We start from the raw sequence: 54,933 nt of genomic DNA on the forward strand, positions 1-54,933 counted from the left end.
CGCTCCGGGGTCCCCTCGCTACGGGCCTGCTCCCGGGAGTACGCGCTGCAGGCCCCATCCATGGGGCCTCAGCGCTTGACGGGCATCCATGCCCGTCACCTCCCTCCGCAGTCCCTTCGCTCGGCCTCCTGAAGTCGCAATCGGCGGTGCCTGAACTATCGCGCGCTTAAAAGCAAAAGCAAAAGCAAGAGCAAGAGCAAGAGCAAGAGCAAGAGCAAGAGCAGCCAGGTTATGGCTGGGAGGCAATGGCCTTTTCGATGGCTGCCCGGAACGCTGGATCATCCGGCTTGGTCAGGCTGGAAAAGTTACCAATCACTTTGCCCTTGCGGTCTACCACGTACTTGTAGAAATTCCACTTCGGCGCACTGCTCTGGCTGGCCAGTTCCGCGAACAGCGGTATCGCATCCGCGCCCCGAACCGCCTGTGTCTTGGTCATGGTAAAGGTGACGCCATAGTTGGCATAACAAACCTTGGCAGTCTTTTCGCTATCGGCGTCCTCCTGCTTGAAGTCATTGGACGGCACGCCAAGCATTTCCAGGCCTTGCTCGTGATATTCCTTGTATGCCGCCTCAAGCCCCTCGAACTGCGGCGCAAAACCGCAGTAACTGGCCGTGTTGACCACCACCAGCGGCTTGCCGGCAAAGCGCTGGCACAGGTCCACCTGCCCCTTGCCCCGCAACTCTGGCAGGCTACCCTGCAACAACGCCGGGCAATCGGCAGCCCAGCTCGATGCGCCGGCAAGCAGGGCCAGCACCGGCACCATCAACCAATGTGCACGCATGACTCGTTTCTCCCGCAAGACAATCCCTGAACTTGCAGGGTAGCGCCTAACAAACACTCATGCCCAGCTGCATCAGCGCCATCCCGCCCTTGTGCCAGCCCCACCACACCAGCGCCAGCAGCAACAGGGCGGCGACGGCCAGTAGCCCTCGAGCCAGGTAGCGGTTCATGCGGCCTGGGCCTGCAGGCGGGCGACCGGGCGTTCGCGCACGGGCCAGTTGAGGGCGGCAGCCAGCAGGCTGAGCAGGATGGAAATCTGCCAGACCAGGTCGTAGCTGCCGGTGCGGTCATACACCACCCCGCCCAACCAGCCGCCCAGGAAGGCGCCCAGCTGGTGGAACAGGAAGACGATACCGCCAAGCATGGACAGGTTGCGCACGCCGAACACAGTGGCCACCGTGCCGTTGGTCAACGGCACCGTGGACAACCACAGCAGGCCCATGGCGATGCCGAACAGGTAAGCGCTGACTTCAGTCACCGGCGCCCAGAGGAATAGCACGATCACTACCGCACGCAGCAGGTACAGCCCGGTCAGCAGGCGCGGCTTGGACATGCGCCCGCCCAGCCAGCCCGCGGTGAAGGTACCAACGATATTGAACAGGCCTACCAGCGCCAGCACCGTTGTGCCGGTGGTCGCGGCCAGGTGCTGGTCAACCAGGTAGGCCGGCAGGTGCACGCCAATGAACACCACCTGGAAACCACAAACGAAAAAGCCCAGCGCCAGCAACCAGAAGCCGGAGTGCGAGCACGCCTCGCGCAAGGCCTGACCCAGGGTCTGTTCGGCACCATGAGTGGGCAGCGGCCGGTCGCGCAGCAGGCCGACGAAGGGCACGATCAGCGCCACCATCAGGCCCAACACCAGCAACGCTGCGGACCAGCCCAGCCACTGGATCAGGCCGAGGGTGCCAGGCAGCATGGCGAACTGGCCGAAAGAACCGGCAGCGCTGGCAATGCCCATGGCCATGCTGCGCTTCTCCGCCGGCACGGCACGCCCGACCACGCCGAGGATAACCGAGAACGAGGTGCCGGACAGGCCGATGCCGATCAGCAAGCCGGCACTCAGCGACAACGACCAGGCCGAGTCGGCCATGCCCATCAGCACCAACCCGGCAGCGTAGAGAATACCGCCAATGATCACCACCCGCGCCGCACCCATGCGGTCGGCCAGGGCGCCGGCGAACGGTTGCGCCAGCCCCCAGATCAGGTTCTGCAAGGCAATGGCGAAGGCGAACACCTCACGCCCCCAGCCAAAGTCCGCGCTCATCGGCGCCAGGAACAGGCCGAAGCCGTGCCGCACACCCAGGGATAGCGCCAGGATCAGCGCTGCCCCCACCAATACCCACCCGCTGGTTCGCCACACCGAAGTCATTGTCGTTATCTCCAGCACATCGCAAGGTTTACGGGTATATACCCGCTTATAGTCGTATCAAATCAAGCCAGTTGGTTCAGCAAACGCACCAGTTCATCCCGCTGCCCTGCCCCCAGCCGCTCCACCAGTTCGGCCTGTGCCTGTTCCCAGGCCGGATGGGCAGCGCGCAGCAGTTGGGTACCGGCCTCGGTCAGCAGCACCACGCGGTTGCGCTGGTCGTCACCATCAGCCAAGGCCACCAGCCCTTCAGCCTCCAGCACCCGCAGGTTGCGGCCCAGGGTACTACGCTCCAGGCCCATGGCCTCTGCCAGGGTGGTGATACTGGGGCGATCGAGGCGCTGCAGATGACGCAACAGGGAAAACTGGGCGACATTGACCCCGAAGCCGGCAAGGGCCTCGTCGTAATGCCGGCTCACCCCACGGGCGGCACGACGCAGATGGGTGCAGATGCATTCACTGGTCAACATGGATACGTGTATATACCCGCGTCATGTGTGTTGCAAGAGATTTAACGATTACCGACGCCCCTCAGCCCTGATGCCTGTCAGATGGCGTTAATGGGGCTGCTACGCAGCCCATCGCCGGCAAGCCAGCTCCCACAGGTACAGCGACAACCTCGAGAGCAACGCTGTACCTGTGGGAGCTGGCTTGCCGGCGATGGGCCGCAAAGCGGCCCCCAATTACTTAACCAGGTTCAAGCGCCGGCGAATCGGCTCGAACTCTACTGTAGCCTTGCGCGCCAGCGGGTCTGGAGCGCCCTGCTCGATTGCCTGCCAATAGCGCCACGGTACCTTGGCCGAGCCCAGTTCGTAGTCCATGCCGTCCCAGTTATCTTCACGGAAGCTGTAGAAGGCCCAGTGCAACCGGTGGCGATCCAGCACGCTGAGCACGTCTTCCAGGTATTGCCGGCAGCCCGGCAGCCTGCGCATACAGCCGAACTCGCCCACCACCAACCGAGAGCGGGGCACGTTCATGGCCGCGGCCCAGTCCAGCGGCTGGCGCAGGTATTGCGCCACACGCTGGCCATCCCACTGCTGCGTCTGCCCCGCGAACGGTGCCGGGCCGGGATAGGCGATGGGTTGCTTGCGCGTCATGTTCGGTGCACTGGTCACCAGATAGGGCTCGTACATGTGCACGCTGTACAGCACTCGCGGGTCTTCCAGAGGTGCCGGCCAGTAACCGAAGGCGTCGGCGGCGGCGAACCAGCCGGCATCGAGCATGACCGGCGTGTCCGCGTCCTCCTCGCGAATGGCCGCTATCAACTGCCGATACAGGGCCGGCAGATCACGCGCACTGCCCTGCTGCCGTGCATACCACTGCTGCATTTGCCCAGGGTCGGCATGCTCGGCCAGGCCACCTTGCTTCTCCGGGGCGGGCTCGTTGACCAGGTTGTAGGCGGCGATGGCCGGGTGACCTTTCAGCTCACGGGCCAGATCCCGCCAGAAGGCCGCAGCCTGCAACCAGTAGCGTTTGTCCTGCCAGAGGCGGTCGTCGAACTGGCCCTGGTTGTTCTGCGACCAGCGCATGCCGGGTAGCGAAAGCGGTGCGATGACCACCTTGAGGCCGGCCTTATGGGCGCGGTCGAGGGTGGCTCGCAGCGTGGCCAGGTCGGCCGCAGGCAGGCCTTGGTAGGCATCGGCATCGCCGAGGAGGAAGTCGCGTTCCGCCGGCTGCCATTTGTCGTAGGACAGCCGCACCCAGGTCGCGCCATAACCGCTCAAGGCGTCGAAGTAGGCTTGATCAGGCGGCAGCCGGTTGAAGCTGTTGCCACCGTGGCGGGGGGCGTTCCAGAAAGCCATGAGATCGGCTGCCATGGCAGCAGGCCCCATGGCCAACAAAAACGCAGCGAGAATGACATGACGCATGGTGCCGACACTCCTCGACAGTTTGCGGGAGGGGCAAGCATACGCCAGTGAAAAAATGCCGGTTCTTGCTGAGTTTTTTCAGGAATTTACCAACACGTTAGGCTCAGAAACGCCCTACAGAAACACCCTGCTTGCGCGGTCACTTGTAGGAGCGGCCTTGTGTCGCGAAAGGGCTGCAAAGCAGCCCCGGCAATTTATGCACTAACGCTGAAATCGTGGGGCTGCTTTGCAGCCCTTTCGCGACACAAGGCCGCTCCTACAGGGTCCAGAGCAAGGCTCAGAGGCCCAACGCCAACCCCAGCACCACGGCCAGTTCGAGCAACTCCAGCATTGCACCAGCGGTATCGCCGGTAGTCCCGCCCAGGCGCCGGCACATCAGTTGTCGCAACCAGGCAAACACCGCCAACGCCAGCACCACGACCCACCCGCCCAGGACCAGGCAAAAAAGCACACAGCCCAGCAGCACCCAGCCGGCCGCATGCCGGGGCAGGTGCTCGGCCAGCGCTTGCCCCAAACCACCCTGCCGTACATAAGGCGTACTCAGGAACAACCCAAGCATCGCCGCCCGCCCGATCAATGGTGCCAGTAGCAACTGCGCGCCAATGCCCTGCTCGACCAGCACCCACAAGGCGCAGAACTTCAAGAACAGCACCAGCACCAGCGTAACCACGGCAATCGGCCCGCTACGCGGGTCTTTCATGATCAGCAGGGTGCGTTCGCGGTCACCGAAGCCGCCCAGCCAAGCGTCGGCGCTGTCCGCCAGGCCATCCAGATGCAAGGCGCCACTGAGCAACACCCACAACGTCAGCAGCAGGGCCGCGTGCAGCGGTGTCGGCGTGCCCTCCAGCAGGTGGCTGGCCAGCCACAGCAACAGGCCGAACAGCAACCCGACCAGCGGGTAGCAGAGCAGCGAGCGCCCCACCTCGCGCGGCGCCGGCATGCCCGGCAGACTCACCGGCAGGCTGCTGAGAAACTGCAAGGCAATCCACAACGGCAACATTTCAGCGTCCCTCGACCAACTGGCCGTCGTCACCCGGCACCAATCGCATCAGCGCAGCGTGGCCGACTTCGACCTGCAGCAACTGCGCCCTCGGCAAACCACGGGCACGGGCCAGCAGCAACCGCATCACGCCGCCATGGGTGACCAGCAGCACACGCTTGCCAGCATGCTGATGGCTCAGGCGCTCGACAGCCGCCAGCACACGCTCGGCGAACGCCTCGACCGGCTCGCCATTGGGCGGTGTAAACGCGTAAGGGTCCGCCCAGAAGCGCCCCAGCGCGTCCGCCTGGTCTTCCATGATCTGCGCCGCACTACGGCCTTCCCAGTCGCCAAAATGCAGCTCCTGCAACGCCGCTTCGCGCTGTATCGGCAGGTTCAGCCGCTCGCCCAGTTCCTCGGCAAAACGCGCACAGCGCTGCAGCGGCGAACTGACCAGCACCTCCCACGGGCCGGCTTCGGCCACGGCGCCACGCATCTGCGCCCAGCCCTTGTCGGTCAAGGCATCATCAAGGCTGCCACGCAGGCCGCCCTGTTCCGTTTCGCCATGGCGCAGCAGGTCGAGGATCATGCCGGGCGGTCCGCCACCGCAGCCTCGGCGAAGGTCGCCATCTGCCCGTGCAGCGCACAGGCCAGGCGCAACAGCGGTACGGCCAGGGCAGCCCCACTGCCCTCGCCCAGGCGCAGGCCCAGGGCCAGCAACGGCTCGGCCTGCAACGCGTCGAGCAAGGCTTTGTGCCCGGGTTCTGCGCCTTGGTGGGCGAACAGCAACCAGGCCCGGCACTGCGGGTTGAGGCGCACCGCCAGCAGCGCGGCGACACTGCAGATGAAGCCGTCTACCAGCACCGCGATACCCGCCTGCGCACAGCCGATGTAGGCACCGGCCAGGGCCGCGATCTCGAAACCACCGACACAACCCAGTGCCTGCAATGGATCGTTGGCGCTCAGGCCATGCAGGCTCAGCGCCCGTTCGATGACCTCGGCCTTGTGCCGCACCCCGGCGTGGTCCAGGCCGGTACCCGGGCCACTCAACTCAGCCGGCGGGCAGCCCAGCAGGACGCTAGCCAAGGCAGCGGCAGCCGAGGTGTTGCCAATACCCATCTCGCCACCGATGAACAGCTGCGCGCCCTGTTCGGCGGCGCGCAGGGCACTATCGCGACCAGCCTGCAGTGCGGCCTGCAGTTGGCTCTCGGTCATTGCTGGCTGGCGGGCGAAGTTGGCGGTACCAGCGCCCAGGCGCAGATGGCGCACGCCAGGCAGTTCCAGGTGCGGGTCGATGGTGCCCAGGTCGACCACTTCCAGGCTTGCCTGCAGCTGGCGCGCCAGCACGCTGATTGCCGCGCCACCACCGACGAAGTTGCGCAGCATCTGCCCGGTCACCGCTTGCGGGTAGGCCGAGATACCTTCCTCGACCACACCGTGGTCACCGGCAAAAATGCTGATTGCGGCGTTATCCAAGGTCGGCCGTTCACACCCCTGCAGGCCGGCCAGCTGAATGGCCAAACCTTCCAGTTGGCCGAGCGAACCGGCAGGTTTGGTCAGCTGCTGCTGACGGGCGCGGGCCTGGTCCATGGCGGCGTTGTCGAGGGGTTGGCAGGCGTCACGCCACCAGGCTTGGGTCATAGTGCAGGTCCTTTGAGCATTAGGGGCAGGCCGGCCACGGTCAGCACCACGCGCTGACAGCGTTCGGCCACGGCCTGGTGCAGCCAGCCGGCCAGGTCGACATAGCGCCGGGTCAGCTCGCCCATGGGCACGACGCCCAGGCCGGTTTCGTTACTGACCAGAATGACCGTGCCCGGCAACTGTTCCAGGCAGGCCAGCAGCGCATCACGCTCCTCGGCCAGGCGCTGGTCGTCTTCGAGCATCAGCAGGTTGGTCAGCCACAGGGTCAGGCAATCCACCAGCAGGCAGCGCCCTTCGGCCGCTTCGGCGCGCAGTACCGAGGCCAGGGCCAGGGGTTCTTCGATCAGCCCCCAGTCATTAGGGCGACGCTGGCGGTGCAGCAGCACGCGTTGGTTCATTTCACCATCCAGCGGCTGGCTGGTGGCGATATAGGTCACCGGCAGGCCACTGGCGCTGGCCAGCTGTTCGGCCAGGCGGCTCTTGCCCGAGCGGGCGCCACCGAGGATCAGGTTGAGCATGTCAGGCCACCCCACAGAGCTGGCGCAGGCGCGCGGTGTCCAGGTGCTTTTCCACCAGGTCGGCCAGGCGCTCGATATCGCGTTCGCGCAGGGCCTGGTAATCGACGGCCTGCACATCATCCAGCCCAGCCCAGCGCAGCAGCGCCGCGCACGACTGGCTGCCTTCGAACAGGCCGTGCAGGTAGGTGGCAAGTATCTGGCCATCAGCGCTGACAGCACCATCGCAACGGCCATCGGCAAGTTGCACGGCTGGCTGCTCCAGGGCAGGCCCCGTGGTGACGCCGGCATGAATTTCATAACCGGCAACCGGGACTGCCTCCAGGTTCAGCGTGCCGGCAACGTTGCGCAGTTGCTTCTCGGCTTCGAGCACCGTGGCGTAATCGAGCAGGCCAAGCCCCGGGCTGGAGCCAGCGGCCCCTTCGAGACCAAGCGGGTCATGCACTTCGCGGCCCAGCATCTGCAGGCCACCGCAGATCCCGATCAGCTTGCCGCCATAGCGCAGGTGCCGGTCGATGGCCTTGTCCCAACCGCGCTCACGCAGTTGCGCCAGGTCGCCGCGCACACTCTTGGAACCCGGCAGGATGATCAGGTCGGCGGCCGGGATCGGCTGGCCCGGGCCGATGAACTGCAGGTCCACCTGGGGGTGCAGGCGCAGTGGGTCAAAGTCTGTGTGGTTGCTGATACGCGGCAGCACCGGGACGATCACCTTGAGCACGCGCTCGGCCTTTGCCCCCTGGCGTGCGTCGATGCCGTCTTCGGCTTCCAGATGCAGGTCGTTAACATACGGCAGCACGCCCAGTACCGGTTTGCCGGTGCGCTGCTCCAGCCAGTCCAGCCCCGGCTGCAGCAAGGCGATGTCGCCGCGGAAGCGGTTGATGACAAAGCCCTTTACCCGCGCCTGCTCACTGGGCGACAGCAGTTCCAGGGTGCCGACCAGATGGGCGAACACACCACCACGATTGATGTCGGCAACCAGGATCACCGGGCAGTCCACCGCTTCGGCAAAGCCCATGTTGGCGATGTCACCGGCACGCAGGTTGATCTCCGCCGGCGAGCCCGCGCCTTCGACCATGACCACCGGCCAGGCGGCGCTCAGGCGCTGGTGCGAGGCCAGCACCGCCTGCATGGCGATGGCCTTGTAGTCGTGGTAGGCCACCGCGTTCATGCTGGTGACGGCACGGCCATGGATGATCACCTGGGCCCCAGTGTCGCTGTTGGGCTTGAGCAGCACCGGATTCATGTCGGTGTGCGGTTGCAGCCGGCAGGCCTGGGCCTGCACTGCCTGGGCCCGGCCGATTTCACCGCCGTCGGCGGTCACCGCGCTGTTCAGCGCCATGTTCTGCGGCTTGAACGGCACCACGCCGACGCCCTGGCGCAACAGCCAGCGGCACAGTGCGGTCACCAGCGTGCTCTTGCCGGCGTCGGAGGTGGTGCCTTGCACCATGAGGGTGGTCATGCCGTTTCCTTCTGATAGGCCGCCAGGGCCTGGGCCAGGCGCTGTTCGTCCGCCGCATGGGCAGGCAGCCCAAGGCGTACCGCCGGCGGGTGCTCGAACAGCCGCACCAGGATGCCGCGGCGGGCAAGAAAGTCATGCAGTTGCGCAGCGTGCTCGCTGCGTACGTACTGGAACAGGTCGCAACCACCGCTGGGCACCAGGCCGGCACTGCGCAACAGCATAGCCAGCCGCTGGCTGGCGGCAGCGCAGCGTTCGACCTGCACACGCTGGGCGGCGTGGTCGGCCAGGCTGGCCTGGGCCAGCACCCGGGTCGGGCCATTGACGGTCCACGGCCCAAGCAACTCGGCCAGGCGCAGCAGCAGGCTGCGTTCGGCGGCAACGAACCCCAGGCGCACGCCGGCCAGGCCGAAGAACTTGCCGAACGAGCGCAGCACGATCAGCCCCGGGCGCTCGGCACAATCGATCACGCTTTGCGCCGGGGTGTTGTCCATGAACGCTTCGTCGACCAGCAGCCAACCACCGCGGGCGGCCAGGCGCGTATGCCAATCCAGCAGGCGTTCACGCGGCACCCGGCGGCCGGTGGGGTTGTTGGGGTTGACCAGCACCAGTACGTCGAGGCTGTCGAGCGTCGCCTCGACCTGTGCTTCGTCCAGCTCAAGCAACTGGTGCCCCGCCCGTTGCCAGGCGTATGGGTGCTCGGCATAGCATGGCGTCAACACCCCTACCCGGCCGGCTGCGCGCAGCAGCGGCAATGCCTGGATCGCGGCCTGGGAACCGGCCACCGCCAGCAATTGGCGGGCGCCGTAATACGCACGCGCGGCGTCCTCCAGGCCGTCCTCGGTCTCCGGCAGGCGCGCCCAGGCCTCCACGGGAATCGGTGGAATCGGGAAAGGCCATGGCGCAATGCCGCTGGACAAGTCGAGCCACTGCTCGCGAGCAATGCCGTATTGCCGTACCGCCCGCAGCAGGCGGCCTCCGTGTTCAAGCATTGATATAGGCCCCCAGGCAGATCACCAGCAGCCACAGCCATACGCCGCGCTGCACCAGGCCCCAGCCGCGCTCGATGGCGTCGGCGTCGGCCATTGGCCCGTCACCCAGGCGTGGCCGCTCATGCAGCTCGCCGTGGTACACCGCCGGGCCACCGAGTTCCACACCTAACGCACCAGCACCGGCGGCCATCACCGGCCCGGCATTGGGGCTGTCCCACAGCGGGCCCTGCTTGCGCCAGCAGGCCAGGGCCAGGCGCGTCTTGCCCAGCAGCGCGTAGGTCAACGCCACCAGCCTGGCGGGAATATAGTTGAGCACATCGTCGACGCGCGCCGCGCACCAGCCGAAGCGTTCGAAGCGCTCGTTGCGGTAGCCCCACATGGCGTCCAGGGTGTTGCTCAGGCGGTACAGCACCACGCCCGGCGCGCCGGCGACCACGAACCAGAACAGCGCGGCGAATACCGCATCGCTGCCATTCTCCAGCACCGACTCGGTGGCCGCCCGGGCCACCGCAGGTTCGTCCAGTTCGCGGGTTTCGCGGCTGACCAGGTAGCCCACGCGGCGCCGCGCTTCTTGCAGGTCACCCTGGCGCAAGGCACTGGCTACCGGCAACACGTGTTCGCCCAGGCTGCGCAGCCCGACGGCGCAGTACAGCGCCAGCACGTCGACCAGCCAGCCGATATACGGCAGCCAGGAGAGGATCAGTGCCACCAGGGTAAGCGGCACCACGGCCAGGAACCATGCGCTCACCCCGTGGCTGCGCCAGCCGCGCCCACCGGCATTCAGGCGGCGCTCGAGGTTACCGGCCATGTTGCCGAAGGCTACCAGCGGATGGCGCCGCTGCGGTTCGCCCAGCAAGGCATCCAGGGCCACCCCGGCCACAGTCAGCAAGGCCACGCTCATTGGCGCTCTCCCCATTGGTTCTCAAAGAGCATTTCACTCAAGGGCCGTTCCTCGGCCCAGTTTTCCAGCACCAGCATCGGTGCCGGGTAGAACTCGGTCACCGGCCCCAGGCACAGCACCGCGACCGGCTTGGCCCCGGCCGGCATGCCCAGCAGCGCCGCCAGCGCCTGCGGGTCGAACAGCGACACCCAGCCCATGCCCAGGCCTTCGCCACGGGCTGCCAGCCACAGGTTCTGGATGGCGCAGGCCAGCGAGGCCAGGTCCATTTCCGGCAGGGTGCGGCGGCCGAAGATATGCGGCTCGCGATTGTCCATCAGGGCGGCCACCAGCAACTCGGCGCAGTCGTTGATGCCTTCCACCTTCAGCTTCATGAAGGCGTCGGAGCGTTCGCCCAAGGCTTCGGCGGTACGCACCCGCTCTGCTTCCACCAAGGCCTGGATGCGCGCACGCAGGTCTCGCTGGGTGATGCGGATGAAACGCCAGGGCTGCATCAGCCCGACGCTGGGCGCCTGGTGCGCGGCAGCCAACAGGCGGCCCAGCAGTTCCGGGGCTACCTCGCCACCGGCGAAATGGCGCATGTCACGGCGCTCGCCGATGGCCCGGTAGATCGCGGCGCGCTCGGCGTCGCTGTAGGCGTGTTCGCTCATGGTCGCAACAGCGCCGCCGCCGCATCCGGGTTGGAGGGGAAGTAGAAGTGCACGTAGGAAGCCGTCAGCCGACCCAGGCGGTACACCGCTTCGTTGCCACGCCCGCCATTGGGGCTCAGGCCACGGGCGATCGGCTCCAGTGCGGTAGTGGTCAGCGAATGGTGATAGGTGTGCCCGCGAAGGGTGCCTTCCGGTAGTTCCACTGCTTGCAAGGCCAGGGCAGCCAGGCGCTTCTGCATGGTCGCTTCGCCCGGCAGCAGGCCGAGCAGCTCGGCACGCTCGCCGGCCACGTCGGTCAGGGCATCGAGCAGATACAGCATGCCGCCGCACTCGGCCAGCAACGGTTTGCCCTGGGCGTGATGGGCACGGATCGCCTCGTTCATCGGCGCATTGCCGGCCAGGGCGTGGTGGTGCAGTTCGGGATAACCGCCCGGCAGGTACAGGCTGTCCACTGCTGGCAGTTCGCGGTCATGCAGCGGCGAGAAGAACTCCAGCTGTGCGCCCAGGTTGCGCAGCAGGTCGAGGTTGGCGCCATAGGTGAAGGCGAAGGCCTCGTCCCGCGCCACGCCAATGCGTACACCGGCCAACGAGGCAGCACTGGTTTGCGGCTCGGGTTCGGCAAAGGTCACTGGCGGCGGCAAGGCCGCATCGCAACTGGCGCCAAGCGCCTCGGCAGCGGCATCCAGGCGCGCGTCCAGGTCGTTCAGTTCGCTGGCCTGGACCAGCCCCAGGTGGCGGCTGGGCAGCTCGATACCGCGCTCGCGGGACAAGCCGCCATACCAGCGCAGGCCCTCGGTCAGGCTACCTTCCAGCAGTTGCGCGTGGCGCAGGCTGCCGACCCGGTTGGCCAACACACCGGCAAATGGCAGGTCCGCCTGGTAGCGTGCCAGGCCCAGGGCCAGGGCGCCGAAGGTCTGGGCCATGGCCGTGCCGTCGATCACCGCCAGCACCGGCACGCCGAAGTGGCGCGCCAGGTCGGCGCTGGACGGCGTGCCGTCGAACAGCCCCATCACCCCTTCGATCAGGATCAGGTCGGCCTCGCCGGCGGCTTCCCACAGCAGGCGGCGGCTTTCCTCGGCGCCGATCATCCACAGGTCGAGTTGGTACACCGGCGCGCCGCTGGCCCGCTCGAGGATCATCGGGTCGAGAAAGTCGGGCCCGCACTTGAACACCCGCACCTTGCGCCCGAGGTTGCGGTGCAGGCGGGCCAGGGCGGCGGTGACGGTGGTCTTGCCCTGGCCAGAGGCCGGTGCCGCGATCAGCACGGCGGGGCAATGGCGCGGTCGGCTCACAGTTCCACGCCCTTCTGTGCGCGGATGCCGGCCTGGAAGGCGTGCTTGAGCATGCCCATCTCGGTCACGGTGTCGGCCAGCTCGATCATCTCGGGTTTCGCGGCACGGCCAGTGACGATCACATGCTGCATCGGTGGGCGGGCCTGGATGTCGGACAGCACCTGGTCAAGGTCGAGGTAGCCGTGCTTGAGGGCGATGTTCAGTTCATCGAGCACTACGAACTGCACGCTAGGGTCTTGCAGCAACTGGCGCGACACGGCCCAGGCCGCTTCGGCGGCGGCAATGTCGCGCTGGCGGTCCTGGGTTTCCCAGGTAAAGCCCTCGCCCATCACGTGGTAGCGCACCTGCTCGGGGAAGCGGCGGAAGAACAGCTCTTCGCCGGTGCTGTTGCGGCCCTTGATGAACTGCACCACACCGCACTGCATGCCATGGCCCAGGGCGCGCGCGAGCATACCGAAGGCCGAGCTGCTCTTGCCTTTGCCATTGCCGGTCAGTACCAGCAGCAGGCCGCATTCGTTGGGGGAATTGGCGATGCGTTCGTCGATGATCGCCTTCTTGCGCTGCATGCGCGCCAGGTGGCGTTCGTCGCGTTCGGTGGATTCGCTCATCAGGATTCTCCGCTGGCTGGCGCCACGGCAACGCGCGGCGACAGGTAAAAGGCGGGCAGACGGAGAACGCGCAGGGGCCGTGGCCGTACGCCACGGTGCACCGCGCATCACCCTCCGTGATGCCGTTGGCAGTATCAGGCCGGTCTCCGGGCTTGTGAGCGGGCCTTGGCCCAAGCCTGCGCGCCTTCCCGGGTGCTGGCACCCAGTGGCCCTGCGCGGCCGCGACTCACCTACCGTTGCGGGGGCAGCGCCGGAATCGCGCCATGCTGGCACCCACCGGCTTCCCAGTTTCACCCTGCCCAGTCGGGGCTGGCAGGGCACCTGAAACACGCGCGAAGGTTAGAGGGTTGCACCGGGAGCGTCAATCGAAGCGGGCCGCTTTGCAGTCGAACAGGCACCGCCCGGGTAATGGCCAAATCACCTGGTTGTGCCACACTGAATACAGTGATATCACATAGCCATCACTTTCAGCTGAACGCGATCACAACGATAACAGGAGAGCGCAGCATGCGAGGCCAGATCATCAACAACCCGCGCCTGGAGTTTCTCGCCCCGGTGCTGGAGCGCTGGGGCGACTGTATCGACCGCTTCATCCAGTTTGCCGGCGATGCCGAAGCACCTTACTGGCATGGCGCCGCGGCCAATACCGGGCTGCTTGCCGCAGCGGCGTGGCAGGCCGAACTGGCGGCGCTGCAGCAGTTTGCCGGCAAGAAGCAGCGCGACGAAGGCGAACACGAAGGGCGCTGCGACCTGTCGATCAGTAGTGCCGATGAAGCGCTGTACCTTAGTGTCAACCAGCGCTGGCCAAAAGTTGCCCGGCTGGACATGGCCGACGCCCTGCAGCAGACCGCCGCCCTCGCGCGCCAGGTGGCCTACCCCAGCCAGTTGAAAGCAGGGGCGCTGTTCATCAGCCCGTGGAAGGCTGGCCAGCATGCCAGCCCCGAGGAACTGCAGGACCTGGTCGACGATCTGCAGAAACATACCGCCTGTGCCATCGCCTGGTACTTCCCGTATGCCTATCGCAAGTTGCACAACGAACTGGGGCAGTATTTCCCGGGGGTGGCGTTGTTGCTCAAGCAGGCTTGAAGCAACTTCGGCTCGGGCCGGGACCGGAACGCGTTAGCAAGCGCGACGTGGTTTCTGTGGGAGCGGGCGTGCCCGCGAAGAATCCAACGCGGTGGCTGGCACCGGCTGCGCCGGTGTTCGCGGGCGCGCCCGCTCCCACAGAGCCCCTGCTAAACCTTTCAGTTATATGCGGCTCCGGTTTTGCCGTCTGTGTATTTCGATTCCTCGGTGGTCATTCAAGGCTCCTGTCATAGTGAAGCGACCACCGACCGCGGCTAAACAGTATGGTGGCAGCTGTACGTGGGTTAGCCGACCGGGACGTCAGGCACCCGGCGCACCCGCAGGTGCCCCACGCACAGCCGCCATAAGGCGCCAATGCCGATTACTCGGTATTGCTCAGCTACGGTGTCTGACGATTTCGGGCGGCTAACCCGGTCATTGAAGGTCAACGACATGCCGAGACTAGAGACCGCATTTGGCGCGCGCAACGGAGAATAGGTGTTAAGAGTATCTTTGGGAAACGGCCTACAAGAAAGGTGTTAAATCTGATTCTTGGTCTCGCCCCCACGCCACCTTTGCAACAGCAGCGGCGCATCTCACTGGCACATTGAGCCACCACCAGACCTGCTTGCTCTTGCTCTTGCTCTTGCTCTTGCTCTTGCTCTTGCTCTTGATCTTGATCTTGATCTTGATCTTGATCTTGATCTTGATCTTCGCGACTTCAGGAGGCCGAGCAGAGGGCTTGCGGAGGGAGGTGACGGGCATGGATGCCCGTCAAGCGCTGAGGCCCCATGGATGGGGCCTGCAGCGCGTACTCCCGGGAGCAAGACCGGCGCGAGGGAACCCCGTAGCGTAGCGGAGGGGCCGGATGATGGGAGCGCAGCGTTTTTTGGTTACTTTTTGTCGCGTTTGACAAAAAGTGACTCGCCGTAAGGGCGAAAAGGTGAGTAAGCGTCGCCATCGTAAATGGACTATGCGCGAGATCAAGACCAGTACTTTTTCGCTCTTCGCTCTTCGCTCTTCGCTTTCAAGCGTGGGCATCAACAACAAGGTCAACATTCATTTTAGAAGGTGGCGCTTATTCACCTTTCCGCCCTTACGGCGGGTCACTTTTTGTCAAACGCGACAAAAAGTAACCAAAAAACGCTGGCTCCTATCATCCGGCCCCTACGCTGCGCTCCGGGGTCCCCTCGCTACGGGCCTGCTCCCGGGAGTACGCGCTGCAGGCCCCATCCATGGGGCCTCAGCGCTTGACGGGCATCCATGCCCGTCACCTCCCTCCGCAGTCCCTTCGCTCGGCCTCCTGAAGTCGCAATCGGCGGCGCCTGAACTATCGCGCGCTTAGAAGCAAAAGCAACGGCAACGGCAGTTGGATGGTTCCCGGGAACCCGGCGAACGTCGCCGACCTCTCAGTTCCATAGGCCTTCTTAGGAGGATGCCCGCCCATGAAACACCTGATGCCTTGGTTATTGGCTGCCAGCCTGACTGCCTGCGGCGAAACCGCCCTGCTGAATGTACTCGACGGCAGTGGGCCAACCCCCCAGCTGCCTGCTCCGGTCAAGACCACCCTCCCCACCGTGAATATCGCCCCGGCAGTGGGCTGGCCCCAGGACGCCAAGCCCGAAGCAGCACCAGGCACTCAGGTGAAAGCGTTCGCCACCGGGCTCGACCACCCTCGCTGGCTATACCTGCTGCCCAACGGCGACGTGCTGGTAGCTGAAACCAATGCCCCGCCCAAACCCGAAGATGGCAAGGGCCTGCGCGGTTGGGTCATGAAGAAGGTGATGAAGCGGGCAGGTGCAGGTGTGCCCAGCGCCAACCGCATTACCCTGCTACGTGATGCCGACCACGACGGCGTAGCTGAAATCCGCACGACCTTCATCGAAGAGCTCAACTCACCGTTCGGCATGGCCCTGATCGGCAAGGACCTCTACGTCGCCAACACCGACAGGCTGCTGCGCTTTCACTACGAGCCCGGTGCCATGCAAATTCGCAATGAAGGCCAGCCGGTAGTCGAGTTGCCAGGCGGGCCGCTCAACCACCACTGGACCAAGAACGTCATCGCCAGCCCCGATGGCAAGAAGCTTTTCGTGACGGTCGGCTCCAACAGCAACGTAGGTGAAAACGGTATGGACAAGGAACAGGGGCGCGCCGCAATCTGGGAAGTGGACCCCGCCAGCGGCCAGCACCGCCTGTTCGCCACCGGCCTGCGCAACCCTAACGGCCTGGCCTGGGAGCCGCACAGCAGTACGTTGTGGACGGCAGTCAACGAGCGTGACGAGATCGGTAGCGATCTGGTACCGGACTACATCACTTCCGTGAAGGACGGCGGTTTCTATGGCTGGCCCTATAGCTACTACGGCCGCCACGTGGACGAGCGCGTGCAACCGCCAGCGCCTGAAAAAGTAGCCCAGGCGCTGGTGCCCGACTACGCCGTGGGCCCACACACGGCATCGCTGGGGCTGGCATTCGCCGAACCGAATGGGCTACCACCGCCCTTCGAACAAGGGGCATTCGTGGGCCAGCACGGGTCTTGGAACCGCAAGCCGCACAGTGGCTACAAGGTGATTTTCGTGCCGTTCGACCCGTCAGGAAAACCCTCGGGCAAGCCAGTGGACCTGCTTACCGGTTTTCTGGATGAGCATGGCAAGGCCCAAGGGCGCCCGGTCGGCATAATCACCGACGGGCGTGGCGGCGTGCTGGTAGCCGATGATGTCGGCAATGTGGTCTGGCGGGTGAGCAAAGCCCCGCCTGCCCTCAGGGGTTCTGCGCCAGATGCCCTTGCGGAATGACGCGCTTGGCCTGCAGGTAAGCCTTGGCCCAGTAGCTGTTGGACAGGTAGTCAAGGCGCACCGTGCCGCCGCTGGAGGGTGCATGCACGAAGCGCCCTTCCCCCACATAAATGCCAGCATGGCTGACCTGCGAGCCGCCACTGGTGGCGAAGAACACCAGGTCACCGGACTGCAGCGACTTGGCATCCACGGTTGGCGCGCGCATGACGATCATCTCACGCGTCGAACGCGGCAGGCTGATGCCGGCAGCATCACGGTAGACGTACTTGATCAGGCCACTGCAATCGAAACCGGAGTCCGGTGTGTTGCCGCCCCAGCGATAAGGCGTGCCCACCAGGCCGATAGCACGCATCAGCACGTCATCGGCAATCGGCGAAGGGCTGGGCTGGCTATAGGTTACCTGCGGCTGTACCACAGGGGCCGGCGCAGGCGCACGGCTGGAGCAGGCAGCCAGCAAGGCTGCCAAGGAGAGAAATGCGAAGCGCACCATCTTTACCATGGCCAGAACATCCTGTCTGAGTCCGCTGGGCCGCAGCCGAAAAGAATTGAGAATTTAGATTAGACGCTTTCTATAAATGCGCACGGCGGCGAGCTTTTTTCAAAGCATCGCCGCCGCGGCAGGATATATCATTTTGCTATCAGTTGCGCGCGATATTGGTGGTCGGCGCCATGGCCAAGGCACGCTTGGCTTCGATGAAGGTCTTGCTCCAGTAGCGGTCGCCGAGGCTGTCGATGCGCACACCACCGCTGCGGCGGCTGCTGGAGTGGATGAACTGGTTGTCACCCAGGTAGATGCCGGCATGGCTGACGCGACCGCGACCATTGGTGCTGAAGAACAGCAGGTCACCTGGCTTGAGCTTGTTGCGGGCCACTTTCGGGGCATCGACGTTGATCATTTCACGCGTGGAACGCGGCAGGGTAACGCCCGCCTCTTCGCGGAACAGGTAGCCGATGAAACCACTGCAGTCGAAGCCGGACTTCTCCGAGGTACCACCGAAGCGGTAGCGGGTGCCGATCAGCGACATGCCGCGCTCGAGAATGCTGTCAGCCAGAGCTGGCAACTGGTAAGGCTTGCTGCTGGAGAAAGCCTCCAGGTCATCTTCGGTGGCCAGCTCTTCCGGCTCGCCGAATACCGACGAGGACGAGGCTTTGGCCTTGAACGCCGATTGTGCGGCGATCGGGGAGTGATCCTGGGGCTGCAACTCTGAATGAGAAGCTGGGCCTTGGGCCGCGCAGCCAAAAAGCAGGGTCACGAGTGCGAGTGGCACGAGGGGTGCGAAGCGCTTCAGCATGGGCACGACCGTGTCTGTAATCCTTTAGAAGGGTGAAACTATGCCCTCTATCATGGCCATTTGCAAATTTTATCGAAAAAGATGTGACTTTTTTGTTTTGCCGCTCTGGCCCAGCGTTTTCGGGGTTACCAACCCAGGGTTTCCTTGAGGAACGGGATGGTGAGCTTGCGTTGTGCCTGCAACGAGGCCTGGTCGAGACGTTCGAGCAGGTCGAACAACGCACTCATGCTGCGTGCGCCGCGGGTGAGGATGAAGTGACCGACTTCGTCGGTAAGGTGCAGGCCACGGCGCGAAGCACGCAGTTGCAGGGCACGCAGCTTGTCTTCGTCGGACAGGCCACGCATCTGGAACACCAGGGCCAGGGTAAGCCGCGACTTCAGGTCGGGCAGCTTGATTGGCAGTTCGCGCGGCGATGCCGAGGCAGCCAGCAGCAGGCGCCGGCCGCTGTCGCGCAGGCGGTTGAACAGGTGGAACATGGCCTCTTCCCAGTCAGCCTTGCCGGCGATCACGTGCAGGTCGTCGATGCACACCAGTTCGTACTGGGCCAGGTAGTCGAGCAGCTCTACGCCACGATCGAGCAATTGCGCCAGTGGCAGGTAGACGGCTGGCTCGCCGCGTTGCTGGAAGCGGTGGGTGGCGGCCTGTAGCAGGTGGGTACGGCCAACACCTTGCTTGCCCCACAGGTAGATAAGGCTCTCGGTCCAGCCGGCGTCGGCTTCGCATAGCCGCTCGACGTAGCCCAATGCCGCGGCATTGGCGCCCGGATAGTAGTTGATGAAGGTGGCGTCATCGCGCAGGCGCACACCCAGGGGCAACTGGATCGGTGGTTTCATGCTCGCGGGCGGTCGACAGGACCGCAGGGGGCCTTTGGTGAACAATGTGCAAAGTCTATACCCGCAGCGCGGGGCGCACAATCGCGGCAGCGGATAGCACAAGTAAAATCAACGAGTTGCGCTTTTTTTGGCTGTTTTTGGGGCTGCTTTGCAGCCCTTCGCGGGCTTGCCCGCTCCCACAGGGGGCGCGTAAATCATGGCCTCAGCGACACACCTGTGGGAGCGGGCAAGCCCGCGAAGGGCCGCAACGCGGCCCCGGGATCACAACTCCGGGTCGATATCCCCTGCATACATGTCCGATTCCTTGTACAGGTCATGTACATGCCGCAGCAGCACCATGATCACCGCCGCCACCGGCAGCGCCAGCAACACCCCGGTAAAGCCGAACAGCTCACCGCCGGCCAGGATCGCGAAGATCACCGCCACCGGGTGCAGGCCGATACGGTCGCCGACCAGCAGCGGGGTCAGCACCATGCCTTCCAGCGCCTGCCCGACCATGAACACCGCGACGATGCCCAGCATCGGGTACAGGTCGCCGCCGAACTGGAACAGGCCAGCCACCAAGGCCGCGCCGATACCGATGATGAAGCCCATGTACGGCACGATGGCAGCCAGCCCGGCGAGCATGCCGATCAGCAGCCCCAGTTCCAGCCCCACCAGCATCAGCCCGGCCGAATAGATGATGCCCAGGGCCACCATCACCATCAATTGCCCGCGCACGAACGCCCCCAGCACTTCATGGCATTCGCCCGCCAGTCCCATCACTTGCGGCTCACGATGGCGCGGTAACAGGCCACGCAGCTTGGCCATCATCAGGTCCCAGTCACGCAACAGATAGAAACCCACCACCGGGATCAGCACCATGTTGGCCAGCCAGGCCATCAGCGCCAGGCTCGATGCGGTGGCATGGGACAGCAGCACGCCGACGATATCGGTGGTCTGGCCCATGTGCGTGCCGATGGCGGCCTTGATCTTGTCGAACTTCCAGAAGCCGTCAGCCAGGCCCAGGCGGCTCTGCACCCAGGGCAGCGCCACGTGCTCGAGCCAGTCGAGCATCTGCGGCGCCAGTTCGTACAGGCGCACCAGCTGCTTGGCCAGCAGCGGCACCAATACCAGCAGCAAGGCCAGCAACAGCAAGGTAAACAGGCCGAAAACCACCACCACGCCCCAGGTGCGCGACAGCCCCAGGCGCTCCAGGCGGTCGACCAGCGGGTCGGCCAGGTAGGCCAGCAGGATGCCGACCAGGAACGGGGTAAGAATATTGTGCAGGCTGTAAAGCAGCACGGCGACCAGCAGGGCAACACCCAGCCAGATCCAACGACGTACGTCGGTCACAGTGTGCTCCCCTTACCAGCGAAAACGCAAACCGTCGAACGGCTTGGGTGCTGGCTGGGCCGGCACTGGTTGCCCAGCGCCGGCAGCGTCTGCCGGAGCTGGAGGGGGCTGCACAGCGGGCGCCTGCTCTACCGGTACTTCCTGCAGCTTGGCCAGGCCAAGCTGGGCGCGCAGCTGTTCGCGGTTGGCGGTCACACCGTAGGTCAGGGTGCTGCCTTCGGCCATCTGCAGGCGCGGGCCAAAGGGTTCGAGTACGCGGGCCAGCTCGGCGTAGCGCTGCAGGTTCATCCCCTGCACTTGCACCTGCAACTGGCTGCTGGCGCCCGGGCGGGTGACGTAGCGCGGCGCCAGGCGGCTGCTGAGCGCCAGCATCACGGCGTCGGCCAGTGCTGCCGGGTCGGCACCTTCGGCAGTGCCTTGTTCACGCTGGTCGCCCAGCCACAGCTGCCATTTGCCCTGCCACTTGCCGTCGGCTTCCCGGGCATGCACCGCCAGCAAGGCATCGGCGCCGTAGCGCCCTGAGGCTTCGCGCAACGCCGCAGGGTCACTGCCTTCGATCTGCTCGGCATTGGCCACCAATTGCTCCTGCAGGTCGGCCAGCGGCAGGCGCAACGGCAAGCCACGGTGCTGCGCGGCGCGGCGCAGGGGTTGGGCGCTGGCCTGGCCGTCACCGACCAGGTTGCTGCCTTCGGCACTGTCGTTCAGCCACCAGCCGAGGATCGAGGGGCGGTTGCTGCCCCACAAGGCCAGGCCGGCCTTGCGCAAGGCCCGTTCGGTACTGCCAGGGTCGAACTCGACCAGCACCGACTCGGGTGGCCCGGCTTCGCTGGCGACCTGGTTGATGATTTGCTGCGGGTCCTTGCGCAGCCCGGCCAATGCCGGGCTTTGCGCTGCCTTGGGGTCGCCGGTCAGGCGCGTTACCAGGGTATCGAGGGCCTGGATGGTAGCCGCGGCACGGGCTTCGGCGCCCTGCCCGGATACCGGTTCGCGCACCTGGTACAGGCCGGAGACACTTTCAGCCTGGGCAGTGGCCGAGATCAGGGCCAGGCAACCGACTGCCAGAATATTGAAGAGACGCATGGAGGATTCCTGTCCAGAACACATGGAGCGACGGGGCGCTGCCTGCAGGCTGTGACCGCCACGGGCAAGAAATGCTCCGTGGCACCGGGCATTTCTGCCTGCCACCTTTCCTATACCTTATACAGCCACCCGCGCGGCAACCAGTCGCGGCCCGTGAAAGGATGTTTTTTTAATGCTTTCGGCACCTGCCCGTCGGCCTGAGGATGGCCGCTGCCCGGCAACCCTGATAAAATCGCGCGCCTTCACAGACCACTGACGTTTCAGGCAGCCGCCGCTTACCAGCCGGCCTTGGCCGTCATGGTCGTTTTTAAGAATCCCTCCCTCCTAAAGGCCTGGATCAATGAGCAAGCAACCCTCCCTGAGCTACAAGGACGCCGGTGTAGACATCGACGCCGGCGAAGCACTGGTCGAACGCATCAAGGGCGTGGCAAAACGCACCGCACGCCCTGAAGTCATGGGTGGCCTGGGCGGCTTCGGCGCCCTCTGCGAGATCCCGGCCGGCTACAAGCAGCCGGTGCTGGTCTCCGGCACCGACGGCGTCGGCACCAAGCTGCGCCTGGCACTGAACCTGAACAAGCACGACAGCATCGGCCAGGACCTGGTCGCCATGTGCGTCAACGACCTGGTAGTGTGCGGCGCCGAGCCGCTGTTCTTCCTCGACTACTATGCCACCGGCAAACTGAACGTCGACGTGGCCGCCACCGTGGTCACCGGCATCGGTGCCGGTTGCGAACTGGCCGGCTGCTCGCTGGTCGGTGGTGAAACCGCCGAAATGCCTGGCATGTACGAAGGCGAAGACTACGACCTGGCCGGCTTCTGCGTCGGCGTGGTGGAAAAGGCCGAGATCATCGACGGCTCCAAGGTTGCCACCGGCGACGCACTGATCGCCCTGCCGTCCTCGGGCCCGCACTCCAACGGCTACTCGCTGATCCGCAAGATCCTCGAAGTGTCCGCCACCGACATCGAGAACACCCAGCTGGACGGCAAGCCGCTGACCGACCTGCTGATGGCGCCGACCCGCATCTACGTCAAGCCGCTGCTGCAACTGATCAAGAACACCGGCGCGGTCAAGGCCATGGCCCACATCACCGGTGGCGGCCTGCTGGACAACATCCCGCGCGTACTGCCGGCCAACGCCCAGGCGGTCATCGACGTGGCCAGCTGGCAGCGCCCGGCGGTGTTCGACTTCCTGCAGGAAAAAGGCAACGTCGACGAGCATGAAATGCACCGCGTGCTGAACTGCGGCGTCGGCATGGTCATCTGCGTGGCTCAGGATCAGGTAGAAGCTGCCCTGAACGAACTGCGCGCCGCTGGCGAGCAGCCATGGGTGATCGGCCACATCGCCGAAGCCGCCGAGGGCGCTGCCCAGGTCGAGCTGCAGAACCTCAAGGCACACTGATGCCAAGCAAGACCTGCAATGTAGTGGTACTGCTGTCGGGCTCCGGCAGCAACCTGCAAGCCCTGATCGACAGCTGCCAAGGCCAGGACAGCCCGGTGTGCATCCGTGCGGTGGTTTCCAACCGCGCCGATGCCTACGGCCTGCAACGCGCCGCGGCGGCCGGCATCGACAGCGTCGTGCTCGAGCACACCCAGTTCGACGGCCGTGAAGCCTTCGATGCCGCGCTGATGGCGCGCATCGATGCTTTCGCCCCGGACCTGGTGGTGCTGGCCGGTTTCATGCGTATCCTCAGTGGCGACTTCGTGCGCCACTACCAGGGCCGCCTGCTCAACATCCACCCGTCGCTGCTGCCCAAGTACAAGGGCCTGCATACCCACCGCCGGGCGCTGGAGGCAGGCGACGCCGAGCACGGCTGCAGCGTACACTTCGTGACTGAGGAACTCGATGGCGGCCCACTGGTCGTACAGGCTGTGGTACCGGTGGCGTCTAACGACACCGTCGAAAGCCTGGCCCAGCGGGTACACCGCCAGGAACACCTGATCTACCCGCTGGCGGTGCGCTGGTTCGCCGAAGGGCGCTTGCGCCTTGGCGAACAGGGTGCATTACTGGATGGCCAGCCCCTGGCGGCCAGCGGTCACTTGATTCGATCCTAGGAGAATTTATGCGTCGCGCCCTGCTCTTGGCTCTCGCCGTGCTCGCCCTGCCCCTCCAGGCAGCTGATCTGAAGCCTTTCTCGGCCAGCTACACCGCAGACTGGAAGCAACTGCCCATGAGCGGCACCGCCGAGCGCAGCCTGGTCAAGAATGCCAACGGTACCTGGGACCTTAACTTCAAGGCTTCCATGATGATCGCCAGCCTGACCGAGCAAAGCACCCTGCGCCTGGACAACGACACCCTGCTGCCGCAGAAGTACCACTTCGAGCGTGGCGGCCTGGGCAAGGCCAAGAAGGTCGACCTGACCTTCGACTGGAACAGCAAGAAGGTCACCGGCAGCGACCGTGGCGATGCCATCAGCCTGCCACTGAACCGTGGCGTGCTGGACAAGTCGTCCTACCAGCTGGCCCTGCAGCATGACGTGGCCGCCGGCAAGAAGAGCATGACCTACCAGGTAGTCGACGGTGACGAGATCGACACCTACGACTTCCGCGTGCTGGGCACCGAAAAGGTCACTACCAAGACCGGCCAGGTCGATGCGGTGAAGGTCGAGCGCGTGCGCGACCCAAGCCAGAGCAAGCGCATCACCGAGCTGTGGTTCGCCAAGAACTGGGACTACCTGCTGGTGCAACTGCGCCAGGTCGAGACCGATGGCAAGGAATACGTGATCGTGCTGCAGGATGGCACGGTCGATGGCAAGCCGGTGAAGGGCAACTGAGCCAGCGCTGCCAGCAGCACCCGAAGCCCCGCCTTGTGCGGGGCTTTTTTCTGCCTGACGTTTCTGGCCCGTCTGTACCGGCCCTATCGCCGGCAAGCCAGCTCCCACAGGGACCTCAGAGCCTGAGCCCTTGTGCAGTACCTGTGGGAGCTGGCTTGCCGGCGATAGGGCCAGCCCAGGCAATACATCTTCCAGCTTCATGAAACTTGTTTCATGCCGGTTTTATTTACTTAGCCTGCTAACAAACTCTATAAAGAGGTTGTGCGACACAGTGTCGCAGCCAACTGAAGCAGTGGAGTTTAACGATGACAGTCCAAGTAACCGAACGCGACGAATCGAAAATGTCCCACGAAACCCTGACCGCTGGTGTGCGGATCTGGGATGTGCACCAACAGGGCCAGCTGGTGGGGATGTTCCACAACGAACATGAAGCACACCAGTACCGTACAGAGCTGGAAAACCTGGAAAACCAGCGCGCCACGCAATGACCCATCTTCAAATGAAAAACCCCGCCAAGGCGGGGTTTTTCGTGGTTACCACATCAGATCATCAGGGATCTTGTAGGCCGCGTACGGGTCGTCCTCGTCCGCTTCCTCGACATGGGTATTCAGCAACAGGATACGGTTGGGGTCGCGCTCCTGGATCTTCACCGCCGCCTCACGAGGGATCACCTCGTAACCGCCGGCAAACGACACCACGGCCAGCGCGCCATTGCTCAGCTTGGTCCGCATCAGGGCATTGACGGCAATGCGCTTGACCTTCTTGTCGTCGACGAAGTTGTAGTAGTCCTCGGTGCTCAGCTTCGGCAGGCGAGTCGCTTCGATCAACTGCTTGATCTGCGCGGCGCGGGCCTTCTGCTCGGCTTTTTCCTGCTGCTGGCGGTTCAGCTCCTGGTCACGCTTGGCTTTCTCGGCCATGGCTTCCTTGGCCAAGCGCTGCTGGCTGTCGTCCACCTCGACCTGGCCTTTGTGCTCCAGGCGTTTCTGTTTCTTCTCGGCCTTGTTGGCCTGGGAAACCTGTTTCTGGTTGACCAGACCGGCTTTGAGCAGTTGGTCGCGAAGGGAAAGGCTCATGAATGTTCACTCACTTATGCAACAGCTCAGCCGCAGCTGGGCAGGTTCTTTTCCTGACGTTTGGCTTCACCCCAAAGGGCATCCAGTTCGTCAAGGTTACAATCTTCGATGGGTCGGCCACTGTCGCGCAATGCCTGTTCGATGAAGCGGAAACGCCGCTCGAACTTGCGATTGGCACGGCGCAGGGCGTGTTCCGGGTCATGCTTGAGGTGGCGGGCCAGGTTGACGGCGGCAAACAGCAGGTCGCCGATTTCATCCTCGAGCGCATCGGCATCGCCGTCGGCCATGGCCTGCAGCACTTCATCCAGCTCTTCGCGGACCTTGTCCAGCACCGGCAATGCCGCAGGCCAGTCGAAACCGACCGTGGCCGCGCGCTTTTGCAGTTTGGCTGCCCGCGACAATGCCGGCAATGCCGCTGGTACGTCGTCGAGCAGCGACAGCTGTTCGGGCTGGCTCTTTTCCGCCCGCTCTTCAGCCTTGATTTCTTCCCAGCGTGACTTGACCTGGGCCTCGCTCAGGCTGGGGGTGTCCACCGGCGCGTACAGCTCGCCGGTGGGGAATACATGCGGGTGACGGCGAATGAGCTTGCGGGTGATGCTGTCGACCACGCCGTCGAACTCGAAACGCCCTTCCTCGCGGGCCAGCTGGCTGTAGTAGACCACCTGGAACAGCAGGTCGCCCAGCTCACCTTGCAGGTGCTCGAAGTCGCCACGCTCGATGGTGTCGGCAACCTCGTAGGCCTCTTCGATGGTGTGCGGGACGATGCTCGCGTAGTTCTGCTTCAGGTCCCACGGGCAGCCGTACTGCGGGTCGCGCAGGCGGGCCATGAGGTGCAGCAGGTCTTCGAGGGTGTAGGTCATGGTCAGCTATTCCTCGGCGGGGGCTTTGCCCCCGATCGCCGGCAAGCCAGCTCCCACAGGTATTGCACAGAGCTTGAGGCCTGCGGAGTACCTGTGGGAGCTGGCTTGCCGGCGATGGGCCGCACAGCGGCCCCAATCCAGATTATCAAGGGGTACGATTACGCCGCGTCTCGATGATGTTTGGCAACTGCGAGATCCGCCCCAGCAGGCGCCCCAGCGCATCCAGGCCTGGAATCTCGATGGTCAGCGACATCAGCGCGGTGTTGTCTTCCTTGTTCGAGCGGGTGTTCACCGCCAGCACGTTGATCTTCTCGTTCAGCAGCACTTGCGATACATCGCGCAGCAAGCCCGGGCGGTCGTAGGCACGGATGACGATGTCGACCGGGTAGGTCTGCACCGGGATCGGCCCCCAGCTGACCTGGATCATGCGCTCCGGCTCCTTGCCCGCCAACTGCAGCACCGAGGCGCAGTCCTGGCGGTGGATGCTCACGCCGCGGCCCTGGGTGATGTAGCCAACGATGGCGTCACCCGGCAGCGGCTGGCAGCAGCCAGCCATCTGCGTCAGCAGGTTGCCGACGCCCTGGATCTGGATGTCGCCACGCTTGCCGGTACGCGGCCCGGTAGGTTTGCGCGGTACCAGTTCGATCTGCTCGATGCGCTCGGGCTCCAGCAGCTGCTGGGCGGCGTTGACCAGGTGCGCCAGGCGCAGGTCACCAGCACCGAGCGAGGCGAACATGTCCTCGGCGGTCTTGACGTTGGTCTTCTCGGCCAGGCGCTCGAAATCCACCTGCGGCAGGCCCAGGCGGCTGAGCTCGCGTTCGAGCAAGGTCTTGCCAGCCGCGACGTTCTGGTCGCGCGCCTGCAGCTTGAACCAGTGCACGATCTTGGCCCGCGCCCGCGAGGTGGTGACGTAGCCCAGGTTGGAGTTCAACCAGTCACGGCTGGGGTTGCCATGCTTGCTGGTGATGATCTCGACCTGCTCGCCGGTCTGCAGGCTGTAGTTGAGCGGCACGATGCGCCCGTTGATCTTGGCGCCGCGGCAGTTGTGGCCGATTTCGGTGTGCACGCGGTAGGCGAAGTCCAGCGGCGTGGCACCCTTTGGCAAGTCGATGGCGTGGCCGTCCGGGGTGAACACGTAGACCCGGTCCGGCTCGATGTCGACCCGCAGCTGCTCGGCCAGGCCACCGATGTCGCCCAGCTCTTCGTGCCACTCCAGCACCTGGCGCAGCCAGGAGATCTTCTCTTCGTAATGGTTGGAACTGGACTTGACGTCGGTGCCCTTGTAGCGCCAGTGGGCGCAAACCCCAAGCTCGGCCTCCTCGTGCATGCCGTGGGTACGGATCTGCACTTCCAGCACCTTGCCCTCGGGGCCGATCACCGCGGTGTGCAGCGAGCGATAGCCGTTCTCCTTGGGGTTGGCGATGTAGTCGTCGAACTCCTTGGGGATATGCCGCCACAGGGTGTGCACGATGCCCAGCGCGGTGTAGCAGTCGCGGATTTCCGGCACCAGCACGCGGACCGCGCGCACGTCGTAGATCTGGCTGAACTCCAGGCCTTTGCGCTGCATCTTGCGCCAGATCGAATAGATATGTTTCGCCCGGCCGCTGATGTCGGCCTTGACGCCAGTGGCCAGCAGCTCGTTCTGCAGCTGGTTCATCACCTCGCTGATGAAGCGCTCGCGGTCCAGCCGGCGCTCGTGCAGCAGCTTGGCAATCTGTTTGTACTGGTCGGGTTCGAGGTAGCGGAAGGACAGGTCTTCCAGCTCCCACTTGATGTGGCCGATACCCAGGCGGTGCGCCAGCGGCGCATAGATGTCGAACACCTCGCGCGCGACACGCAGGCGTTTCTCGTCGTCGGCGGCCTTGACCGCTCGGATCGCGCAGGTACGCTCGGCCAGCTTGATCAGCGCCACGCGCACGTCGTCGACCATGGCCACGAGCATCTTGCGCAGGTTCTCGACCTGCGCCTGCGAACCCAGTACCAGCGATTGGCGCGGGCTGAGGCTGGCGCTGATGGCGGCCATGCGCAGCACACCGTCGATCAGCTTGGACACCACCGGGCCAAAGCGCTGGCTGACCTCGGCCAGGGTCACCTTGCCCTCGCGCACCGAGCGGTAGATGACCGCAGCCACCAGGGAATCCTGGTCGAGCTTGAGGTCGGCGAGGATTTCGGCGATCTCCAGGCCCGCCTGGAAGCTGGACGTACCGTCCGCCCAGGAATGCTTGGCCGGGTTGCCCTTTTTCTCGACTTCATGGGCAAACTCGCAGGCCTCTTTCAGCGCTGCGCGATCCAGTGCCGAATCGACGCTTACCACATGGTCCAACCATGCTTCGAGATTGATACTGCCGTCGGTGTTGACCGGCTGGTGCACTCTCACCTGTACCATCTTTGTTTTACCTTTCCATACAGCGCACCACGCGGGTGCGCTGGCAATCACCGTGCGGCCACCCTTCCGTGAAAGCCGCACCAAGGGGCCAGTCAGCTAGCCCGCTTCGAATAACGCCATGGCCTCGACATGCGCCGTCTGAGGAAACATGTCGAGAATCCCGGCCCTTTTTAACCGGTACCCCTGGCCGACCAGCACCTGGGCGTCTCGCGCCAGCGTGGCCGGGTTGCACGATACATAGACCAGCCTTCTGGCCTTGAGGCGGGCGATGCCTTGCACCACCTCGAAAGCACCGTCGCGCGGTGGATCCAAGAGTACCGCAGAAAAGCCCTCGGCGGCCCATCCGGCGCCCGCCAAAGGCTGCGATAAATCGGCCTGAAAAAACCGTGCGTTATGCACATTGTTGTTCCGGGCATTGGCCGCGGCCCGATCGACCATGGCCTGCACACCTTCCACTGCAACCACCTCGCGCGCCTGGCGGGCCAGCGGCAGGGCGAAGTTGCCCAGGCCGCAGAACAGGTCCAGCACGCGCTCGTCGGCCTGGGGTGCCAGCCAGGCCAGGGCCTGCTCGATCATCGCCGTGTTGACCTGGGCATTCACCTGCACGAAGTCACCCGGGCGCCAGGCCAGTTCCAGCTGCCAGGGCGCCAGGGCAAAGCCCAGTTGCGCGGCTGGGTCCACTGGCGCCGGCTCACCTTCGCCCTGCAGCCACAGCTGGGCATTGGCCTGCTCGCAGAATGCCTGCAGCCTGGCCAGGTCTTCAGCCGGCAACGGCGCGACATGGCGCACCAGCAGCGCCTCGGCAGTGCCGCTGAACAGTTCCACATGGCCCAGCGCCTGCGGCTTGCTCAGCGAGCGCAGCACGGTCGGCAAGTGGCGCAGAATCGATTGCAAGGGCTGTACCAGCACCGCGCAATCGTCAATGGCAATGATGTCCTGGCTGGCTTCGGCGCGGAAGCCGACCTCCAGCTGGCGCGCCTTGGCGTCCCAGCGCACTGCCACGCGGGCGCGGCGCCGGTAACCGAACTCCGGCCCGCTCAGCGGTGCGGCCCATTCCTCGGGCTGCACGCCGGCCACCCGCTGCAGCTGCTCGGCCAGGGTGCGCTGCTTGAGCGTCAGCTGCGCTTCGTGCGGCAGGTGCTGCAGGTTGCAGCCACCACAGCGCTCGTAATACCGGCATGGTGCCTGACGGCGCTCGGGGCTGGCCTGCAGCAGGCGCTCAAGGCGTGCCTCGACCACTTTGCCACGGGCATTGAGCACCCGCGCCTCCACGGCCTCGCCGGCCAGGGCGCCACTGACGAACCAGGTGCGCCCTTCGTGGAAGGCAATGCCCCGGCCGTCACCCGCCAGGCGCTCGATTTCCAGGCGCTGCTTCTTGCCCACCGGGACCTGGGGGCTGCGGTTGCCGCCGGCCGGCTGGAAGCGCAGGCCGCTGTTGCTTTTCTTCTTGGACATTTAGCTCGGGTCGAACAGGCCGGTGGACAGGTAACGGTCGCCGCGGTCGCAGATGATGGCGACCATCGTGGCATTTTCCACCTCGCGGGACAGGCGCAGCATGGCCGCGACTGCACCACCGGAAGACACGCCGCAGAAAATGCCCTCTTCACGGGCAAGGCGGCGGGTGGTTTCCTCGGCTTCCTGCTGCGACATGTCGACCACGCGGTCGACGCGGCTGGCGTCAAAGATTTTCGGCAGGTATTCCTCGGGCCAGCGGCGGATGCCCGGAATGGCCGAACCTTCCATTGGTTGCAGGCCGATGATCTGCACCGCCGGGTTCTGTTCCTTGAGGTACTGCGAGCAGCCCATGATGGTACCGGTTGTACCCATGGAGCTGATGAAATGGGTGATGGTGCCCTGGGTCTGCTGCCAGATCTCGGGGCCGGTGCTGTTGTAGTGGGCGATGGGGTTGTCGCCGTTGGCGAACTGGTCCAGCACCAGGCCGCGGCCTTCGGCCTGCAGCTTCTCGGCCAGGTCACGGGCGCCTTCCATGCCCTCCTCCTTGGTCACCAGGATCAGCTCGGCGCCGTAGGCGGTCATGGCGGCCTTGCGCTCGGCGGTAGAGTTGTCGGGCATGATCAGGATCATGTTGTAGCCCTTGATCGCCGCAGCCATCGCCAGGGCGATGCCGGTGTTGCCGGAGGTGGCTTCGATCAGGGTGTCGCCGGGTTTGATCTGGCCGCGCAGTTCGGCGCGGGTGATCATCGACAGTGCCGGGCGGTCCTTCACCGAGCCGGCGGGATTGTTACCTTCGAGCTTGAGCAGGAGGGTGTTGCTGGTTTCGCCAGCGATACGCTGCAGGCGAACCAGGGGCGTATTGCCGACGCAATCGGCGATGGTTGGGTACTGCAAGGTCATGGCGTATTTCACAATCCGGACGGCAGGGGTGCCTATCATACCGGCAAACCCTTCCCGGCCATATCACGCAATCTGTGGTGAATATAGCTACAAGCTATATCGGTGTGACCTGTGCTGGCCTCTTCGCGGGCTTGCCCGCTCCCACAGGGATTGCGCTGCATTCAAGATAAATGCTGTACCTGTGGGAGCGGGCGTGCCCGCGAAGGGGCCGGGACATGTATTGGCAAGCGCATCCACAACCGCAGCCCGCGTTTGCCATTCTGCGCCCACAAGGTGCCACCCTGGCGCTGGATGGCACTGCGGGCAATGCTCAGCCCCAGGCCGAAACCGCCATCTCCGGGCCGCGAACCGTCCAGCCGCGAGAACGGTGCAAAGATCCGCTCCAGGTCTTCTTCAGCCACGCCTCCGCCTTCGTCTTCCAGCCACAACCACCAATACCCGCCTTCACGCTGCCCACCGAGGCGCACCACACCATCGGCCGGCGAATGACGAATGGCATTGCGCAACAGGTTCTCCAGCGCTTGGGCCAGGTGGTTCAGGTTGCCCTGCACCCAGCAGTCGGCCGGCACTTCGCAGCGCAGCCGCGCCAGCGACCAGCCGCTTTCATAGCTGGCATTCTCGGCCAGCAGCTCCCACAGCGCCTGCACCTCGATCGGCTCCAGGTTCATCGGCGCACGTTCGGCGTCCTGCCAGGCCAGTTGCAGGGTGTCCTCGACCAGTTGCTGCATGCAGTCCACCTCCCGCGTCAGGCGTTCACGCAGGCGCTGCAGGTCGGTTTCGCCATCGCAGGCCACCCGCAGCCGGCTGAGTGGCGTACGCATTTCGTGGGACAGGTCACGCAGCAACTGCTGCTGCATGGCTACCGTGCCCTGCAGCCGCTCGGCCATCTGGTCGAAGGCTCGGGCCAGTTCGCCCAACTCGTCATGCCGGGCGATGGTGCGTGGGTCGAGGCGAGCCGACAACTGGTCGGCGCGCCAGGCATTGGCCTGCTCGCGCAACTGGTTCAACGGCACGATCAGCATGCGGTAAAGGCCCACGCACAACAGCAGGGTGAACAGGCCGGGGATGATGCCGTTGGTGACGATGCGCCACAGCATCCGATACTGCCCGGGGTTGAAGCGCTGCGGTAGTTCGATCACCAGCAGGCCCTGCTCCGGAGCCCCCGGGAACGGTATGCGCAGCCACGGCTGCTCGACGCTGCGCCGACTCATCGGCCAGTCGACACCGCGCAGGCGGGTCAGCCGCTGCATGATCTGCGGGTCGAGGCTGGCGCTGTCCAGCGGCCGCAGATTGAGGTCGAGCACGCCAACCCAGCCGCGTTCGCGCTGGTGCATCGCCGCCACCCAACGGTCCAGCCCTGCCCGCCCACCACTGCGCCAGGCCTGCTCGGCCTCGGCAGCATAGCCACGCAAGGCCTGCCGCGCCGGTTCCGAGAGGAAGGCGTTCTGGGTTTCCATGTGCCGGCCCCAGGTGTAGCTGAGGCCGATCATCAGCAGGCAGAAGCCCACCAGCAGGATCGCCAGCTTCCAGAACAGCGAGTGGCGGTCGGGCATGGGTCACTCCGCCTCGCTGGCGCTGAGTACGTAGCCTTTGCCCCACACGGTGCGGATCTGCCGTTCGTGATAGCCGATGCCCTTGAGCTTGCGACGGATCTGGCTGACGTGCATGTCCAGGCTGCGGTCATGCCGCGAATAGCCTCGCTGCAGCACTTGCTGGTAGAGGAACGGCTTGCTCAGCACTTCGTCGAGGTTGCGGTTGAGGATGTCGAGCAGGCGGTATTCGCTGGGAGTCAGGCCGGCCAGGCGACCCTCCAGGCGCACATCGCACAGTGCCTCGTCGTATTGCAGTTCGCCGCTGCCGGCACGCGCCTGCGGGGCTTGATGGCGCCGCTCGAGGGCCACGCGGCGCAGGATGGCCTCGATGCGTACCTGCAGCTCGGCCATGCTGAACGGCTTGGGCAGGTAGTCGTCGGCACCGCGCTGGAAACCGCTGATGCGGTCGGCCTCGGCGCCCAGCGCCGACATCAGGATCACCGGCGTGGCGCTGCGCTTGCGCAACTGCGCAAGGGCATCCAGGCCGTTGAGCCCGGGCAGCAGGATGTCCATGAGCACCACGTCGAAAGCCTGGCGCCCCGCCGTTTCCAGGCCCTCCAGGCCATTGCGGCACCAGGTCACCTGGAAGCCGCCGCGCTGCAGCTCTTCGTGCAGGTAGGCACCGAGGACCGGGTCATCCTCGATGGCGAGGATATTGGAGTTGTGAATATCTACAGGATTCATTGGCAACTGCCATGCATTCTCAATTGCGCAATTATTGAGTATCCAGCGCCTGCCAGGCAACCGCCCTGCGACCAATGCCCCTGCAAGGGCGCAAAACACGTACTAAAGAGGTGCAATAGCGCGGCAGGCGGAGTAACTTCCCGGCTTGGCCGTCATCGCTTGACGGCGTCCAGGCACATGACAGGAGGCGAGTGTGCTCGATCGCTTGGGAATCCGCAGCCGGGTCCTGCTGCTGGCCCTGCTGCCGGCCGGCCTGATGGCCCTGGTGCTGGGTAGTTACTTCACCTGGCTGCAACAGAACGACCTGCGCACCCAGTTGCTGCAACGCGGCAAGATGATCGCCGAGCAACTGGCGCCACTGGCCGCGCCCGCCATGGCCAAGCTGGCACCGGCGCAACTTGAGCGCATTGCCGCGCAAACCCTGGAGCAGGCCGATGTGCGTGCGGTCGCCTTCCTGGCCCCGGACCGCACGCGCCTGGCCCACGCCGGCCCGAGCATGCTCAACCAGCCACCCAGCGGCGGCACCGGCACCCAGCTGCTACAGCGCAGCGGCAATGACGCCACACGCTACCTGATGCCGGTGTTCGGCCACCATCGCGACTTGGCCACCGATGCCGTGCCGGCCGAATCCGAACGCCTGCTGGGCTGGGTCGAGATCGAGCTGTCCCACGACGGCACCCTGCTGCGCGGCTACCGCAACCTGTTCACCAGCCTGCTGCTGATCCTCGCCTGCCTGGTGCTCAGCGGCCTGCTGGCACTGCGCATGAGCCGCACCATCAACGACCCGATCAAGCGCATCAAGCACGCGGTCAACCAGCTCAAGGACGGCCACCTCGAGGAACGCCTGCCGGCCATGGGCAGCCATGAGCTGGACGAGCTGGCGCGCGGCATCAACCGCATGGCCGAAACCCTGCACAACGCCCACGAAGAGCTGCAGCACAGCATCGACCAGGCCACCGAGGACGTGCGCCAGAACCTGGAAACCATCGAGATCCAGAACATCGAGCTGGACATGGCGCGCAAGGAAGCCCTGGAGGCCAGCCGCATCAAGTCGGAGTTCCTGGCCAACATGAGCCACGAAATCCGCACCCCGCTCAACGGCATCCTCGGTTTCACCCACCTGCTGCAGAAAAGCGAGCTGACACCGCGCCAGCTGGACTACCTGAGCACCATCGAGAAATCCGCCGACAACCTGCTCGGGATCATCAACGAGATCCTCGACTTCTCCAAGATCGAGGCCGGCAAGCTGGTGCTCGACAGCATCCCCTTCAACCTGCGCGACCTGATCCAGGACACCCTGACCATCCTCGCCCCGGCCGCACACGCCAAGCAGCTGGAGCTGCTCAGCCTGATCTACCGCGATACCCCGTCGTCACTGATCGGCGACCCGTTGCGGCTCAAGCAGATCCTTACCAACCTGGTCAGCAACGCCATCAAGTTCACCCGCGAAGGCACCATCGTCGTGCGCGCCATGCTCGAAGACGAACACGAAGACAGTGCACAGCTGCGCATCAGCGTGCAGGACACCGGCATCGGCCTGTCGCCGCAGGATGTGCGTACGCTGTTCCAGGCCTTCAGCCAGGCCGACAACTCGCTGGCCCGACAGCCCGGCGGCACCGGCCTGGGGCTGGTGATTTCCAAGCGCCTGATCGAGCAGATGGGCGGCGAGATCGGCGTCGACAGCACCCCGGGCGAGGGTTCGCAGTTCTGGATCAGCCTCAACCTGCCCAAGGCCCACGACGGTGTCGAGGAGCTACCGCTGCAACCGCTGCTGGGCCGCCGCGCGGCCATCGTCGACGGCCACGAACTGGCGCGCCAGGCGTTGGAACACCAGCTGGAAGACTGCGGCCTCAGCGTCAGCCTGTTCGCCTCCTACGATCAGCTGCTGCAGGGTGTGCAGGCCGCCAGCCAGGCTGGCCTGCCGTTCGAGTTCGCCGTGCTCGGGGCCAACCTTGGCAACCTGTCGCCCGAGCAGCTGGGCCATTACCACCAGCAGCTCGAGCGCTACCATTGCCAGTGCGTGGTGCTGTGCCCGACCACCGAGCAGGCGCTGTACCATCCGTACCTGCCCAACGGCCATGGCCAGTTGCTGTCCAAGCCGACCTGCACACGCAAACTGCGCCGCCTGTTGCTGGAACTGGTGCAACCGCGCCGCCCGCAGGGCGAGGTGAACAGCGTCAACGGCCAGCGCCAGCCGAAGATCCTCTGCGTCGACGACAACCCCGCCAACCTGCTGCTGGTGCAGACCCTGCTCGAAGACCTGGGCGCCGAGGTGCTGGCCGTCGACAACGGCTATGCGGCGGTGCAGGCGGTGCAGGACGAGCCGTTCGACCTGGTGCTGATGGACGTGCAGATGCCCGGCATGGACGGCCGCGCCTGCACCGAGCAGATTCGCTTGTGGGAAAACACCCAAAGTGGCAACCCGCTGCCGATCGTCGCCCTCACCGCCCACGCCATGGCCAACGAGAAGCGCGCGTTGCTGCACGGTGGCATGGACGACTACCTGACCAAGCCGATCAGCGAACGGCAGCTGGCCCAGGTGGTGATGAAATGGACCGGCCTGAGCCTGGGCGCGCCACAGCAGGAACGCCTGGCCGAGCAACTGGCCAACGGTGATGACCTGAAGGTGCTGGACCCCGAGGAAGGCCTGCGCCTGGCCGCCGGCAAGGCGGACCTGGCGGCGGATATGCTGAGCATGCTGCTGACCTCGCTGGAAGCCGACCGCGAAGCCATACGCGCTGCCCGCGAGGCCGACGACCGCAACGGCCTGATCGAACAGGTGCACCGCCTGAACGGCGCCTCGCGTTATTGCGGCGTGCCGCAGTTGCGGGCCGCGTGCCAGCGCAGCGAGACCTTGCTCAAGCAGGAAAACCCGCTGGCACAGCAGGCACTGGACGAACTGGATGCGGCAATCAACCGCCTGGCGGCGCAGGCCAGATTGAGCGCCTGACCTCACCCGCCCTATCGCCGGCAAGCCAGCTCCCACAGGAAATCACTGCTCTTGAAGGCTGTGTTGTACCTGTGGGAGCTGGCTTGCCGGCGATAGGGCCGGTCCAGGTCAACACCCCTTTCAACCCGCTGGCTACAATCCCCAGACCATTGCAAAGGAAGCCCCACCATGCGCGCCCTGTTGTTCAGCAGCCAGCACTACGACCAGGAAAGCTTCACCCGTGCCGCCAGCGGCACCACCCTGGAGCTGCACTTCCAGCCCGCCCGCCTGACCCTCGACACCGCTGCCCTGGCCGATGGCTACGAGGTGGTCTGCGCCTTCATCAATGACGAGCTCGACGCCCAGGTGCTGCAACGCCTGGCCGCAGGCGGCACGCGCCTGGTCGCCCTGCGTTCGGCCGGCTACAACCATGTCGACCTGGCCGCCGCCCAGCGCCTGGGCCTGACCGTAGTGCGGGTGCCGGCCTACTCGCCGCACGCCGTGGCCGAACACGCCGTGGCACTGATCCTGGCCCTGAACCGGCGCCTGCACCGGGCCTACAACCGCACCCGCGAGGGTGACTTCACCCTGCACGGGCTGACCGGCTTCGACCTGCACGGCAAGACCGTCGGCGTGGTCGGTACCGGCCAGATCGGCACCGCCTTTGCCCGCATCATGGCCGGTTTCGGCTGCCAGTTGCTGGCCTATGACCCTTACCCCAACCCCGACCTGCTGGCCTTGGGCGCGCGCTACCTGCCATTGCCCGAGCTGCTGCGCGAAGCCCGCGTCATCAGCCTGCACTGCCCGCTGACCGAGCACACCCGGCACCTTATCAATGCACAAAGCCTGGCCCAGCTGCAGCCCGGCGCCATGCTGATCAACACCGGCCGCGGCGCGCTGGTCGACACCCCGGCGCTGATCGACGCGCTGAAGAGCGGCCAGCTCGGCTACCTGGGCCTGGACGTCTACGAAGAAGAAGCCCAGCTGTTCTTCGAAGACCGCTCCGACCTGCCGTTGCAGGACGACGTACTGGCCCGCCTGCTGACCTTCCCCAACGTGATCATCACTGCCCACCAGGCGTTCCTTACCCGCGAGGCACTGGATGCCATCGCCGCGACCACGCTGGACAACATCAACCGCTGGGCGGCAGGCAATCCACAGAATCTGGTGATGGGTTAGTGCTAGGATACGCGGCATTTCTGGAGGACCCATGGTCGAGCACGATTTCCGCTACACCCTTTTCAACCCGCAACACACCCTGATCGAGTGCCGCGCCCTGGTGCCGGGCCGCTATCAGGTCACCGGCAACGGCGGTTCGATGCACAAAGGCGACACTCTGTTGGTCACCCTCAAGGGCAGCAAGGACTTGTCCATGCGCCTGACAGTGGAGAGCGTGCGCCATCTGATCAACCCACGCGGCCAGTGGGTTGCCGTGGCAAGCGGCCCGGTGTTCAACGAGCTGGAAATCCTCACCTGGCAGGTTGCGTGCGACAGCTGCGACGCCGTGCTGGACTTCGAGTTCGCGGTGGACGCCAAGCTGGGCAAGAAAGCCCGCCAGCCTGCCGCCAGCGCGCGCGTTGCCGAGCTGGGCTGGGCCAGCCGTGGCGAAAAACACCTGTGCCCGCGTTGCCAGGAGAGCGCCGAGTGAAGAATCTGCTGACCGGCGTGCTGATTGCCACCGGCCTGCTCGGCTGCGCCGCGGAACCTTCGAAACTGCAGCAGGAGCGCAGCTACGTGCTGGAGTGGATTGGCGAACGGCCGCTGATCGATTACAGCCACCTGACCCTGACCTTGGCCAGCGATGGCCGTGCCTATGGCAACGGCGGCTGCAACCACTGGTTTGCGCCGTACACACTGGACGGCGAGCACCTGAGCTTCGGCAAGGTCGGCAAGACCCGCAAGCTCTGCGCACCGGCGTTGATGGAGCAGGAAAAGCGCTTCCTGCAGGCGCTGGAAACAGTGCAGCGCTGGGATGTGTCGCCTATCGAGCAGATGCGTTTCTGGCCGGCCGAAGGCAAGCCGCTGCGCTTCTGGCCTGAGGAAGGCTGAATCGCTATTGCCTGTACCGGCCCTATCGCCGGCAAGCCAGCTCCCACAGGTACTGCACAGGGTTCATATGCTGTGCAGTACCTGTGGGAGCTGGCTTGCCGGCGATAGGGCCGGTACAGGCTGACTTCAGGCGCCCTTCAGTGCCTTGATCTTGGCCTGCAGCCCTTCCAGGGTCTGCTCGCCCATCAGCTGTTCCCGCACCTTTCCCTTGTCATCGATGATGTAGGTCACCGGCAATGCCTCGCTACGTGGCAGGTCATAGCGCTCGGCCGGGTCCTGCGCCAACACGGTGAAAGCGATGCCCAAGGTTTCGGCAGCCTGCTTCAGCTCCTGCCCCTGCAAGCCATCGAAGTTCACCCCCACCACCTTGATACCGTCGGCCGCCCACTGCTTGGCTGCCGCGTTCAGTTCAGGGATTTCGGTACGGCACGGCCCGCACCATTCGGCCCAGTAGTTGAGCACCAGCCAGTGCCCGTCGATCTGTTCGGCCTTAACCGTATTACCGTGTTGGTCCACGCCATAATCGGCACCGCAACCACCGAGCAACAGGCTCGCGGTGATGGCCAGTACTGCTGCCAGACGCCTTGCCATGGGTCAATCCTTCTCGAGTTTTAAAGCAAATTGGTCAGTAGCTGCGGTTAGAATAGCCGCCACACCCTGCTGGATGCGACCCGACATGACCGACCTCACGCTCTATCATAACCCGCGCTGCTCGAAATCCCGCGGCGCCCTGGAACTGCTCGAAGCTCGCGGCCTGGCGCCGACCATCGTGCGCTACCTCGAGACCCCGCCCGACGCTGCCACCCTGAAGGCCCTGCTCGGCAAGCTGGGCATCGCCCCACGCCAGCTGCTGCGTACCGGCGAGGACGAGTACAAGGAGCTGAACCTGGCCGACCCGGCACTGACCGACGCACAACTGATCGAGGCCATGGCCCGGCACCCCAAGCTGATCGAGCGGCCGATCCTGGTCGTCGGTGACAAGGCCGTGGTCGGCCGACCGCCCGAGAAAGTACTGGAGATACTGCCGTGAGCCAGCCCTACATCCTGGTGCTGTATTACAGCCGCCATGGTTCGACCAGCGAGATGGCCCGGCACATCGCCCGCGGCATCGAGCTGGCCGGCATGGAAGCGCGCCTGCGCACGGTGCCGGCGATTTCCACCGAGTGCGAAGCAGTGGCCCCGGACATCCCGGCCAGTGGCGCGCTGTACGCCACCCTGGACGACCTGCGCCACTGCGCCGGCCTGGTACTGGGCAGCCCGACCCGCTTCGGCAACATGGCAGCGCCGCTCAAGTACTTCCTGGATGGCACCAGCAGCCTGTGGCTGGGCGGTGAACTGGTCGGCAAGCCGGCGGGCGTGTTCACCTCAACCGCCAGCCTGCATGGCGGACAGGAAACCACCCTGCTGTCGATGATGCTGCCACTGATGCACCACGGCATGCTGGTAATGGGCCTGCCGTACAGCGAATCGGCACTGCTCGAGACCCGCGGCGGCGGCACCCCGTATGGCGCCAGCCATCATGCTGGCGCCGACGGCAAGCGCGAGCTCGACCAGCACGAGATAACCCTGTGCCGCGCCCTTGGCCAACGCCTGGCGACCACCGCCAAGGCCCTGGAGGCCGCACGTGGCTAAGAAGCCCAAGGTATTGCCGGCGCTGGAATGGCTGGCACCGCGCCTGCGCCTGACGCGAGCGTTGAGCCTGGCGTTCTTCTTCGGCCTGATCGCCCTGCTGCTGGTGAACAACCTGTGGTTCGCCAACCTGCACGGGGCGCGGGTCGAGGTGATCCTGGCGATCGAACTGGTGCCGTTGCTGCTGTTGCTACCGGGCATGCTGACGGGCAGCGCCCGGGCACATGCCTGGACCTGCTTCGTGGTGAATATCTATTTCATCAAGGGCGTGCTGGCGGCGTTCGACCCCGCACGGGCGGTATTTGGCTGGGTAGAGGTGCTGGTGAGCCTGGGGCTGTTCATTGCCGGGCTGCTGTATGTGCGCTGGAAGTTCCAGCACGAACGGCGCATGGCGGGCGAAGGCAGTTGATATACGGGGGCCGCTTTGCGGCCCAATCGCCGGCAAGCCAGCTCCCACAGGTACAGCGCAAGGCTTGAGACCTGTGCTGTACCTGTGGGAGCTGGCTTGCCGGCGATTGGGCTGCAAAGCAGCCCCAAAATCTCAATGGTTGACGGTATGCGCCAGCATCACCGACAACTGGCACAGCGGCCGCCCACTCTCGGCATGCCACTGGTTGAACGCCTGCTGCACCAAGGCCAGGTCCCGCTGGCTGGTCGGCGGTTTGTCGATCACCTTCTGCGCAATCAACGCCGCAGCCATGTCATCGGTAGGGATGAACGTGTCCTTGCCGACCATGCGCAAGAAACGCGGTGCCGACAACCCGCCCAGCTGGTTGCCGTGCTTGGCCAGGTACTTCCACAAACCGACGATGTCGGTTACCGGCCAGTCGGCGATGAATGCGCCGAAACTGCCCTTCTCCTTGGCCACGTCAAGAATCATCTGCGCATTGCGCGGCACGCTCTTGAGCTTGCCCAGGTGGCGGATGATGCGCTCGTCGTGCATCAGCCGCTCGAGGTGCTCGGCGCCCATCAATACCACCTTCTCCGGGTCGAAGCCGAAAAACACCTGCTCGAACGCCGGCCACTTGGCATCCACCAGGCTGTGCTTGAGCCCGGCGCGGAACACGCGCAGGGCCAACGTCGACAGGTAGCGGTCGTCGCTGATATCACTCAGTTGCGCCGGTGTGCGCGGCTGCGGCAGGAAGGCCTCCAGGGCCTGGGCCGAGCCGAAGCGGTTCAGGCAGTACTCGTGCAACCACTGGTAATCGCGCATGGGCTCAGATGTTCAGCACGTCAAGGAAACGCGGGGTAGCGTTTTCGTCGATCTTCAGGCTGGTGAAGTCGAACAGGTTGCGGTCAGCCAGCTGCGACGGTGCCACGTTCTGCAGGGCGCGGAAGATGCTCTCGGTACGCCCCGGATGCTTGCGCTCCCACTCCACCAGCATGTCCTTGACCACCTGGCGCTGCAGGTTTTCCTGCGAACCGCACAGGTTGCACGGGATGATCGGGAATTCCTTCATGTCCGAGTAGGCCTGGATGTCCTTCTCGCTGCAGTAGGCCAGCGGGCGGATCACCACGTTGCGGCCATCGTCGGCGCGCAGCTTCGGCGGCATGCCCTTGAGCGCGCCGTTGAAGAACATGTTGAGGAAGAAGGTTTCGACGATATCGTCGCGGTGGTGCCCCAGCGCCATCTTGGTCGCGCCGATTTCGTCGGCGAAGGTGTACAGGGTGCCACGGCGCAGGCGCGAGCACAGCGAGCAGGTGGTCTTGCCCTCGGGGACCAGCTCCTTGACCACCGAGTAGGTGTCCTTCTCGACGATGTGGTACTCGACACCCAGTTCCTTGAGGTAGGCCGGCAGCACATGCTCGGGGAAACCCGGCTGCTTCTGGTCCATGTTCACCGCGACGATCTCGAACTTGATCGGTGCCACCTTCTGCAGGTGCAACAGAACGTCGAGCATGGTGTAGCTGTCCTTGCCGCCGGACAGGCAGACCATGACCTTGTCGCCATCCTCGATCATGTTGTAGTCGGTGATGGCTTCGCCGGCGAGACGACGCAGGCGTTTTTGCAGTTTGTTCTGGTTGACCGAGAGGGTGCCCATAGCGCTTGGATCCGCGAGGTGTGACAAAAGCCGGCTATTTTACGCACAAACGCGGCGGCGCTGTAGGCATTCCGATAAAGACTTCATTGTAATCAACAGCGCGCCTTACAGCGCAATTTGCTCTAAAAAGCACGGTTTATGCGGGTAACGGCTTCCTATACTGCGACATAAGGCCACATTACCGCTTGCTTCGGTGTTCGGGCCTCGGGCCGCTTGCGCTCCATCTGGGGGGCGTTTGGCAACATTGAGAGGAGTGATCGGCATGATTCATCACGTTGTGGGGCTGTTTACCCATCCCGACCAGGAATGGCGGGAAATTCGTGGCGAAGAAGAAACCATCAGCCACATGTACCTGACGCACACCCTGATCCTGGCTGCGATCCCCGCCGTTTCGGCGTTCATCGGTACCACCCAGGTCGGCTGGGTGATCGGCGACCGGCCAGCGGTGATGCTGACCATGGAAAGCGCCATCTGGATGAGCATCATGTCGTACCTGGCGATGCTTGCCGGGGTGGCGGTAATGGGGGCGTTCATCCACTGGATGGCCCGCACCTACGATGCCAACCCGTCCATGGCACAGTGCATCGCCTTTGCCACCTACACCGCCACCCCGTTGTTCATCGGCGGCCTGGCGGCGCTGTACCCGCACCTGTGGCTGGGCATGCTGATCGGCACCGCCGCCATCTGCTACACGGTGTACCTGCTGTACGTCGGCTTGCCGACGTTCATGAACATACCGTCCGACGAAGGCTTCCTGTTCTCCAGCTCGGTGCTGGCGGTGGGCCTTGTGGTACTGGTGGCGATCATGGCCGCCACGGTGATCATCTGGGGACTGGGCGTGGGGCCCGTCTACACCAACTAGAACAGACTCGACCAACACTGGGGCATCAACCTGGGGCCGCCGCAAGGCGGCCTCTGGCTGTGCGCTGACCGGTGGCTCGGCAGGCTGCCCGGGGTTGCGGCATAATGCCCGGTCAGGAGAACCACCCCGCCATGCCCGAGCTGCTCAGACAACGCGTCGAAACCTGTTACCAGCAAGCTGAAACCTTCTTCAAACGCCCCTTCCCGCGCCCGGAAGTCAGCTTCAAGCTGCGCGGGCAAAAAGCCGGTGTCGCCCACCTGCACGAGAACCTGCTGCGCTTCAACCTTCAGCTTTACCGCGAAAACCAGGAAGACTTCCTGCGCCAGACCGTGGCCCATGAAGTGGCACACCTGGTGGCCCACCAGCTGTTCGGCGACCGCATCCAGGCCCATGGCGAGGAGTGGCAGCTGATCATGCGCGGGGTGTATGAACTGCCGCCCAACCGTTGCCACAACTACGAAGTGCAACGGCGCGTGGTGACCCGCTACATCTACCGCTGCCCGTGCCCGCAAAGCGACTTCCCGTTTACCGCGCAGCGGCACAAGCTGGTGCGCCAGGGGCGGCGCTACCTGTGCAAGCGGTGTCGGGAGATATTGGTGTATAGCGGCGAGACGCGCGTGGAATAGATTGGGTTTACCTGCACTGGCCTCATCGCCGGCAAGCCAGCTCCCACAGGTTCGGCACAGGTTTCAAATGTTGTGGGATTCCTGTGGGAGCTGGCTTGCCGGCGAAAGGGCCGGTACAGGCGATACATGAATCACAGGCACAAGAAAGGCGACCCAAGGGTCGCCTTCTTTGCATCAGCCTGCGCCTTACTTCTCGACGAAGGCACGCTCGATCAGGTAATCACCCGGCTCGCGCATGCGCGGGGAGATCTTCAGGCCGAAGCTGTCCAGTACTTCGCTGGTCTCGTCGAGCATGCTCGGGCTGCCGCAGATCATCGCGCGGTCGTCCTGCGGGTTGATCGGTGGCAGGCCGATGTCGCTGAACAGCTTGCCGCTGCGCATCAGGTCGGTCAGGCGGCCCTGGTTTTCGAACGGTTCACGAGTCACGGTCGGGTAGTAGATCAGCTTGTCGCGAACCGACTCACCGAAGAATTCGTTCTGCGGCAGGTGCTCGGTGATGAACTCGCGATAGGCCACTTCGTTCACGTAGCGCACGCCGTGCACCAGGATCACTTTCTCGAAGCGCTCGTAGGTTTCCGGGTCCTGGATGACACTCATGAACGGTGCCAGGCCAGTGCCGGTGCTCAGCAAGTACAGGTGCTTGCCCGGGTTCAGGTCGTCGAGCACCAGGGTACCGGTAGGCTTCTTGCTGATGATGATCTCGTCGCCTTCCTTCAGGTGCTGCAGCTGCGAGGTCAGCGGACCGTCCGGCACCTTGATGCTGAAGAACTCCAGGTGCTCTTCCCAGTTCGGCGAAGCGATGGAATAGGCGCGCATGAGCGGACGGCCGCTTTCTTGTTGCAGGCCGATCATCACGAACTGACCGTTCTCGAAGCGCAGGCCCGGGTCGCGGGTGCACTTGAAGCTGAACAGGGTGTCGTTCCAGTGGTGCACACTGAGGACACGTTCGTGGTTCATGTTGCTCATTTAATGGGGCTCCTGAAGAAAGACGCGGCGCGCGCAAGACGCGCAGTTGCGCGATAGTTTAGGGGCAGCGACAATATCTGTTAACTGGATTATCAAGATATGTGTTATCGGTTATATCGATATGCGATTTACACTTCGTCAGCTGCAAGTCTTCGTTGCCGTGGCCCAGCACCAGAGCGTTTCGCGCGCCGCCAGTGTGCTGGCCTTGTCGCAGTCGGCCGCCAGCACCTCGATCACCGAGCTTGAGCGCCAGTCCAGCTGCCAGCTGTTCGACCGCGCCGGCAAGCGCCTGAGCCTCAACGCCCTGGGCCAGCAACTGTTGCCGCAGGCCGTGGCCCTGCTCGACCAGGCCAAGGAAATCGAAGACCTGCTCAACGGCAAGTCCGGTTTCGGCTCGCTGGCGGTCGGCGCCACGCTGACCATCGGCAACTACCTGGCCACCCTGCTGATCGGCAGCTTCATGCAGGTGCACCCGGAAAGCCAGGTGAAGCTGCATGTGCAGAACACTGCGCATATCGTGCAACAGGTGGCGCATTACGAAATTGATCTGGGTCTGATCGAAGGCGATTGCAACCACCCGGACCTGGAAGTGCAGCCCTGGGTCGAGGACGAGCTGGTGGTATTCTGCGCGCCGCAGCACCCGCTGGCCAAGCTGGGCCGTGCCGATGTACAGACCTTGTCCCAGGAAGCGTGGATCCTGCGCGAACAGGGCTCGGGCACGCGCCTGACCTTCGACCAGGCCATGCGCCACCACCGCACCAACCTCAACATCCGCCTGGAGCTGGAACACACCGAAGCGATCAAGCGCGCGGTGGAGTCGGGCCTGGGCATCGGCTGCATCTCGCGCCTGGCCCTGCGTGACGCCTTCCGCCGCGGCAGTCTGGTAGCGGTAGAAACCCCGGAGCTGGACCTGATGCGCCAGTTCTACTTCATCTGGCACAAACAGAAGTACCAGACCTCGGCCATGCGCGAATTTCTCGAACTGTGCCGCAACTTCACTGCGGGCTTCACCCGCAGTGACGAGATCGTGTTGCCACCGATCGCTTAAAGCAGGATCACACCCCACACCAGCGCCACCATGGTCAGTGCCACCAGTTGCGCGGCGCTGCCCATGTCCTTGGCGTTTTTCGACAGTGGGTGGCGCTCCAGCGAAATGCGGTCGATGGCTGCTTCCACCGCCGAATTGAACAGTTCGACGATCAGGCCCAACAGGCACACGGCGATCATGATCGCCCGCTCCGCACGGCTGACCGGCAGCCAGAAGGCGACCGGGACCAACAGCACGTTGAGCAGCACCAGCTGGCGGAACGCGGCCTCGCCCTTGAAGGCGGCGCGCAGGCCGTCCAGCGAATAGCCGGCGGCGTTGAGGATACGTTTGAGGCCGGTCTGGCCCTTGAATGGCGATGTCATGTGAGTCACTTCACAACGGAAAGGCCAGCAGACTAGACCGGCACGGGTCAAAAAAGCGTGAAGCCACGCGCACTCAGCTGCTGGCAACCGATTCAAGTTGTTGCAGCAACAACGCCGCCTGGGTGCGGGTACGCACACCCAGCTTGCGGAAGATCGCGGTCACGTGAGCCTTGATGGTCGCTTCCGACACGTTCAGCTCATAGGCGATCTGCTTGTTCAGCAAGCCTTCGCAGACCATGGTCAGCACGCGGAACTGCTGCGGCGTGAGGCTGGCAAGGCCTTCGCTGGCGGCCTTGGCCTCGGCCGAGACATCGACCTTTTCGAACGCCTGCGGCGGCCACCAGACCTCGCCGTCGAGCACCTTGCGCACCGCATCCTGGATCACTTCCAGGGTGCTGGACTTGGGAATGAAGCCACTGGCGCCAAACTCGCGGGACTTGACCACCACTGCGGCCTCTTCCTGCGCCGATACCATCACCACGGGGATCTGCGGGTATTGCCCGCGCAGCAGCACCAGCCCGGAAAAACCGTAGGCACCCGGCATGTTCAAGTCCAGCAACACCAGGTCCCAGTCGGCTTTTTCGCTCAGACGGGTTTCCAGTTCGGCAATGCTGGCGACTTCAACCAGGCGTACATCCGGGCCCAGGCCGAGGGTAACGGCCTGGCGCAAGGCGCCACGGAACAGCGGGTGGTCATCGGCAATCAGGATTTCGTAAGTGGCCATCGATCTGGGGATCCTGTTCTGTGTCGGGCACTCGGGTAAGGGTCATTATGAACCAAAGCAGGGGTTGTGCCCCTTGGACTATAGGAAGGTATGCAAACGCTGGTGGGTGTCGTCCTGCTCGTCCAGCGGCAGGCGCCGCTTGCCGCTCAGGTAATGCAGGCTGAATACGTCCAGGTAGGCGTCCAGCGCCTGCGAGGCCTGGGTATCGCCGGCCAGGTCCAGGCACATGGCGGCGACCTCCGCGGTGCAGAAGTGATCGTCGCGCTTGGAGCGGCGCAGGCGGTAGCGGGACATCTGCTCGGCCTGCAGGCTCAACACCGGGAAGCGGTCAAGGTACGGGCTTTTGCGGAACATCTTGCGCGCTTCGGTCCAGGTGGCATCCAGCAGGATGAACAGCGGGCGCTTGCCCGGCTCGCGTACTACCTCGCTGACCACCCGCTCCTGGGCAACGAATTCACCGGGGAAGACGATGTAGGGCTGCCAATGCGGATCGCCCAGCAACGCCAGCAAGCGTTCGTCGACCGAAGTGCGCAGCCAGCCGAAGGCCGAGGTGTTCTCGATCAGGTCGGCGATCAGCCAGCCGGTATTGGTGGGCTTCAGTGGCTCGGTGTCATGCATCAGAAGGCACACGCCGGATTCGGCCTGCACCCGCGGCTTCCAGGCGCACAGGCAATGAGTGGCGATGACCCGGCAATCGGGGCAGCGCTCGGCACGCGAACCACGGGCGATGAAGGGCTTGTTGCTGCGGGCCAGGCGTTCGGCGCGCAGGCGCGCTACCGCATGGCTCATGCCGGCAGGCCTCTGGACAGGTTGGGAATGGACACAAGGATGACTCGGAAAAAACTAAGGGCGCCAGTCTACCAGAACAGGGGGCAATTGCTGTGCAGGTGGCGGCGCGGTCCTTATAATCGCTGTTTTTACCGTACCCCCAGCCGCGCCTGCGCGCTTCTGGGGCTGCTGCGCAGCCCATCGCCGGCAAGCCAGCTCCCACCTCGACCGCATTGCACCAGGCCATGTGCAATCCCTGTGGGAGCTGGCTTGCCGGCGATGGGCCGCACTGCGGCCCCAATTGCAGCCACCGTGCGGTTTTCACGGAACGCCGTCGACCCGCGCATGTCAAAGCGCCAGTCATCGAACCAGGAGAGATTCATGCTGCGCCGTATCGTCCCCGCCCTGAGCCTGTTGCTCGCCCTGCCCCTGGCAGCCCAGGCGGCTTCCAAGCAGGAATACGACCTGAACAACACGCTGCAGAAGGTTGCCAAAGAGAGCAGTGTCGGCACCCCGCGAGCCATCAACGAGGACATCCTCGACCAGGGTTACACCGTGGAAGGCAAGGCACTGGTCAACCACCTGAGCGTGCGCCAGGAGCATGCCGAGCGCATGCAGGCCAACCCCGAACAGGTACGCAGCCAGCTGGGTGACAGCGTCTGCCGCAACAGCGGTTTCCGCAACCTGATGTCCAAAGGCGCGGTCATGGTCTACCGCTTCACGGTCTACAAGACCAACCAGCCGATCATGGACCAGGCGTTCGACAATGCCAGCTGCGTGGCCGGCAACAAGAAGAAGTAACCAACTTCGATCGCTACGCCTTCTCGTCTTCACGGGCGCGCCAGCGCCCTTCAGCGGCATCGGCGCGCATCTCTGCCAGCAGTGCCTGCAGGTAGCGTGACTGGCATTCCAGCCCCGACAGCCTGCGCCGGCACTCGGCTTCCAGGCTCAGGTGATGCACCTGGGCCGCATTCTCCAGCTGCTGGTAAAGCTGCCGGTCCACTTCGATGATCAAGCGATGCATACCGCCACCTCCTGCATCGACACGTTTCGCTTTACCCAGTTAACCAAACCCGCATCCCCCGTGGCTGCATGCCGACGGGCGGCTGTACCGAACACCCCCGGCACAATTGAGCGCAAGGGTCTAGATTGAGGTCAGAGGTATTGGTGCAGAAGGAGACGTTGCATGCCTTACCAATCGAGTGAACTGCTGTTCAGCCACTTCCGCGACAACAACATCGACCTGAGCAACATCGACGCACAACTGCAACTGGTGGCACCGAACAGCCCCAACCTGCCGCTGTACCGCGACATGATGCTGACCATCCTGCGCATGGCCCATGACGACACCGACCGCTGGAGCGCCAAGATCACCCTGCAAGCCCTGCGCGAACTGGACCATTCGTTCCGCACCCTGGAACGCTACAAGGGCCGGCGCAAGGTGACCGTGTTCGGCTCGGCGCGCACTCCGCTGGAGCACCCCATGTACGCCCTGGCCCGCGAGCTGGGCGCAACCCTGGCGCGCTCCGACCTGATGGTCATCACCGGTGCTGGCGGCGGCATCATGGCAGCTGCCCACGAAGGCGCCGGCAGCGACCACAGCCTGGGGTTCAACATCACCCTGCCCTTCGAACAACACGCCAACCCCACGGTGGACGGCACCGACAAGCTGCTGCCGTTCCACTTCTTCTTCATCCGCAAGCTGTTCTTCGTCAAGGAGGCCGATGCCCTAGTGCTGTGCCCGGGTGGTTTCGGCACTTTGGATGAAGCACTGGAGGTGCTGACCCTGATCCAGACCGGCAAGAGCCCGCTGGTACCGGTGGTGCTGCTGGATTCGCCAGGTGGCAGCTTCTGGCGCGACTGCCTGGACTTCATCAGCCGCCAACTGGAGGAAAACCGCTACATCCTGCCCAGCGACCTGAAACTGCTGCGCCTGGTGCACAGCGCTGACGAGGCAGTGGAAGAAATCAACCAGTTCTACAGCAACTACCACTCCAGCCGCTGGCTGAAGAGCCAGTTCGTGATACGCATGCATCACCCGCTCAGCGAGGCGGCGCTGTATGACATCCAGGAAGGCTTTGCCGACTTGCGCCTGAGTGGCAAGTATCACCAGCAACCTGACAGCAGTGCCGAGCACGAAGTGGGCAACTTCAGCCACCTGACCCGTTTGTCATTTGCCTTCAATGGCCGGGACCAGGGCAGGCTGCGCGAGCTGGTGGACTTCATCAACCTGCCGGAGAACTGGGCCAAGCCGCAGCCCATGCATACCACGCAGCGGGCCAGGGAGGCGTTGAAGGTCAGTTGATTGTCGAACAAATTTCCAAAGCGCGCCGCGCAACCTGTGGGAGCGGCGGTGCGGCGGTCCGACGCGCCCGCGAAGAACGCAACGCGGTGGATGGCACCGGTGTTGCCGGTATTCGCGGGCTTGCCCGCTCCCACAGGGACCGCGCATTTTCTGAACCTTGCACCAAACCTGTGGGAGCGGGCAAGCCCGCGAAGGGCCGCAAAGCGGCCCCAGCCTTCAGTAGTCGTCGATATCACGCCCACTGAGCAGACGGCCGATCATGTCCATGGGGAAACCCCGGTAAGCCAGAAACCGGGTCTGCTGGGCACGGCTGCGGGGATCGTGCGGGCGCTGACCAGCAAACTTGCGCTGCCAAACGTCACGCATGCGCTCGCCCCAGTCCACCTCGCTCTCGCGTAGCGCCTGCTCGATATCAGCACGCGCCAAACCGCGCTGGCCTAGCTCTTCGCGAATACGCGCAGGGCCGTAGCCGGAGCTGGAACGGTATCGGATGAAACTTTCGAGGTAACGGGCTTCGCTAAGCAGCCCTTCTTCGGCGAGCCGGTCGAGTTCAGGCTCGATCAGCTCGTCCGAAGCGCCGCGCTGACGCAACTTGCGCGTCAGCTCGACGCGACCGTGCTCACGTCGCGCGAGCAGGTCCATGGCTGTCCGCCGAATGGCGACGGGGGTGTCGAGTACGGCGGACATGTTCGGCTATCTACCGCGCAATCAATAACCGGCGTCAGCGTCGGCCATATCATCGGCATCGGCTTCGGCAGCAGCAGCCTTACCAGCAGCTGCAACAGCACCAGAGGTCAGCAGCTTCTCGCGAATCTGCTTCTCGATCTCGGCACCAATAGCCGGGTTCTCAGCCAGGTACTTGGCAGCGTTTGCCTTGCCTTGACCGATCTTGTTGCCCTGGTAGGCGTACCAGGCACCGGACTTCTCGACCAGGCCTTGGGAAACACCCAGGTCAATGATCTCACCGTTACGGTAGATACCCTTGCCGTAGAGGATCTGGAACTCGGCCTGACGGAATGGCGGAGAAACCTTGTTCTTGACGATCTTGACGCGGGTTTCGCTACCGACCACCTCGTCGCCTTCCTTGACTGCGCCGGTACGGCGGATATCCAGACGCACCGAGGCGTAGAACTTCAGGGCGTTACCACCGGTGGTGGTTTCCGGGCTGCCGAACATCACGCCAATCTTCATACGGATCTGGTTGATGAAGATGACCAGGCAGTTGGCGTTCTTGATGTTACCGGTGATCTTGCGCAGCGCCTGGGACATCAGGCGCGCCTGCAGGCCCACGTGCATGTCGCCCATCTCGCCTTCGATCTCGGCCTTCGGTACCAGAGCAGCCACGGAGTCGACGATGATCACGTCAACAGCGTTGGAACGCACCAGCATGTCGGTGATTTCCAGGGCCTGTTCGCCGGTGTCCGGCTGCGAAACCAGCAGGTCGTCGACGTTGACGCCCAGCTTGCCGGCGTACTCGGGGTCGAGGGCGTGTTCGGCGTCGACGAAGGCGCAGGTGGCGCCGTTTTTCTGGGCTTCAGCGATGACCGACAGGGTCAGCGTGGTCTTACCCGACGATTCCGGGCCGTAGATCTCGACGATACGGCCTTTTGGCAGGCCGCCGATGCCCAGGGCAATGTCCAGGCCCAGCGAGCCGGTGGAGATGGCAGGGATAGCCTGGCGCTCGTGGTCGCCCATGCGCATGACGGCGCCCTTGCCGAATTGGCGTTCGATCTGACCCAGGGCCGCAGCCAAGGCGCGCTTCTTGTTGTCGTCCATTGAAATCCTCACGTGTTCGACTTGGCCCTGACGGCCGGAATACCTGTATAAGTAGCCAGTATTATTCCACAGGCAAGCGCCCGCGCAAACCCCTGTCGTCGATTTACTCGGCACCAAGCTGTAACAAGCCGTCTAACGCGGCGATCACCGTCTGTCGGCGCACCGCCTCGCGGTCGCCGTCAAACTGGCGCCGCTCGCTGAACACATGGTTGCCGTCGCCCCAGGCCAGCCACACGGTGCCCACCGGTTTGGCCGGCGAACCACCGTCCGGACCGGCCACGCCGCTCACCGCCACGGCAAAGCGCGCGCCGCTGGCGGCCTGGGCGCCGCGGACCATCGCTTCGACCACTTCCTGGCTGACCGCGCCAACCTGGCCGAACAACGCCGCGGGCACTCCCAGTTGACGGGTTTTCTGGGTGTTGGAATAGGTCACGTACCCAGCCTCGAACCAGGCCGAGCTGCCGGGCACGCGGGTGATGGCCTCGGCGATGCCGCCACCGGTGCAGGATTCGGCGGTGGTCACCTGCGCGTTGAAGCGGCGCAGGTGTTCACCCAGGCGGGTGGCAAGCGTAGTGATCGGGTCCATGTCGGGCTCCTTGGAGGCAGGCTTCTACCCTAGCATCTTGGTGAGGTGGGATGGGCGCCCGCTTCGGTCTCGCACATCACTTGTTCCAGGCCACTACCGGCCACGGCAGGGGCGCCGGGCGGAATATCGCAGGTACAGCCTGCCGGGTAGCCGTGTTAACCTATGCGGCTTGAAAATCCGGTGGGTCTCGGCGTCGCGCGTGCAACACAGAACGCCCCAATTTGCCCCACAATATTGAGACCTACTTTCTAAGCCTTTGATGAATAAAGCAATTTCCGATTTCTCCGCACACACCCCGATGATGCAGCAGTACTGGAAGCTGAAGAACCAGCACCCGGACCAGCTGATGTTCTACCGCATGGGCGACTTCTACGAGATCTTCTACGAAGATGCGAAAAAAGCCGCAAAGCTGCTGGACATCACCCTGACCGCGCGCGGTCAGTCGGCCGGCCAGTCCATCCCCATGTGCGGGATTCCGTTCCATTCGCTGGAAGGCTACCTGGCCAAGCTGGTCAAGCTCGGCGAATCGGTGGTGATCTGCGAGCAGATTGGCGACCCCGCCACCAGCAAGGGCCCGGTGGAACGCCAGGTGGTGCGCATCATCACCCCGGGTACGGTCAGCGACGAGGCCCTGCTCGACGAGCGTCGCGACAACCTGATTGCCGCGCTGCTCGGGGACGAGCGCCTGTTCGGCCTGGCCGTACTGGACATCACCAGTGGCAACTTCAGCGTGCAGGAGATCAAGGGCTGGGAAAACCTGCTGGCCGAGCTCGAGCGCCTGAACCCGGTCGAGCTGCTGATCCCCGACGACTGGCCGCGAGACTTGCCTGCAGAGAAACGCCCGGGCGCCCGTCGCCGTGCGCCATGGGACTTCGACCGCGACTCGGCGCGCAAGGCCCTGTGCCAGCAGTTCGCGACCAAGGACCTCAAGGGCTTTGGCTGCGACAAGCTGACCCTGGCCATCGGCGCCGCCGGTTGCCTGCTGATCTATGCCAAGGAAACCCAGCGCACCGCCCTGCCGCACCTGCGCAGCCTGCGCCACGAACGCCTGGACGACACGGTCATCCTCGACGGCGCCAGCCGCCGCAACCTGGAGCTGGACATCAACCTGGCCGGCGGCCGTGACAACACCCTGCAGTCGGTGATCGACCGCTGCCAGACCGCCATGGCCAGCCGATTGCTGAGCCGCTGGTTGAACCGCCCGTTGCGCGACCTCAAGGTGCTGCAGGCACGCCAGGATTCGATCCGCTGCCTGCTCGACGGCTACCGCTTCGAGAAGCTGCAGCCGCAGCTCAAGGAAATCGGCGATATCGAGCGGATTCTCGCCCGTATCGGCCTGCGCAACGCCCGCCCACGCGACCTGGCTCGCCTGCGCGATGCCCTGGGCGCGCTGCCCGAGCTGCAGAACGCCATGGCCGAGCTTGAGGCGCCGCACCTGGCACGCCTGGCCGCCATTACCGGCACCTACCCCGAACTGGCCAGCCTGCTGGAGCGGGCGATCATCGACAACCCGCCGGCGGTGATCCGCGATGGCGGCGTGCTCAAGGCCGGTTATGACAACGAACTGGACGAGCTGCTGGCGATCAGCGAGAACGCCGGCCAGTTCCTGATCGACCTGGAAGCCCGGGAAAAGGCCCGCACCGGCCTGGCCAACCTCAAGGTCGGCTACAACCGGGTGCATGGCTACTTCATCGAGCTGCCGACCAAGCAGGCCGAGCAGGCCCCGGGCGACTACATCCGCCGCCAGACCCTGAAAGGCGCCGAGCGCTTCATCACCCCGGAGCTGAAGGCGTTCGAGGACAAGGCCCTGTCGGCCAAGAGCCGCGCCCTGGCCCGCGAAAAGATGCTCTACGACGCCCTGCTGGAAACCTTGATCAGCCACCTGGCACCGCTGCAGGACAGCGCCGCCGCCCTGGCCGAACTGGACGTGCTCAGCAACCTGGCCGAACGTGCACTGAACCTGGACCTGAACTGCCCGCGCTTCGTCGACGAGCCGTGCCTGCGCATCGAGCAGGGCCGCCACCCTGTGGTGGAACAGGTATTGACCACGCCGTTCGTGGCCAACGACCTGGGCCTGGACAACAGCACACGCATGCTGATCATCACCGGCCCGAACATGGGCGGTAAGTCCACCTACATGCGCCAGACCGCCCTGATCGTGCTGCTGGCGCATATCGGCAGCTTCGTGCCGGCAGCCAGCTGCGAGCTGTCGCTGGTCGACCGCATCTTCACCCGCATCGGCTCCAGCGACGACCTGGCCGGCGGCCGCTCGACCTTCATGGTCGAGATGAGCGAAACCGCCAACATCCTGCACAACGCCACCGACCGCAGCCTGGTGCTGATGGACGAAGTGGGCCGTGGCACCAGTACCTTCGACGGCCTGTCGCTGGCCTGGGCCGCCGCCGAGCGCCTGGCCCAGCTGCGTGCCTACACGCTGTTCGCCACGCACTACTTCGAGCTCACCGTGCTGCCGGAAAGCGAGCCGCTGGTGGCCAACGTGCACCTGAACGCCACCGAGCACAACGAACGCATCGTGTTCCTGCACCACGTGCTGCCTGGCCCTGCCAGCCAGAGCTACGGCCTGGCCGTGGCGCAGCTGGCCGGCGTGCCGACGGCCGTCATCCAGCGTGCCCGTGAACACCTGGCAAGGCTGGAAACCACCAGCCTGGCGCATGAACAGCCCCCGGCCCAAAAGGCCAAGGACGTGCCACAGGTCCCGCACCAGAGCGACCTGTTCGCCAGCCTGCCACACCCGGCCATCGAGAAGCTGGGCAAGCTGCAGCTGGACGACATGACCCCGCGTCAAGCTATCGAAATGCTATATCAACTAAAGAACCTGTTATAACGGCGCCCACTACAAGCTGGTAGAATCCGCCGCGGTTTGCTGGTGCTGCAGGTTATTAGCCTGGCCTGCAGCCACATGCCCGCAAACCGCGCGGCCCTGAGAGGAAGGGCCGCCGCCGTCGCCTGAGGAGAGAATTAGAAATGACCTTCGTCGTCACCGACAACTGCATCAAATGCAAATACACCGACTGCGTGGAAGTCTGCCCGGTGGACTGCTTCTACGAAGGCCCGAACTTCCTGGTCATCCACCCGGA

59 protein-coding genes and 1 riboswitch (1 of these 60 only partly in view) are annotated in these 54,933 nt (G+C 64.5%); of the genes, 20 read left to right on the forward strand and 39 right to left on the reverse strand.

Features of this window, described 5'->3' with window-relative positions; translation table 11 throughout:
• Positions 1–229 precede the first annotated feature (229 nt).
• The 15 genes from CAG44_RS20190 to cobO form a co-directional block, all read right to left on the reverse strand.
• Positions 230–781 carry a glutathione peroxidase gene (locus CAG44_RS20190; RefSeq protein WP_085593428.1) on the reverse strand — a complete coding sequence of 184 codons (552 nt, stop codon included), beginning with the start codon at positions 779–781 and terminating at the stop codon, positions 230–232.
• Positions 782–827: 46 nt separating this feature from the next.
• A complete protein-coding gene (locus CAG44_RS29185; protein ID WP_075044023.1) occupies positions 828–950 on the reverse strand; it encodes a hypothetical protein in 123 nt (40 codons plus the stop codon).
• Positions 947–2,149: an MFS transporter gene (locus CAG44_RS20195; RefSeq protein WP_025338033.1), complete on the reverse strand. Its 1,203-nt coding sequence runs from the start codon at positions 2,147–2,149 to the stop codon at positions 947–949. The genes CAG44_RS29185 and CAG44_RS20195 overlap by 4 nt, the downstream gene beginning before the upstream one ends.
• A 62-nt stretch (positions 2,150–2,211) precedes the next feature.
• Positions 2,212–2,616: a MarR family winged helix-turn-helix transcriptional regulator gene (locus CAG44_RS20200; protein ID WP_025338032.1), complete on the reverse strand. Its 405-nt coding sequence runs from the start codon at positions 2,614–2,616 to the stop codon at positions 2,212–2,214.
• 213 nt (positions 2,617–2,829) lie between these two features.
• A complete protein-coding gene (locus tag CAG44_RS20205) occupies positions 2,830–3,948 on the reverse strand; it encodes a glycoside hydrolase family 5 protein (protein ID WP_178076948.1) in 1,119 nt (372 codons plus the stop codon).
• Between the two features lie 343 nt (positions 3,949–4,291).
• Positions 4,292–5,014, reverse strand: coding sequence for an adenosylcobinamide-GDP ribazoletransferase (locus tag CAG44_RS20215; RefSeq protein ID WP_085692867.1), 723 nt, complete (start codon positions 5,012–5,014; stop codon positions 4,292–4,294).
• Position 5,015: 1 nt separating this feature from the next.
• On the reverse strand, positions 5,016–5,582 hold the full coding sequence (locus tag CAG44_RS20220) for a histidine phosphatase family protein (RefSeq protein ID WP_085593437.1): 567 nt from the start codon (positions 5,580–5,582) through the stop codon (positions 5,016–5,018).
• Positions 5,579–6,634: a nicotinate-nucleotide--dimethylbenzimidazole phosphoribosyltransferase gene (gene cobT, locus CAG44_RS20225; protein ID WP_085593439.1), complete on the reverse strand. Its 1,056-nt coding sequence runs from the start codon at positions 6,632–6,634 to the stop codon at positions 5,579–5,581. The genes CAG44_RS20220 and cobT overlap by 4 nt, the downstream gene beginning before the upstream one ends.
• Entirely contained in the window at positions 6,631–7,152 is a 522-nt protein-coding gene (gene cobU, locus CAG44_RS20230; RefSeq protein WP_085593441.1) for a bifunctional adenosylcobinamide kinase/adenosylcobinamide-phosphate guanylyltransferase, read from the reverse strand. The genes cobT and cobU overlap by 4 nt, the downstream gene beginning before the upstream one ends.
• Position 7,153: 1 nt before the next feature.
• Complete coding sequence (locus tag CAG44_RS20235) at positions 7,154–8,608, reverse strand: cobyric acid synthase (protein ID WP_085593443.1); 1,455 nt, start codon at positions 8,606–8,608, stop codon at positions 7,154–7,156.
• Positions 8,605–9,597 carry a threonine-phosphate decarboxylase CobD gene (gene cobD / locus CAG44_RS20240; RefSeq protein WP_085593445.1) on the reverse strand — a complete coding sequence of 331 codons (993 nt, stop codon included), beginning with the start codon at positions 9,595–9,597 and terminating at the stop codon, positions 8,605–8,607. Before cobD ends, CAG44_RS20235 begins: the two co-directional genes overlap by 4 nt.
• A complete protein-coding gene (gene cbiB / locus CAG44_RS20245) occupies positions 9,590–10,498 on the reverse strand; it encodes an adenosylcobinamide-phosphate synthase CbiB (protein WP_085593447.1) in 909 nt (302 codons plus the stop codon). Before cbiB ends, cobD begins: the two co-directional genes overlap by 8 nt.
• On the reverse strand, positions 10,495–11,145 hold the full coding sequence (bluB, locus tag CAG44_RS20250) for a 5,6-dimethylbenzimidazole synthase (protein WP_085593449.1): 651 nt from the start codon (positions 11,143–11,145) through the stop codon (positions 10,495–10,497). The genes cbiB and bluB overlap by 4 nt, the downstream gene beginning before the upstream one ends.
• Positions 11,142–12,437, reverse strand: a complete 1,296-nt coding sequence (locus tag CAG44_RS20255; protein ID WP_085593451.1) for a cobyrinate a,c-diamide synthase — start codon at positions 12,435–12,437, stop codon at positions 11,142–11,144. The genes bluB and CAG44_RS20255 overlap by 4 nt, the downstream gene beginning before the upstream one ends.
• Positions 12,434–13,045 carry a cob(I)yrinic acid a,c-diamide adenosyltransferase gene (gene cobO / locus CAG44_RS20260; RefSeq protein ID WP_013971375.1) on the reverse strand — a complete coding sequence of 204 codons (612 nt, stop codon included), beginning with the start codon at positions 13,043–13,045 and terminating at the stop codon, positions 12,434–12,436. The genes CAG44_RS20255 and cobO overlap by 4 nt, the downstream gene beginning before the upstream one ends.
• 119 nt (positions 13,046–13,164) lie before the next feature.
• A riboswitch (cobalamin riboswitch) is annotated at positions 13,165–13,385 on the reverse strand.
• A gap of 167 nt (positions 13,386–13,552) precedes the next feature.
• On the opposite strand from cobO, the gene CAG44_RS20265 reads away from it, so the two are divergent.
• Positions 13,553–14,131 carry a hypothetical protein gene (locus CAG44_RS20265; RefSeq protein WP_085692868.1) on the forward strand — a complete coding sequence of 193 codons (579 nt, stop codon included), beginning with the start codon at positions 13,553–13,555 and terminating at the stop codon, positions 14,129–14,131.
• A gap of 504 nt (positions 14,132–14,635) precedes the next feature.
• On the opposite strand, the gene CAG44_RS28980 is transcribed toward CAG44_RS20265, so the two are convergent.
• Positions 14,636–14,875, reverse strand: coding sequence for a hypothetical protein (locus CAG44_RS28980; protein WP_178076947.1), 240 nt, complete (start codon positions 14,873–14,875; stop codon positions 14,636–14,638).
• 680 nt (positions 14,876–15,555) lie between these two features.
• Between CAG44_RS28980 and CAG44_RS20280 the strand changes: the two genes are divergently transcribed.
• A complete protein-coding gene (locus tag CAG44_RS20280) occupies positions 15,556–16,902 on the forward strand; it encodes a sorbosone dehydrogenase family protein (RefSeq protein ID WP_085692869.1) in 1,347 nt (448 codons plus the stop codon).
• On the opposite strand, the gene CAG44_RS20285 is transcribed toward CAG44_RS20280, so the two are convergent.
• The 5 genes from CAG44_RS20285 to CAG44_RS20305 form a co-directional block, all read right to left on the reverse strand.
• Complete coding sequence (locus CAG44_RS20285) at positions 16,868–17,401, reverse strand: C40 family peptidase (RefSeq protein WP_085692870.1); 534 nt, start codon at positions 17,399–17,401, stop codon at positions 16,868–16,870. The two genes, CAG44_RS20280 and CAG44_RS20285, sit on opposite strands and share 35 nt — an antisense overlap.
• A 139-nt stretch (positions 17,402–17,540) precedes the next feature.
• A complete protein-coding gene (locus tag CAG44_RS20290) occupies positions 17,541–18,194 on the reverse strand; it encodes a C40 family peptidase (RefSeq protein WP_085692871.1) in 654 nt (217 codons plus the stop codon).
• A gap of 125 nt (positions 18,195–18,319) precedes the next feature.
• A complete protein-coding gene (gene hda / locus CAG44_RS20295) occupies positions 18,320–19,027 on the reverse strand; it encodes a DnaA regulatory inactivator Hda (RefSeq protein ID WP_015269238.1) in 708 nt (235 codons plus the stop codon).
• Between the two features lie 261 nt (positions 19,028–19,288).
• Complete coding sequence (locus tag CAG44_RS20300) at positions 19,289–20,362, reverse strand: AI-2E family transporter (protein ID WP_025338019.1); 1,074 nt, start codon at positions 20,360–20,362, stop codon at positions 19,289–19,291.
• Between the two features lie 12 nt (positions 20,363–20,374).
• A complete protein-coding gene (locus CAG44_RS20305; protein WP_085665679.1) occupies positions 20,375–21,442 on the reverse strand; it encodes a DUF2066 domain-containing protein in 1,068 nt (355 codons plus the stop codon).
• Between the two features lie 340 nt (positions 21,443–21,782).
• On the opposite strand from CAG44_RS20305, the gene purM reads away from it, so the two are divergent.
• The 4 genes from purM to CAG44_RS20325 all read left to right on the forward strand — a co-directional run bounded on the left by purM (position 21,783) and on the right by CAG44_RS20325 (position 24,701).
• Complete coding sequence (gene purM / locus CAG44_RS20310; RefSeq protein WP_013971366.1) at positions 21,783–22,841, forward strand: phosphoribosylformylglycinamidine cyclo-ligase; 1,059 nt, start codon at positions 21,783–21,785, stop codon at positions 22,839–22,841.
• Positions 22,841–23,494 (forward strand): phosphoribosylglycinamide formyltransferase, encoded by a 654-nt coding sequence (gene purN, locus CAG44_RS20315; protein WP_085692872.1) that lies wholly within the window; start codon positions 22,841–22,843, stop codon positions 23,492–23,494. The genes purM and purN overlap by 1 nt, the downstream gene beginning before the upstream one ends.
• Before the next feature lie 8 nt (positions 23,495–23,502).
• Positions 23,503–24,213 (forward strand): DUF3108 domain-containing protein, encoded by a 711-nt coding sequence (locus CAG44_RS20320; protein ID WP_025338015.1) that lies wholly within the window; start codon positions 23,503–23,505, stop codon positions 24,211–24,213.
• A gap of 305 nt (positions 24,214–24,518) precedes the next feature.
• On the forward strand, positions 24,519–24,701 hold the full coding sequence (locus CAG44_RS20325) for a hypothetical protein (RefSeq protein ID WP_085692873.1): 183 nt from the start codon (positions 24,519–24,521) through the stop codon (positions 24,699–24,701).
• 45 nt (positions 24,702–24,746) lie between these two features.
• Here CAG44_RS20325 and CAG44_RS20330 read toward each other — a convergent pair whose 3' ends face one another.
• The 7 genes from CAG44_RS20330 to CAG44_RS20365 form a co-directional block, all read right to left on the reverse strand.
• Positions 24,747–25,286, reverse strand: coding sequence for a DUF2058 domain-containing protein (locus CAG44_RS20330; RefSeq protein ID WP_025338014.1), 540 nt, complete (start codon positions 25,284–25,286; stop codon positions 24,747–24,749).
• Positions 25,287–25,312: 26 nt separating this feature from the next.
• Complete coding sequence (gene mazG / locus CAG44_RS20335; protein WP_025338013.1) at positions 25,313–26,146, reverse strand: nucleoside triphosphate pyrophosphohydrolase; 834 nt, start codon at positions 26,144–26,146, stop codon at positions 25,313–25,315.
• A gap of 145 nt (positions 26,147–26,291) precedes the next feature.
• Positions 26,292–28,532 carry a GTP diphosphokinase gene (gene relA, locus CAG44_RS20345; RefSeq protein WP_015269231.1) on the reverse strand — a complete coding sequence of 747 codons (2,241 nt, stop codon included), beginning with the start codon at positions 28,530–28,532 and terminating at the stop codon, positions 26,292–26,294.
• A 96-nt stretch (positions 28,533–28,628) separates the two neighbouring features.
• Complete coding sequence (rlmD, locus tag CAG44_RS20350) at positions 28,629–29,987, reverse strand: 23S rRNA (uracil(1939)-C(5))-methyltransferase RlmD (RefSeq protein WP_085692874.1); 1,359 nt, start codon at positions 29,985–29,987, stop codon at positions 28,629–28,631.
• Positions 29,988–30,887: a cysteine synthase CysM gene (gene cysM / locus CAG44_RS20355; RefSeq protein ID WP_085692875.1), complete on the reverse strand. Its 900-nt coding sequence runs from the start codon at positions 30,885–30,887 to the stop codon at positions 29,988–29,990.
• A gap of 161 nt (positions 30,888–31,048) precedes the next feature.
• The gene (locus tag CAG44_RS20360) at positions 31,049–32,440 is read right to left on the reverse strand and encodes a sensor histidine kinase (protein WP_085692876.1); all 1,392 of its coding nucleotides are present in this window, start codon (positions 32,438–32,440) and stop codon (positions 31,049–31,051) included.
• 3 nt (positions 32,441–32,443) lie between these two features.
• Complete coding sequence (locus CAG44_RS20365) at positions 32,444–33,163, reverse strand: response regulator transcription factor (protein WP_085692877.1); 720 nt, start codon at positions 33,161–33,163, stop codon at positions 32,444–32,446.
• A 193-nt stretch (positions 33,164–33,356) separates the two neighbouring features.
• Here CAG44_RS20365 and CAG44_RS20370 point away from each other — a divergent pair, with 193 nt between their 5' ends.
• The 4 genes from CAG44_RS20370 to CAG44_RS20385 all read left to right on the forward strand — a co-directional run bounded on the left by CAG44_RS20370 (position 33,357) and on the right by CAG44_RS20385 (position 38,141).
• Entirely contained in the window at positions 33,357–36,113 is a 2,757-nt protein-coding gene (locus CAG44_RS20370) for a response regulator (RefSeq protein ID WP_075044003.1), read from the forward strand.
• A gap of 168 nt (positions 36,114–36,281) precedes the next feature.
• Positions 36,282–37,271 carry a 2-hydroxyacid dehydrogenase gene (locus CAG44_RS20375; RefSeq protein WP_085692878.1) on the forward strand — a complete coding sequence of 330 codons (990 nt, stop codon included), beginning with the start codon at positions 36,282–36,284 and terminating at the stop codon, positions 37,269–37,271.
• Between the two features lie 31 nt (positions 37,272–37,302).
• Positions 37,303–37,740: a hypothetical protein gene (locus CAG44_RS20380; RefSeq protein ID WP_004375491.1), complete on the forward strand. Its 438-nt coding sequence runs from the start codon at positions 37,303–37,305 to the stop codon at positions 37,738–37,740.
• Complete coding sequence (locus CAG44_RS20385) at positions 37,737–38,141, forward strand: META domain-containing protein (protein WP_004375489.1); 405 nt, start codon at positions 37,737–37,739, stop codon at positions 38,139–38,141. Before CAG44_RS20380 ends, CAG44_RS20385 begins: the two co-directional genes overlap by 4 nt.
• Positions 38,142–38,267: 126 nt before the next feature.
• Here the strand turns inward: CAG44_RS20385 and CAG44_RS20390 are convergent, their stop codons facing one another.
• Positions 38,268–38,732, reverse strand: a complete 465-nt coding sequence (locus tag CAG44_RS20390) for a TlpA disulfide reductase family protein (protein WP_015269224.1) — start codon at positions 38,730–38,732, stop codon at positions 38,268–38,270.
• Between the two features lie 85 nt (positions 38,733–38,817).
• On the opposite strand from CAG44_RS20390, the gene arsC reads away from it, so the two are divergent.
• The 3 genes from arsC to CAG44_RS20405 are packed head-to-tail and all read left to right on the forward strand — an operon-like array spanning position 38,818 to position 40,179.
• The gene (arsC, locus tag CAG44_RS20395) at positions 38,818–39,171 is read left to right on the forward strand and encodes an arsenate reductase (glutaredoxin) (RefSeq protein WP_085692879.1); all 354 of its coding nucleotides are present in this window, start codon (positions 38,818–38,820) and stop codon (positions 39,169–39,171) included.
• Entirely contained in the window at positions 39,168–39,773 is a 606-nt protein-coding gene (gene wrbA, locus CAG44_RS20400) for an NAD(P)H:quinone oxidoreductase (protein WP_085593198.1), read from the forward strand. The genes arsC and wrbA overlap by 4 nt, the downstream gene beginning before the upstream one ends.
• Positions 39,766–40,179, forward strand: coding sequence for a DUF2069 domain-containing protein (locus tag CAG44_RS20405; protein ID WP_085593200.1), 414 nt, complete (start codon positions 39,766–39,768; stop codon positions 40,177–40,179). The genes wrbA and CAG44_RS20405 overlap by 8 nt, the downstream gene beginning before the upstream one ends.
• A gap of 132 nt (positions 40,180–40,311) precedes the next feature.
• On the opposite strand, the gene CAG44_RS20410 is transcribed toward CAG44_RS20405, so the two are convergent.
• Positions 40,312–40,983 carry a DNA-3-methyladenine glycosylase I gene (locus CAG44_RS20410; RefSeq protein ID WP_085692880.1) on the reverse strand — a complete coding sequence of 224 codons (672 nt, stop codon included), beginning with the start codon at positions 40,981–40,983 and terminating at the stop codon, positions 40,312–40,314.
• Positions 40,984–40,987: 4 nt separating this feature from the next.
• The gene (gene ttcA / locus CAG44_RS20415; RefSeq protein WP_012270926.1) at positions 40,988–41,812 is read right to left on the reverse strand and encodes a tRNA 2-thiocytidine(32) synthetase TtcA; all 825 of its coding nucleotides are present in this window, start codon (positions 41,810–41,812) and stop codon (positions 40,988–40,990) included.
• Positions 41,813–42,074: 262 nt separating this feature from the next.
• On the opposite strand from ttcA, the gene CAG44_RS20420 reads away from it, so the two are divergent.
• Positions 42,075–42,674, forward strand: coding sequence for a Yip1 family protein (locus CAG44_RS20420; protein ID WP_003252385.1), 600 nt, complete (start codon positions 42,075–42,077; stop codon positions 42,672–42,674).
• Positions 42,675–42,805: 131 nt separating this feature from the next.
• Positions 42,806–43,300 carry a SprT family zinc-dependent metalloprotease gene (locus CAG44_RS20425; protein WP_025338002.1) on the forward strand — a complete coding sequence of 165 codons (495 nt, stop codon included), beginning with the start codon at positions 42,806–42,808 and terminating at the stop codon, positions 43,298–43,300.
• Positions 43,301–43,486: 186 nt separating this feature from the next.
• On the opposite strand, the gene fpr is transcribed toward CAG44_RS20425, so the two are convergent.
• Positions 43,487–44,266 (reverse strand): ferredoxin-NADP reductase, encoded by a 780-nt coding sequence (gene fpr, locus CAG44_RS20430; protein ID WP_004375483.1) that lies wholly within the window; start codon positions 44,264–44,266, stop codon positions 43,487–43,489.
• Between the two features lie 121 nt (positions 44,267–44,387).
• Between fpr and finR the strand changes: the two genes are divergently transcribed.
• The gene (gene finR, locus CAG44_RS20435; protein WP_004375481.1) at positions 44,388–45,314 is read left to right on the forward strand and encodes a LysR family transcriptional regulator FinR; all 927 of its coding nucleotides are present in this window, start codon (positions 44,388–44,390) and stop codon (positions 45,312–45,314) included.
• Here finR and CAG44_RS20440 read toward each other — a convergent pair.
• From CAG44_RS20440 to CAG44_RS20450, 3 genes are all read right to left on the reverse strand, one after another.
• Positions 45,311–45,676, reverse strand: coding sequence for a diacylglycerol kinase (locus CAG44_RS20440; protein ID WP_025338001.1), 366 nt, complete (start codon positions 45,674–45,676; stop codon positions 45,311–45,313). The genes finR and CAG44_RS20440 overlap by 4 nt on opposite strands.
• A 73-nt stretch (positions 45,677–45,749) precedes the next feature.
• Entirely contained in the window at positions 45,750–46,400 is a 651-nt protein-coding gene (gene erdR, locus CAG44_RS20445) for a response regulator transcription factor ErdR (protein WP_025338000.1), read from the reverse strand.
• Between the two features lie 78 nt (positions 46,401–46,478).
• Positions 46,479–47,189, reverse strand: a complete 711-nt coding sequence (locus tag CAG44_RS20450) for a tRNA-uridine aminocarboxypropyltransferase (RefSeq protein ID WP_085692881.1) — start codon at positions 47,187–47,189, stop codon at positions 46,479–46,481.
• 360 nt (positions 47,190–47,549) lie between these two features.
• On the opposite strand from CAG44_RS20450, the gene CAG44_RS20455 reads away from it, so the two are divergent.
• On the forward strand, positions 47,550–47,969 hold the full coding sequence (locus CAG44_RS20455) for a quorum-sensing-regulated virulence factor family protein (RefSeq protein ID WP_075043996.1): 420 nt from the start codon (positions 47,550–47,552) through the stop codon (positions 47,967–47,969).
• Between the two features lie 13 nt (positions 47,970–47,982).
• Here the strand turns inward: CAG44_RS20455 and CAG44_RS20460 are convergent, their stop codons facing one another.
• Positions 47,983–48,192, reverse strand: a complete 210-nt coding sequence (locus tag CAG44_RS20460) for a hypothetical protein (RefSeq protein ID WP_025337998.1) — start codon at positions 48,190–48,192, stop codon at positions 47,983–47,985.
• 162 nt (positions 48,193–48,354) lie between these two features.
• Between CAG44_RS20460 and CAG44_RS20465 the strand changes: the two genes are divergently transcribed.
• On the forward strand, positions 48,355–49,473 hold the full coding sequence (locus tag CAG44_RS20465; protein WP_025337997.1) for an LOG family protein: 1,119 nt from the start codon (positions 48,355–48,357) through the stop codon (positions 49,471–49,473).
• A gap of 216 nt (positions 49,474–49,689) precedes the next feature.
• Here CAG44_RS20465 and recX read toward each other — a convergent pair whose 3' ends face one another.
• The 3 genes from recX to CAG44_RS20480 all read right to left on the reverse strand — a co-directional run bounded on the left by recX (position 49,690) and on the right by CAG44_RS20480 (position 51,835).
• Complete coding sequence (gene recX, locus CAG44_RS20470) at positions 49,690–50,160, reverse strand: recombination regulator RecX (RefSeq protein WP_075043995.1); 471 nt, start codon at positions 50,158–50,160, stop codon at positions 49,690–49,692.
• Between the two features lie 21 nt (positions 50,161–50,181).
• Positions 50,182–51,249 (reverse strand): recombinase RecA, encoded by a 1,068-nt coding sequence (gene recA, locus CAG44_RS20475; RefSeq protein ID WP_015269214.1) that lies wholly within the window; start codon positions 51,247–51,249, stop codon positions 50,182–50,184.
• Between the two features lie 103 nt (positions 51,250–51,352).
• On the reverse strand, positions 51,353–51,835 hold the full coding sequence (locus tag CAG44_RS20480) for a CinA family protein (protein WP_025337995.1): 483 nt from the start codon (positions 51,833–51,835) through the stop codon (positions 51,353–51,355).
• Positions 51,836–52,106: 271 nt separating this feature from the next.
• Here CAG44_RS20480 and mutS point away from each other — a divergent pair, with 271 nt between their 5' ends.
• Both mutS and fdxA read left to right on the forward strand, forming a co-directional pair.
• Positions 52,107–54,680 carry a DNA mismatch repair protein MutS gene (gene mutS, locus CAG44_RS20485; RefSeq protein ID WP_166674221.1) on the forward strand — a complete coding sequence of 858 codons (2,574 nt, stop codon included), beginning with the start codon at positions 52,107–52,109 and terminating at the stop codon, positions 54,678–54,680.
• Between the two features lie 140 nt (positions 54,681–54,820).
• Positions 54,821–54,933, forward strand: the start of a protein-coding gene (gene fdxA / locus CAG44_RS20490) for a ferredoxin FdxA (protein WP_004375459.1). The gene runs 211 nt beyond the window's last position; only the first 113 of its 324 coding nucleotides appear in the window; the start codon lies at positions 54,821–54,823; the stop codon falls past the right edge of the window.

Source organism: Pseudomonas sp. B13(2017), from assembly GCF_002113245.1.
GTDB lineage: Bacteria > Pseudomonadota > Gammaproteobacteria > Pseudomonadales > Pseudomonadaceae > Aquipseudomonas > Aquipseudomonas putida_Z.

Excerpts from the sequence above, each read along its gene's own strand:
- CAG44_RS20200 (WP_025338032.1), bottom strand. The coding sequence starts at position 2,616 with ATGTTGACCAGTGAATGCATCTGCACCCATCTGCGTCGTGCCGCCCGT.
- CAG44_RS20205 (WP_178076948.1), bottom strand. The coding sequence starts at position 3,948 with ATGGCTTTCTGGAACGCCCCCCGCCACGGTGGCAACAGCTTCAACCGG.
- CAG44_RS20305 (WP_085665679.1), bottom strand. The coding sequence starts at position 21,442 with ATGCGTCTCTTCAATATTCTGGCAGTCGGTTGCCTGGCCCTGATCTCG.
- erdR (WP_025338000.1), bottom strand. The coding sequence starts at position 46,400 with ATGGCCACTTACGAAATCCTGATTGCCGATGACCACCCGCTGTTCCGT.
- cysM (WP_085692875.1), bottom strand. The coding sequence starts at position 30,887 with ATGACCTTGCAGTACCCAACCATCGCCGATTGCGTCGGCAATACGCCC.
- recA (WP_015269214.1), bottom strand. The coding sequence starts at position 51,249 with ATGGACGACAACAAGAAGCGCGCCTTGGCTGCGGCCCTGGGTCAGATC.
- CAG44_RS20460 (WP_025337998.1), bottom strand. The coding sequence starts at position 48,192 with ATGCATCGCTTGATCATCGAAGTGGACCGGCAGCTTTACCAGCAGCTG.
- CAG44_RS20365 (WP_085692877.1), bottom strand. The coding sequence starts at position 33,163 with ATGAATCCTGTAGATATTCACAACTCCAATATCCTCGCCATCGAGGAT.
- CAG44_RS28980 (WP_178076947.1), bottom strand. The coding sequence starts at position 14,875 with ATGCCCGTCACCTCCCTCCGCAAGCCCTCTGCTCGGCCTCCTGAAGTC.
- hda (WP_015269238.1), bottom strand. The coding sequence starts at position 19,027 with ATGAAACCACCGATCCAGTTGCCCCTGGGTGTGCGCCTGCGCGATGAC.
- CAG44_RS20380 (WP_004375491.1), top strand. The coding sequence starts at position 37,303 with ATGGTCGAGCACGATTTCCGCTACACCCTTTTCAACCCGCAACACACC.
- cobD (WP_085593445.1), bottom strand. The coding sequence starts at position 9,597 with ATGCTTGAACACGGAGGCCGCCTGCTGCGGGCGGTACGGCAATACGGC.
- purN (WP_085692872.1), top strand. The coding sequence starts at position 22,841 with ATGCCAAGCAAGACCTGCAATGTAGTGGTACTGCTGTCGGGCTCCGGC.
- CAG44_RS20280 (WP_085692869.1), top strand. The coding sequence starts at position 15,556 with ATGAAACACCTGATGCCTTGGTTATTGGCTGCCAGCCTGACTGCCTGC.
- CAG44_RS20290 (WP_085692871.1), bottom strand. The coding sequence starts at position 18,194 with ATGCTGAAGCGCTTCGCACCCCTCGTGCCACTCGCACTCGTGACCCTG.
- CAG44_RS20425 (WP_025338002.1), top strand. The coding sequence starts at position 42,806 with ATGCCCGAGCTGCTCAGACAACGCGTCGAAACCTGTTACCAGCAAGCT.
- rlmD (WP_085692874.1), bottom strand. The coding sequence starts at position 29,987 with ATGTCCAAGAAGAAAAGCAACAGCGGCCTGCGCTTCCAGCCGGCCGGC.
- relA (WP_015269231.1), bottom strand. The coding sequence starts at position 28,532 with ATGGTACAGGTGAGAGTGCACCAGCCGGTCAACACCGACGGCAGTATC.
- CAG44_RS20450 (WP_085692881.1), bottom strand. The coding sequence starts at position 47,189 with ATGAGCCATGCGGTAGCGCGCCTGCGCGCCGAACGCCTGGCCCGCAGC.
- cbiB (WP_085593447.1), bottom strand. The coding sequence starts at position 10,498 with ATGAGCGTGGCCTTGCTGACTGTGGCCGGGGTGGCCCTGGATGCCTTG.
- CAG44_RS20465 (WP_025337997.1), top strand. The coding sequence starts at position 48,355 with ATGCCTTACCAATCGAGTGAACTGCTGTTCAGCCACTTCCGCGACAAC.
- CAG44_RS20420 (WP_003252385.1), top strand. The coding sequence starts at position 42,075 with ATGATTCATCACGTTGTGGGGCTGTTTACCCATCCCGACCAGGAATGG.
- CAG44_RS20220 (WP_085593437.1), bottom strand. The coding sequence starts at position 5,582 with ATGATCCTCGACCTGCTGCGCCATGGCGAAACGGAACAGGGCGGCCTG.
- cobT (WP_085593439.1), bottom strand. The coding sequence starts at position 6,634 with ATGACCCAAGCCTGGTGGCGTGACGCCTGCCAACCCCTCGACAACGCC.
- cobU (WP_085593441.1), bottom strand. The coding sequence starts at position 7,152 with ATGCTCAACCTGATCCTCGGTGGCGCCCGCTCGGGCAAGAGCCGCCTG.
- CAG44_RS20195 (WP_025338033.1), bottom strand. The coding sequence starts at position 2,149 with ATGACTTCGGTGTGGCGAACCAGCGGGTGGGTATTGGTGGGGGCAGCG.
- CAG44_RS20390 (WP_015269224.1), bottom strand. The coding sequence starts at position 38,732 with ATGGCAAGGCGTCTGGCAGCAGTACTGGCCATCACCGCGAGCCTGTTG.
- CAG44_RS20285 (WP_085692870.1), bottom strand. The coding sequence starts at position 17,401 with ATGGTAAAGATGGTGCGCTTCGCATTTCTCTCCTTGGCAGCCTTGCTG.
- bluB (WP_085593449.1), bottom strand. The coding sequence starts at position 11,145 with ATGAGCGAACACGCCTACAGCGACGCCGAGCGCGCCGCGATCTACCGG.
- recX (WP_075043995.1), bottom strand. The coding sequence starts at position 50,160 with ATGTCCGCCGTACTCGACACCCCCGTCGCCATTCGGCGGACAGCCATG.
- ttcA (WP_012270926.1), bottom strand. The coding sequence starts at position 41,812 with ATGGGCACCCTCTCGGTCAACCAGAACAAACTGCAAAAACGCCTGCGT.
- CAG44_RS20375 (WP_085692878.1), top strand. The coding sequence starts at position 36,282 with ATGCGCGCCCTGTTGTTCAGCAGCCAGCACTACGACCAGGAAAGCTTC.
- CAG44_RS20410 (WP_085692880.1), bottom strand. The coding sequence starts at position 40,983 with ATGCGCGATTACCAGTGGTTGCACGAGTACTGCCTGAACCGCTTCGGC.
- purM (WP_013971366.1), top strand. The coding sequence starts at position 21,783 with ATGAGCAAGCAACCCTCCCTGAGCTACAAGGACGCCGGTGTAGACATC.
- CAG44_RS20455 (WP_075043996.1), top strand. The coding sequence starts at position 47,550 with ATGCTGCGCCGTATCGTCCCCGCCCTGAGCCTGTTGCTCGCCCTGCCC.
- CAG44_RS20440 (WP_025338001.1), bottom strand. The coding sequence starts at position 45,676 with ATGACATCGCCATTCAAGGGCCAGACCGGCCTCAAACGTATCCTCAAC.
- CAG44_RS29185 (WP_075044023.1), bottom strand. The coding sequence starts at position 950 with ATGAACCGCTACCTGGCTCGAGGGCTACTGGCCGTCGCCGCCCTGTTG.
- CAG44_RS20360 (WP_085692876.1), bottom strand. The coding sequence starts at position 32,440 with ATGCCCGACCGCCACTCGCTGTTCTGGAAGCTGGCGATCCTGCTGGTG.
- finR (WP_004375481.1), top strand. The coding sequence starts at position 44,388 with ATGCGATTTACACTTCGTCAGCTGCAAGTCTTCGTTGCCGTGGCCCAG.
- CAG44_RS20215 (WP_085692867.1), bottom strand. The coding sequence starts at position 5,014 with ATGTTGCCGTTGTGGATTGCCTTGCAGTTTCTCAGCAGCCTGCCGGTG.
- CAG44_RS20190 (WP_085593428.1), bottom strand. The coding sequence starts at position 781 with ATGCGTGCACATTGGTTGATGGTGCCGGTGCTGGCCCTGCTTGCCGGC.
- mazG (WP_025338013.1), bottom strand. The coding sequence starts at position 26,146 with ATGACCTACACCCTCGAAGACCTGCTGCACCTCATGGCCCGCCTGCGC.
- CAG44_RS20235 (WP_085593443.1), bottom strand. The coding sequence starts at position 8,608 with ATGACCACCCTCATGGTGCAAGGCACCACCTCCGACGCCGGCAAGAGC.
- CAG44_RS20265 (WP_085692868.1), top strand. The coding sequence starts at position 13,553 with ATGCGAGGCCAGATCATCAACAACCCGCGCCTGGAGTTTCTCGCCCCG.
- fpr (WP_004375483.1), bottom strand. The coding sequence starts at position 44,266 with ATGAGCAACATGAACCACGAACGTGTCCTCAGTGTGCACCACTGGAAC.
- cobO (WP_013971375.1), bottom strand. The coding sequence starts at position 13,045 with ATGAGCGAATCCACCGAACGCGACGAACGCCACCTGGCGCGCATGCAG.
- CAG44_RS20330 (WP_025338014.1), bottom strand. The coding sequence starts at position 25,286 with ATGAGCCTTTCCCTTCGCGACCAACTGCTCAAAGCCGGTCTGGTCAAC.
- CAG44_RS20480 (WP_025337995.1), bottom strand. The coding sequence starts at position 51,835 with ATGGACCCGATCACTACGCTTGCCACCCGCCTGGGTGAACACCTGCGC.
- arsC (WP_085692879.1), top strand. The coding sequence starts at position 38,818 with ATGACCGACCTCACGCTCTATCATAACCCGCGCTGCTCGAAATCCCGC.
- CAG44_RS20320 (WP_025338015.1), top strand. The coding sequence starts at position 23,503 with ATGCGTCGCGCCCTGCTCTTGGCTCTCGCCGTGCTCGCCCTGCCCCTC.
- CAG44_RS20325 (WP_085692873.1), top strand. The coding sequence starts at position 24,519 with ATGACAGTCCAAGTAACCGAACGCGACGAATCGAAAATGTCCCACGAA.